Genomic DNA, 57,671 nt, shown 5'->3' on the forward strand with positions numbered 1-57,671 from the left:
TCTTGTTTTATCTTGTTAAAGAGCAACTCAACCTCATAAGAGAAGGTGAGTACCACACTGAGCGCCGAACGCTTCCAGTTGGCTAGGGCTGCGTATTCTACGCATTTCCCGTTTCGCGTCAAGGAGTTTTTTCAACTTCTTGCTGCGATTGAATTAAGTGCCATTCTCAACAGAGAGTAAGCCATTCAATTCAACGTAACTCGTCAGCTTGCTTTCGCTGTCTGCCGTGTCAGTGGATGCGCATTATAGGGAGCAGGAGATTTTGTGCAAGGGCTTTTTGTAGGAAAATAACGATTAAGGGTTTAGACGTTTACTTATCAAACGATACGTATAAAAAAGGGGCTAAAAAGCCCCTTTATCTCGATTAAGTCTGGCAATATTTATGAGTCTCACTCAATTAGATCATCATAAATACTGTTATCTATGGACTAAAGAAGCGAGATTCTTGCTCAACTTCGACTTCTTCACCGTCGATATGAGTTTTCACTTTTATCTCGATGTTAGTAACTGAACGAGAAAGCTCAACCGGATCAACCCCAACGCTAATGGGTAACGTTAATACTTCGCCACCCGCAATAGTGACCGAAGTCGGACCGTACCATTTATAGTTGTCCAATCCTTCGACACTCATAGTGTATTCATGGGATTGTTCTGTCTTATTAAGAATCTTCAAGGTGAATGTGTTTTCAATCAAACCTTGGTTGTTCTCTCTATAGAGCTGGTTACGATCACGAATGATGTCCATACGTACTGGTGCTATGGTCGCACTGGAGTATATGAAGACTAATATCATCGCCATCAATACCACGCCATAACCGACAAGCTTAGGTCGCAGCACTTTTTGCTTTATACCTTCTAACTTGTTCTCAGTGGTATAACTGATAAGTCCTTTCTCGTAACCCATACGATCCATAGTTTGGTCACAGGCATCGATACAAGCGCCGCAGTTAATACACTCATATTGCAGACCGTTACGAATGTCGATCCCGGTAGGACATACCTGCACACACAAGTCACAGTCGATACAATCGCCAAGCCCTAACTCTTTAGGGTCATCTTTGCGTGAGCGCGGACCACGGGTCTCACCACGTTTAGTATCGTAACCCACGATAAAAGTATTCTTATCGAACATGGCCGCTTGGAAACGCGCATAAGGGCACATGTGGATACACATGATTTCACGCATCCAACCCGCATTGCCGTATGTGGCAAGTGTAAAGAACACGACCCAGAAGTAGATACCGCCAGAAGCATTAAGCGTAAAGACGTCGACATAGACTTCACGGCTCGGCACGAAATAGGACACAAAGGTCATCGCCGTCATCAGTGAGAGCAATAGCCAAGCCGTATGTTTTGCCGTTTTACGCCAGAGTTTGTCAAAGCTCCATGGCATTTGATCTAACTTAATGCGTTTATTGCGCGCACCTTCAAGTTTTTCCTCGAACCAGATGAACATAAAGGTCCATACTGTTTGGGGGCAAGTGTATCCACACCAAACACGGCCAAGATAGGTGGTCACAAAAAACAGCGCAAAGGCAGCGATCATAAACAACGCTGCGAGCAAGGTGAGATCCTGCGGCCAAATCGTTAAACCGAAGACGTGAAACTTTTGTTCGCCTAAGTTAAACCATACAGCTTGACGGTCGCCCCAAGGGATCCAAGGTAAAAGCAGGAAAAATAACATGGCAATCCAGCCCATGCGGCGACGTAAGCTACTCCACAAACCGTCGATTGCTCGGACATAAATCCGATTACGAGGGTTAAAGCGATCCGCTTTACTCGCATCTGGCTGGTGAATCTTAATTCGATTGGTTTTCGAATAGTCCTTGTTGTTAGATTCTGAGTTCATCGTTACAGCCTTTTACTGCTTTAATATTGGACGAAAACTAGCTTATTATACCCATATTCTTAATGGTTATTCACTTATGTTGGACTAAAAGATGAAAGGTTGGCTCATATTGGCGCTACTCGCGGGTGCTTTGTATTACTTATACACAGAAACAGATAAATTAGATGCTCCTATTGCAAAGACTGAGGCTATGGTCAAAAAAATAGAGAATAAAGTTGACTCTATGACGGGAACAAAAATCATAAAAATCGACCATAAACTGGCTAAGGTAAGAACCGACATCGTCGAGCGCTTGTCGACATTAGAACTCGAAGCCTTTAATCAGATTCCAATGACACCCGAGTCTATTGCTGACTTTAAAGGTAATTATTGCGGCACTATGGCGCCAGAACATCCAGTGTTCAGCAAGGATAATCAGCTTTATCTCTGTGATCACCTTTAACCATCACCGACTCATAGGCAAACGGGATTTTGCTATATAGCGCTAAGCTTTAGGCTTAGGTGATTGACCTTATATATGATTCCGCCTAGCCTTTGAGGCATTACAGCACAAAGGCCTATGAATCATGACCCAACAAGTATCAGACATTTTTGATCCCACCTTATGGGATGAAGTCAGTGGATTTCAATTTGACGACATCACCTACCACAGAGCCAAAGCCCACGGCACAGTTCGCATTGCTATTAACCGCCCTGAGTGCCGCAACGCCTTCCGACCTAAAACCGTTGATGAGTTATTTATCGCACTCGATCATGCGCGCCAATGGTCTGATGTAGGTTGTGTACTGCTTACGGGTAACGGTCCTTCGGCAAAAGATGGTGGCTGGGCGTTCTGTTCGGGTGGCGATCAGCGTATTCGCGGCAAAGATGGCTATAAATATGAAGGCGCCGAAGAAGGCAAAGCCGATCAAGCCAGAATGGGCCGCTTACATATATTAGAAGTGCAACGCTTGATCCGCTTTATGCCTAAAGTGGTCATCGCCGTTGTGCCGGGTTGGGCGGTAGGTGGCGGCCATAGCTTACACGTAGTATGCGACTTAACCTTAGCCTCGAAAGAACACGCGATATTTAAGCAGACTGATCCCGACGTAGCGAGCTTCGACTCAGGTTATGGCAGTGCGTATCTTGCCAAGATGATAGGTCAAAAACGTGCCCGTGAAATCTTCTTCTGTGGTTTTAACTACAGCGCCGATGAAGCCTTCGACATGGGGATGGTCAATAAATCCGTTCCCCATGCAGAGCTAGAAACCGAGGCATTAATGTGGGCCAAAGAGATTAACTCTAAGTCGCCTACAGCGATGCGTATGCTGAAATACGGTTTTAACATGACAGACGATGGTATGGTCGGCCAGCAATTATTCGCCGGTGAAGCGACGCGTTTAGCCTATGCGAGTGCCGAAGCGCAGGAAGGGCGCGATGCCTTCCTAGAGAAACGCGATCAAGATTTCTCCGCCTTCCCTTGGCATTACTAGTTTATTAGCAGCGCTTTAATTTACTGCTAGCAGCCCAAAGCCCTCATGAGTGAGGGCTTTATGTTTTTTACAACGGATAAATAGATAAAACCGTTTAAACTAATCTGAAAACACGGCTTTTAATTTTAATGAGAATTGTTATCATCTAAGTATTCCCGCTGGGAGCCTATTTAGAGGACAAGATCATGACTAAGACACTTACTTTTGCCGTACTCCATTTTAGCGTCGCTTTTACCGTAACCTATTTATTAACCGGCAGCGTGATCGTCGGCGGCGCAGTGGCCTTAGTTGAACCCGCGATTAACACTGTAGTGTTTTACTTCCATGACAAAGTATGGAAACGCATTGAGGCAAAAAAGCAGCACGAGCTAGATGCCATTCCAGCATAGAAAGCTAAGCCACCAGCATTTACTATTGCTGTAAGTTAAGCGTCGTTTTGTTGTGAATCTAAATGAAAAAACCGCCAATAAAGGCGGTTTTTATTTAAATGCTTATATTTATTCTACTGTTACAGATTTTGCTAGGTTGCGTGGTTGATCCACGTCGGTACCTTTGATCAACGCAACATGGTACGACAATAGCTGTAGCGGAATAGTGTAAATCAGCGGCGCCATAAAGATATCGCAGTGTGGCACTGGAATCACTTTCATCGTGTCATCCGACTCGAACTCGGCATCCACATCGGCAAACACATACATTAAGCCGCCACGGGCACGCACTTCTTCAACATTCGATTTCAGTTTTTCGAGCAATTCATTGTTTGGCGCAACGACAATCACAGGCATATCGGCATCGATAAGCGCTAATGGGCCGTGTTTTAATTCGCCAGAGGCATACGCTTCAGCATGAATGTAAGAAATCTCTTTCAGCTTTAACGCGCCTTCCATCGCAATCGGGTATTGATCGCCACGGCCAAGGAATAAAGCATGGTGTTTATCGGCAAAATCTTCAGCCAGTTCAGCAATCGCAGCATCTAGCCCTAAAGCTTGTTCCACTTTAGCTGGCATAGATTGTAGGCTTTGAGTGATGTCGGCCTGCATTTGCTCAGACATGCCATTGTGGCGACCGATCACCGCAGTCAACATTAATAAACCAGCAAGCTGTACAGTGAACGCTTTAGTGGATGCCACGCCAATCTCTGCGCCGGCTTTCATCATGTAAGCCATGTCAGATTCGCGAACCAGTGATGAACCTGGCGCATTACAAATCGTCAATGTGGCTTTATAACCCATTTCTTTCGCTAAGCGCATGGCCGCTAAGGTATCGGCAGTTTCACCCGATTGTGAAATCGTCACCAACAGGCTATTTGGGAATAAGTGCGACTTGCGATAACGGAATTCAGAGGCAATTTCGACGTTACAAGACACGCCAGCCCAATCTTCTAACCAGTAACGTGCCGCCATGCCCGCATGGTAACTAGTACCACAGGCGATGATTTGCACATGTTTGATATCTTTTAAAAACTCAGCAGCGTTGTCACCAAAGGCAGTATCTAATACTTGCTTGTTTGCGATACGGCCTTCGATAGTGCGCGTCAGTGCCAATGGCTGCTCGTAAATTTCTTTAAGCATATAGTGACGATATTCGCCTTTGTCACCGGCATCGTGGGTAATTTCAGATTCTTTGACTTCACGCTCAACGGCATTACCGTTTAAGTCGAAAATACTCACGCTGCGACGGGTTACTTCGGCCACATCACCTTCTTCTAAGAAAGCGAATGAGCGAGTCACTGGTAAGAGTGCCAGTTGATCCGAGGCGACAAAGTTTTCACCTAGACCAAAACCAATCACTAAAGGACTACCAGATCGAGCAACAACCAAGCGCTCGCTGTCGCGGCGGTCGATAACAACAGTGCCGTAGGCGCCTTCGAGTTGTTTAACTGTGGCTTGCACGGCAGAAAGCAAAGTGCTGTTAGTTTTCAGCTCATGGTGTACTAAGTGACAAATTACTTCGGTATCGGTATCTGAGCTAAATTTATAGCCTAAACCTTTTAGCATCTCGCGCAGTTTATTGTGGTTTTCAATAATGCCGTTGTGCACCACCGCGATATCACCTTCCGATAAATGCGGGTGAGCATTACGCTCACTCGGCTCACCGTGGGTCGCCCAGCGAGTGTGCGCGATACCGGTTCCGCCCGCTAATGGGTCAGTTTCAAGCGCTGCCGACAACTCTTGTACTTTGCCCACGCGGCGCGTGCGACTCAGTTCACCATTGTGAATAACGGCAACGCCTGCGGAGTCATATCCGCGATATTCTAAGCGGCGTAAGCCTTCTACTAGAATTTCAGCCACATCCCTTTGCGCCACAGCGCCTACGATTCCACACATAGTCTTTACCTATAAATTAAAAATGAAGTTGTTAAGCTTTTTTCGCTCACTATTGAGCGTAGGGCGCTAGCATGACTCGCACGCCCTGATCTGAAATTTGTTTTAGCGCACTCTCATCGATACGGGAGTCGGTGACCAGCACACTGACCTTGGCCCACGGCAACTCTAAGTTAGGGATCCGCTTGCCGATTTTGTCTGAATCCACCATAACGATCACTTCGCGGGACACTTCGGCCATGACTTTGCTTAGGCCAGTTAACTCGTTAAAGGTAGTGGTGCCGCGTTCAAGATCGATACCATCGGCACCGATAAACAGTTGATCGAAGTTATATGATCGCAACACTTGCTCGGCGACTTGACCTTGAAAGGATTCAGAATGCGGGTCCCAAGTACCACCGGTCATCAATAAGGTTGGCTCGTTTTCGAGTTCATGGATGGCATTGGCAAGGTGCAATGCATTGGTCATGACCACCAGCCCACGCTTATCGTTCAGCTGTTCAATCAAGCCAGAAGTCGTAGTGCCGCTATCGATAATGATGCGATTGTGATCTTTGATCAGCTGCGCGGCGGTTTTCGCAATAGACAGCTTATTAGGCGCGATTTTGGCAGAAAACTGTTGGGTCACTTCGTCAGGAATCGCCACGGCGCCACCGTAACGGCGCAATAGCAGGCCTGTTTTCTCAAGCGCAGCCAAATCTTTACGAATTGTCACTTCTGAGGTTTCAAAACGTAACGACAGTTCATCAACACTCACTTCACCCAGTTCGTTCAATATGGTGATTATGCTGTGGCGACGCTGCTGTGTATTTCGTTTGTTCATAAAACCTTTCAGATAAGTTTCGATTCGAAAGCAGTATTATAGTGAAACGAAACTTTTTTGCTAGTATTCGAAACACTGTTTCGCATGTTCCGGCGTATTTTTTATCGTTCTGTAATAGTGAACTTAAACATCAGCCAATAAAAAAAGCCGCTTATCCTTTAAGGACAAGCGGCTTTAAATGAATTTAAAACGTAATAAATTTAGAACTTAGCTTCAACAGCAACACTAAAGTTACGGCCTTGGCCGATAGTGACCATATTGTACTGACCACCATCAATATAATCAGTATCAAATAGATTTCTAACGTTGGCACGAAGGCTCACATCTTTACCCATGATATCCATAGTGTAGGCTGCACCTATATCGAAGCGCACATAGCCGTCTTTAGTAATGCTGTTATCTTTATCGGCGAAGCGATCACCCACATAAATGGCACCAAAGTTCATCGCAAAATTGTCTGTCACTTCGTAACGGGTCCAGATATTCGCCGACCATTCAGGCGCATCGACAGGTGTTTTACCATCTAAGATTTTCCCATCGATCTTGCCAGCACCCGTTTTATATTCAGCATCTAAATACATCATAGAAGAAGTCACAAACCAGCTTTCACCTAACTGACCTTGGGCACCAACTTCAAAGCCGCGGTGATGCTGCTCGCCACCTTGAGTAGTAATAGTTTTCTTGCCATCACTCGTTTCGGGAATATCTTGCTCTATGGTGACATTAGAAACCGTAATATCAAAAAGTGCTGCTGTTAACAGTAGGCTGTCATCAAACAACTCCCACTTAGTCCCTAATTCATATTGAGTACCGTATTCAGGCTTAAGGTTAACTCCTTCATTTACATCTTCTGAACTTGTCACTGAACCCTGTGGTGTAAAGCTTTTTGAATAATTAATGTAAATACTGCCACTAGCCATTGGCGAATAAATCACCCCAAACTTAGGCGACACGGCATAGCTGTTTTCACCTTCACCGTCTTTCTTCTGTTCGTCGTAACGCACACCTGCAAGTAACTTCCATTGTTCATTAAGCGTCATTAAATCCTGCAGGTAGAAACCGTAATACTTATAGGTACTCGCGTTACCTTTGGGTTTTGTGTGGTAATCGAGAGCAGGCTGAGTAATAGGCTGCCCAGGAATAACCGTTTGAGCTGCCCCACGGTGAATTTGTTGCTGATAGAAATAATCGAGATAGTTAGCCCCAATCAGCAGTTGATGCTGCATTCCCGCCAACGCAAATTCACCGGTGAAATCGGCATAAGCGGTTTTATGCTGCCAATCGTCGTAACGATCGAAGGGTTTAATCTTATAACTATCCTTGAATGGATCTTCGGAGCCTTCAATCAAACTTGGCGCAGAATCAAAACGTTGGCGATTAAACTGCTGATCGTTATAACCCGCTTTGACTTTCCAGTTGTCACTCATATGCCAAGTCAGATCGGCACCTAAGTTTGACACTGTATTGTCAGTAAAGGCCCAAGGCGCATCCCAAACGGTTTTACGTTCGCCAATGACATCACCTTGTTTATCTAACCAACCACCCGCATCAATACCCGCTTTATCTTGGGTATGGTCGTATTTAACCGATAGTAACAAATCGTCGCTTAGGTCAAATTCCATATTGAGATAACCTAACCAGCGATCGCGCTCTTGGTTCTCATCATTAGCGGAATACTCACGCCAGTATTTTGTGTCTTGCTTCACTAACACACCGCGGTAACGAATACTTTGTGCTTCGTTTAAACTGCCACCCGCATCGAGCTGTGCACGGGTAGAACCGTAGCCATCGGTGTCAAAACCTAAGTTAAGCATTGAATCATAGGTTGGTTTCTTAGTGACCATATTCACTAAACCACCAGGGCCAGATTGACCATACAACATGCTCGAAGGGCCTTTTAACACTTCGACTTGCTGCAGGGTTTCGATGGGTTGTACGTAATGGGACCATTGCTGATGGCCATTGATGAGATAACCATTACCAGAATCTAACTCGAAGCCACGGATGCTAAAGACTTGGCGGTTCCAGCGTGTCGTTCCTGCCGTCACGCTCGAATCGTTAACTAACACTTCAGCGAGGTTAGTCGCCAGTTGTTCGTCCGTGACAAAATCGGGGATCACATTAACTGATTGTGGGGTATCCATTAAGTCAATATCACCGCGCATGGCGCCTGATGCTGTACCCACTTTATAATCGTTAAAAGTGCGGCCAGTGACATTAATGCGCTCGATATTCGCGTCGCTAGCCACCTCTGCCAACACAGGTATAGCCATTAATGCCGAGCCTACGGCCAAACCTAAAACTGAATATTTAAATACCATTGCCAACACCTCAATTAGACCTTTCGTCTTAGAATTGCAGGCAATATAAATGAGAAGTGTTTTTATTTAATCTTCTTTACACGAATTTACAATTAGCTGTGATATAGATCTAAATCTGTTTAAAACCAATAGATTGCATTTACCACAACAGGATTAACTCAACCTTAATTTCGTGACTTTTATTGTTTTCCATCTGAATTAAACAAATCGAATTTCCAACCATCTGACTAAATATAAAAGCGGCACATGGCCGCTTTATAGATAATGAGTTGAGTTAAATAAACTACTTTTTAATTTTGACTGGACGTTGCCAACCCGTCAGGTGTTTTTGTTTAACACGGGTAATGACTAACTCATTTTCACCCACATCGCGGGTAATGGTTGAGCCTGCGCCTAAGGTTGCGCCTTTACCTATAGTGACAGGTGCCACCAGCTGAGTGTCAGAGCCAACAAAAACATTATCTTCGATAACGGTAAGATGCTTATTAGCGCCATCATAATTACAAGTAATAGTGCCAGCGCCGATATTAACGCCATCACCTATAACGGCATCGCCTAAATAGGCTAAGTGTCCAGCCTTAGAGCCCACGCCTATGACTGCTTTCTTCACTTCAACAAAGTTACCGATGTGCGCATCTTGCTTAAGCTCTGCGCCGGGACGTAAGCGGGCAAATGGACCAGCACTGGCAGCAAAGCCAAGCTTAGCGCCTTCGATAATAGAGTAAGGTTTGATCTCAGCGTTATCGGCAATCTCACAATCGATAAGAATAGCGCCTGCGCCAATAGTGACATTATTACCTAAGGTCACTTTGCCTTCGAATATCACGTTGATATCGATCATCACATCCATACCGACGGTGACGTCACCACGGATATCGATACGGCTTGGGTCGCGCAGGTTCGCTCCCGCCAACATCAGTTTTTCGGCTTCACGGGCTTGGTAAGCGCGTTCAAGTTGCGCCAGTTGCACGCGGTTATTGGCGCCTTCCACTTCAATCGCAGATTGTGGTTGAGCAGTATCAATAGCAACGCCATCAGCGTGCGCCATGGCAATAATATCCGTTAGATAATATTCGCCTTGGGCATTGTTATTCGATAAACGGCTCAACCAAGCTTTAAGTTGTTTACCTGGAACGGCCATGATGCCGGTATTGATTTCGTTGATCAGTAGCTGCTCTGCTGTAGCATCTTTCTGCTCAATAATACCGATGACTTTTCCTTGTTCTTGACCTTCACAGGGAGTACGGACAATACGGCCATAACCCATAGGATTGGCTAAATTCACCGTTAAAATAGCCACACCATTTTCAGGGCGAGCAGCGAGTAAGGCTTCAAGGGTTGATTGTTGAATCAGTGGCACATCGCCGTAAAGAATGAGCACAGTATCATTGTCAGCAATATGCGGGCTCGCTTGCGCAACCGCATGACCCGTGCCTAATTGCTCAGCTTGCAATACCCAGTTAAGTTGTTGCTCACCTAAGCTGGCTTTTAGCTTATCAGCACCATAACCGTAGACTAACTGAATCGCGTCACTACCCACTTTATGGGCGGTATCTATGACATGTTGCACCATGCTCTTGTGGGCGATGGGATGTAATACCTTAGGAAGGTCAGAGCGCATCCGTGTTCCCTTGCCAGCTGCTAAGATCACTACATTTAATGCCATTGTCATATCCTTGAACAAATACCCAAGAGGGTGAAAAAATTACGGTCGATTTTGTAGCGCAATTTTAACGGAAAGCACATAGAAAAGCGAAGCGGATAGCGATAGGAATAGCTCAAAAACACGCTTACCCAAATTTCAGCCACAAAAAAGGCGACCTTATGGTCGCCTTTTTTCACAAACAATAACCTTATCTGGCAATGTTTTTCTTGATGGTTTCAACAACACGTAATTGAGCCATAGCCTTAGCTAGTTCAACCATAGCCGCGTCATAATTGAAGTCAGCACCTGCATTTGCCATATGGGCTTCTGCACGACGCTTAGCTTCTAATGCCGCTTGCTCATCAATATCTTTGGCACGCATAACCACATCAGCCAATACGGAGACAGAAGAAGGTTGCACTTCCAGAATACCACCTGAAAGGTAAAACACTTCTTCACTGCCGTCTTGCTTGACGATGCGCGCCATGCCAGGTTTGATATAACTCAGCAAAGGAGCATGGCCATGCATTATGCCTAACTCACCTTCAGAACCAGTCACTTGTAGACTCGCTACACGACCAGAGAAGATGTTGCTCTCTGCACTTACTATATCAAGATGTACTGTCATGGCTGCCATCCCGTTCTCCTTAAAAAACTAAGTATGACTACTTAGTTATTTCTTTTTGTTCGCTTTCTCGATGACTTCATCGATTGAGCCAACCATGTAGAACGCTTGTTCTGGCAGGTGATCAAACTCACCGCTCAAAATACCCTTAAAGCCACGGATAGTGTCTTTCAGAGAAACGTACTTACCAGGAGATCCAGTAAAGACTTCTGCTACGAAGAAAGGCTGAGATAAGAAACGCTCAATCTTACGAGCACGGAATACAGTTGTTTTGTCTTCATCAGACAATTCATCCATACCCAGAATCGCAATAATATCTTTCAGCTCTTTGTAACGTTGCAGTACAGTTTGCACGCCGTTAGCAACATCATAATGCTCTTGGCCAACAACCAATGGATCTAATTGACGTGAAGTCGAATCCAATGGGTCAACCGCTGGGTAAATACCCAGAGAAGCAATTTGACGTGACAGTACAACAGTCGCATCTAAGTGAGCGAAGGTTGTTGCTGGTGACGGATCGGTCAAGTCATCCGCAGGTACGTATACCGCTTGTACAGAGGTAATAGAACCAGTCTTAGTTGAAGTGATACGCTCTTGCAGAACGCCCATCTCTTCAGCCAATGTTGGTTGATAACCTACCGCAGAAGGCATACGACCTAACAATGCAGATACTTCAGTACCAGCTAAGGTATAACGGTAGATGTTGTCAACGAACAACAGTACGTCACGACCCTCGTCACGGAACTTCTCTGCCATAGTCAGACCAGACAGTGCAACGCGCAAACGGTTACCTGGAGGCTCGTTCATCTGACCATAAACCATGGCCACTTTGTCGAGAACGCCAGAATCTTTCATCTCGTAGTAGAAGTCGTTACCTTCACGAGTACGTTCACCTACACCGGCGAATACAGAAAGACCCGAGTGGGCTTTAGCGATGTTGTTAATCAGTTCCATCATGTTAACTGTTTTACCAACACCCGCACCACCGAACAAACCAACTTTACCGCCCTTAGCGAATGGACAAACAAGGTCAATAACCTTGATGCCAGTCTCTAACAGTTCAGTAGAGCTTGATTGATCTTCGTATGAAGGAGCTGTACGGTGAATCACATAACGCTCTTCTTCACCGATTGGACCCGCTTCATCAATAGGCTCGCCTAATACGTTCATGATACGGCCAAGAGTGGCGGTACCAACAGGAACAGTAATAGGTGAACCTGAGTTTACTACTTCAAGACCACGACGCAGACCGTCAGAAGAACCCATAGCGATGGTACGAACTACACCACCACCTAGTTGTTGCTGAACTTCCAGCACCAAACCATTACACGGGCCTTCACCTACGATTTTCAGAGCGTCATATACTTGAGGTACGGCATCTTGTGGAAACTCTACGTCCACAACCGCGCCAATCACTTGGACAACAGTACCTGTGCTCATGATTAATCCTCTAAAACTTGTATTCGTTACCTAACCTAAACCGCAGAGGCACCAGAAACAATTTCCGACAGTTCTTGCGTAATCGCAGCCTGACGGGCCTTGTTATAGACCAGTTGCAAGTCGTTGATAAGCTCACCAGCGTTGTCTGTTGCCGACTTCATCGCCACCATACGGGCAGCTTGTTCAGAGGCAATGTTTTCAACAACACCTTGGTAAACCTGAGATTCTACATAACGAACCAATAAGGTATCCAAAAGTGCTTTTGGATCTGGCTCGTAGATATAATCCCAACGATGAGCAATTTCATCATCTTCTGATTTAGGCAAAGGTAGCAGCTGCTCGATCACAGGAGTCTGCGTCATAGTATTCACAAATTTGTTAAATACCACGTACAGACGATCCAGCTTGCCTTCGTTGTAAGCTTCTAGCATGACACCGACTGTCCCGATCAAGTCAGCGAGCTTTGGAGCATCGCCTAAACCTGAAGCGTGAGCAGACACTTGTCCACCGAAGTTTTTGAAAAACTGCACACTACGTGCGCCGATTGGGCAAAATTCAAATTCTGCACCTTGGGCTTTCCAGCTTTTCACGTCTGCGATAACCTTTTTGAAAAGGTTAACGTTCAGACCACCACAAAGGCCACGGTCGGTTGCCACAACAATGTAACCAACCCGCTTAGCCTCTCTCACCTCCAAATAGGGGTGTTTATACTCGAGAGAACCTTGCGCTACGTGACCGATCACCTTACGCATGCTTTCCGCATATGGACGGCTCGCAGCCATGCGTTCCTGCGCTCTGCGCATTTTGCTGGCTGCCACCATTTCCATGGCGGACGTGATCTTCTGAGTGTTTTTCACACTCGCGATCTTGGTTTTAATCTCTTTAGCGCCGGCCATCTCTACTCTCCAATCTGGACCTGAGGTGTCTTAAGACACCTCTATCATTGTTACCAGGTTTGGGTTGCTACGAACTTGTCGAGGCCAGCTTTTAATTCAGCTTCGATATCAGCGCTATAATCGCCAGTATCATTGATAAGCTTCATTAAAGGAGCATGCTCGCTGTTCATGAACGAGAGCAGAGCGGCTTCGAAATTACCGACCTTATTCAGCTCAACACTCTTCAGGTAACCTTTTTCAGCTGAGAAAATAGACACAGCTTGAGCGGCTACGCTCATTGGAGCATATTGCTTTTGCTTCATCAGTTCGGTAACACGCACACCATGCTCAAGTTGAGCACGTGTTGCATCGTCAAGATCAGATGCAAATTGCGAGAACGCAGCAAGCTCACGATACTGTGCTAGTGCGGTACGAATACCACCAGACAGTTTCTTGATGATCTTAGTCTGAGCCGCACCACCAACACGAGAAACAGAAATACCTGGGTTAACCGCTGGACGTAGGCCAGAGTTAAACAGATCGGTCTCAAGGAAGATCTGACCATCGGTAATAGAAATTACGTTGGTCGGTACGAATGCAGAAACGTCACCCGCTTGCGTTTCAATAATAGGCAGCGCGGTTAAAGAACCGGTTTTGCCAGTTACTGCACCTTTAGTGAACTTCTCTACATAAATCGCGTTAACGCGTGATGCACGCTCTAGTAAACGTGAGTGTAGATAGAATACGTCACCTGGGTAAGCTTCACGGCCTGGTGGACGCTTGAGCAGTAACGAAATTTGACGATAAGCAACTGCTTGCTTAGACAAATCATCGTATACGATCAAAGAATCTTCACCGCGGTCACGGAAGTATTCACCCATAGAACAACCAGAATATGGCGCTAAGTATTGCAGAGCAGCAGCTTCAGAAGCCGTTGCAACAACAACGATAGTGTTAGCTAACGCACCGTGTTCTTCTAGCTTGCGCACTACGTTAGCGATAGTAGAAGCCTTTTGGCCAATCGCAACGTACACACATTTAATGCCAGAATTTTTCTGGTTGATAATTGCGTCGATCGCCATCGCTGTTTTACCAGTTTGACGGTCGCCAATGATCAATTCACGTTGACCACGACCGATAGGGATCATGGCATCAACGGCTTTGTAGCCAGTTTGAACTGGTTGATCAACAGACTGACGTTCAATAACACCTGGTGCGATAACTTCAATTGGCGAGTAACCATCGTTATCGATAGGTCCTTTTCCGTCAATTGGCTCACCTAGAGTGTTAACAACGCGGCCAAGAAGACCGCGGCCAACTGGAACTTCCAGAATACGGCCAGTCGTTTTCACTTTTACGCCTTCTGCTAAATCAGCATAAGGACCCATTACTACGGCACCGACAGAATCACGTTCAAGGTTCAACGCGATTGCAAAACGGTTACCAGGCAGTTCGATCATCTCACCTTGCATCACGTCGGCTAGGCCGTGGATGCGGATGATGCCGTCACTTACCGCAACGATAGTACCTTCGTTACGAGATTCGCTAACGACTTCGAACTGCTCGATCCGCTGCTTAATCAGATCGCTGATTTCAGTGGAATTCAGTTGCATGCTCAAACTCCCAATTACGACTGCAGCTTATCAGACAGACGCGATAACTTACCGCGGACCGAGCCATCGATGACTAGGTCTCCTGTCTTAATGATTACACCGGCGATGAGCGCGGCGTCAGTGCTGCAATTCAGCTTAACTTTGCGTGCGAGACGTTTCTCTAAAGAAATACTAATCTGCTGTTGTTGTTCAGAGCTCAGCTCAGTTGCAGAAACCACATCGGCTTCCACTTCTTTTGCCCACTCATTACGGTATTCAGTAAATAACTGAGATACAGCAGGTAGTACCTTTAAGCGACCGTTTTCAGCCATTACCTTTATCAGGTTCTGACCTTGCACATTGACTTGCTCGCCACACACACTAATAAAGAGTGCTGCGAGCTTAGTGCTGGCTAAAGAGCCAGCTAACAGTGGTTGCATGGTTTCGTTTTCACTCACCAATGCGGCAAACGTAAGCATTTCTGCCCATGAATCCACTGCATCTTGTTCAATAGCAAAGTCAAAAGCTGCCTTTGCGTAAGGGCGAGCGATGGTGGTTAATTCAGCCATAACTCAACTCCCTTATCAAATTTCAGCGACTAGTTTATTAACTATGTCACTGTGGGCGGCTGGATCAATAGAACGCTCAAGGATCTTCTCAGCACCCATGATGGCAAGAGTAGCAACCTGCTTACGCAGATCCTCTTTGACGCGATTACGTTCAGCTTCAATTTCTGCTTTACCCTGAGCGATGATTTTAGCACGCTCAGCGTCTGCTTCGGTTTTGGCTTCTTCAACTATTTGAGCTTTACGCTTGTTAGCTTGCTCAATAATTTCATTAGCCGTTACCTTGGCTTCTTTTAGTTGGTCAGTCGCTTTCGCTTGTGCCAACTCCAGGTCTTTTACCGCACGATCAGCATCAGCTAGACCGTCAGCAATCCTTTTTTGGCGCTCTTCGATGGCATTCATCAAAGGGGGCCATACAAACTTCATGCAAAACCACACGAAGATGATAAAGGCGACCGTCTGACCGATTAGGGTAGCGTTGAAATTCACAACAGCCTCCTATTTAGAGTTAAGACAGAAGCGTTTTTTACAGCATTGCACCCAGTGGGTTGGTAAATAGCATGAATAATGCGATACCAACACCGATCATAGTTACGGCGTCAAGAAGACCCGCTACGATGAACATTTTAACTTGTAGCATAGGAGCCATTTCTGGTTGACGCGCAGCGCCTTCCAAGAACTTGCCGCCTAATAAGCCGAAACCGATTGCAGTACCAAGAGCACCCATACCAATCAGCAGAGCAACAGCGATAGCTGTCATGCCTAAAATCGTTTCCATCTGTATCTCCAGTATCTAAATCTATATTAGTTGATGATTTAGTTTAAAATTTCTTCAGCAATCCTTAATGATCTTCATGCGCCATGCTTAAATAAACAATGGTCAACATCATGAAGATAAACGCTTGCAGTGTGATAACCAAAATGTGGAATATTAACCAACCCAGTTGCAGAGTCACACCTAGGGTAGATAATAACAAGTTGGTACCATACATCAGCGCAATAAGGATGAAGATCAACTCACCTGCGTACAAGTTACCAAAGAGTCGCAATGCCAATGAAATTGGTTTTGCTATCAAAGTAACAGTCTCTAATAGGAGGTTGACGGGTATCATTGCCTTATGGTTAAAGGGCTGTAGTGTCAGTTCTTTAACAAACCCAGACACACCTTTGACCTTAATGCTGTAGAAAATAATCAGCACGAACACACCAATAGCTAAGCTAAAGGTAATGTTAACGTCAGTCGTCGGAACCGCTTTAAGATATGGAATCCCCATTAAACTTGCTGCGTGAGGCAGCCAATCTACCGGGATCATATCCATGAAGTTCATCATGAATACCCATACAAAAATGGTCAGAGCTAAAGGTGCGATCAGAGCATTGCGACCATGAAAACTTTCTTTCACGCTGTTATTTACGAACTCAACGATCATCTCAACAAAACATTGCAGTTTGCCAGGAACACCGGAAGTCGCTTTTTTACCAACGCTGCGGAAAATCCACAGGAACAGAACACCAAGACCAACCGAAAAGAACAACGAATCAATGTGCCATGTCCAAAAGCCTTCACCAACACTTAAGTTGGTAAGGTGATGTTGGATATAGCCCTGCGGTGTTAACGCTTCACCAGTTGCAGCCATGATTCATCCCACTTAACTTTGCTTGAAGTATAAAGGAGCTGTCCAATGCACGATTAGCGTCAGCACATAACAAACAAAAAGCGGCATAAAAGCGACCTTAAGATTGATAAATACAAACGAAAACATTGCGATGGTTAACAGCAACTTTACCGCTTCCCCCCAGTAAAAAGTCTTTATGACTTTTGCAGCTGAACTTGCTCCCGTGTGGGAGAAAGCGAGGGTTGCGAATACAAAATTAGGGAGCACAGCGATTGAACCACCTGCTAACGCAGAATAGCCAAACTGAACTCCCCACACGGCGAAAAAGAGAATTGAAGCACCCCCAGCGACCGCCGCCTGCATCATCACCAATTTATAGGCTGACCACCGGCCACGACGCGCTAAAACCTTACTCAATTCATCCTCTCCGCATTCATACTTTTTGTTTCGATGACCGGATGACAAATACCCGTATTTATGTCGATGCACAAAAAGCTTGCGAAAGTATACCTTTTCACGCCTTCATTGCAACTTTGAGATAAGGAAAAACAACACTTTTAACGTGATCTAGCGCCAAACGAGTTAAAATGTAAGATTAGCATCTGTCACAAATTTACATTAAAAACTGTTAATCTACAGACATTAATGAATTTTACTAAGAATTCCGTCTAATTCAGCCAGATTCTGATAGTTAATTACAATTTTACCTGTGCCCTTACTACTATGAGCGATAGAAACCTTGGCACCTAATCTTTCAATTAACTGCTGCTCTAAACGACAAACATCTTGATCTTTAGTCGTAGTTTCGGCTTGTTTAGGCGGATTTAAGGTTTGATTAATTAATCGTTCAGTTTCGCGAACGGTTAATTCCTTAGCGGCCACTAATCTCGCAAGATTTGTTTGTTCTTCTCCCTCAATTGCTAACAAAGCGCGAGCATGACCCATATCGATGTCGCCATACTCGAGTAGACGTTTTACCGGCTCATTTAAGCCGTTTAAACGTAACAAGTTAGATACACTCGCTCTGGATTTTCCCACAACATCGGCAACTTGTTGGTGAGTCAGTTCAAATTCTTGCATTAAACGTTGCAATGCAATGGCTTCTTCCATGGCATTTAAATCTTCACGCTGGATGTTTTCAATCAAAGCGATAGCAACAGCGGCCTCATCGGGCACTTGTTTGACTATGCAGGGGATTTTATTTAAGCCAGCAAGTTGAGAAGCACGCCAGCGACGTTCGCCCGCAATGATCTCATACATGTCGTTTGCCACTTGTCTTACAACGATGGGCTGAATAATGCCTTGGTTGCGGATAGAATGCGCCAGTTCTTCCAACGCTTCGGGAGACATGTCTTTACGAGGTTGATACTTACCCGGTTGTAATAAGTCTAAATCGAGATGGATAAGCTCTTCTTTTTTATCGACAACATTAGCTTCATCAGTGTGTTTTTTACTGGCGGCATGGCTGTTACTCAGTAGGGCATCTAACCCTTTGCCTAATCCTCTTTTCTTTAACGTCATGGTGATCCTTTACGCTTGCTTAGCCTGAGTTTGTTGTTCTGAACGACGGATCATTTCACCCGCAAGCGCTAGATACGCCTTAGCGCCGGCACTCGATTTATCGTAATACATGGCAGGCGCACCAAAACTTGGCGCCTCAGCCAGCCTGACATTACGCGGGATCACAGTACGATATACCTTGTCACCAAAATGCTGTTTTAGCTGATCGGACACATCATTAGACAAACGATTACGCGGATCGTACATAGTGCGTAAAATGCCTTCAATGCCAAGCCCAGGGTTAACCATAGCGGCAAGCTTAGTTATGGTATCAATCAGCGCCGTTAAGCCTTCTAGGGCATAGTATTCGCACTGCATAGGCACGAGCACAGAGTCAGCCGCTGACATAGCGTTCACAGTCAACATGTTCAATGAAGGAGGGCAGTCGATAAAGATATAATCATATTGATCTTTTATCGGTGCGAGCGCGTTACGCAAACGGATCTCACGCGCAAAAAACTCCATCAGTTTGATCTCTGCCGCTGTGACATCGCCATTACTGGCGATCAGATCATACTTACCCGCAGTGTTTTTAATGACGATCTCGTCGAAGGTTTTTTCTTCGACCAATAATTCGTAGGCCGTATTTTCGACCTCGTATTTATCGACACCACTACCCATAGTGGCATTACCTTGGGGATCGAGATCGATCAATAATACTTTACGTTTTGTTGCTGCTAACGAAGCGGCGAGGTTAACGCAAGTAGTTGTTTTTCCTACGCCACCTTTCTGGTTAGCCACGGCAATCACTTTACCCACAATATCACCCTGTATGTAAATGCTGGTTTATTGCCCTTACTTAAAAATGATTTATTCATCACTTTCAAGCCTGTTATTCTTTGATTATTTTCAATAAATGTCTTTGTTCATCGAGTTTAGGCACCTTAAGCTCGATGACTTCTTTCACTGCAAATCCACTTGGAATATGTTGCATTTCTTCATCATTTAACTGGCCTTTAAGGGCATAAAACTGCCCATGCTCGGCGGGTAAATGATGGCACCAAGTCAGCATATCTTGGATTGAAGCAAATGCACGACTTAATACGCCGTCGAATTTTTGCTCAGGTTGATAAGCTTCTACGCGGCTTTCAACTGAGCTGATGTTATGAATGCCTAATTCAAAGGACACTTGTTTTTGAAAACGAATGCGTTTACCTAAGCTGTCCAATAACACAAATTGTTTATCGGGATTCATAATCGCTAACGGGATCCCAGGTAAACCGGGTCCAGTGCCCACATCGATAAAACGTTCACCTTGTAGATGTTTTGAAACCACTAAGCTGTCCATGATATGACGGATCAACATGGCTTCGGGATCTCTCACCGATGTCAGGTTATAGGCTTTATTCCATTTGTTGAGCATGCCAACAAAATCAATTAGTTGTTTTTTTTGCTCGGCGGTTGCGGGCAAATTAATTTCGGCTAAATAAGCCTCTAACTGGGCAGATAACACTGAGCAACCTCAAAAAAGATACGATTATGAACGCGAAGGCTATTATGAAGCCCGAAAACGATGAAGGGAAGCCTGAATGCTTCCCTTCTATGACCTAAGCAGCTATTAAGCTAGCTTTTACGCACTCTTACGTAATAAGCCACGCTTTTTGAGGTGAACCAACAAAATTGAAATAGCCGCAGGGGTAATACCAGAGATCCGTGACGCTTGGCCTATAGTTTCTGGTTTGTGGTTATTTAACTTAGCAATCACTTCGTTCGACAAGCCCGGTACTTCTTTGTAATCGAGCGTCAAAGGTAAACCTGTGTTCTCATTACGCACGGCTTTGTTGATCTCTTCCTGCTGGCGTTGAATATAACCAGAGTACTTCACTTGGATCTGAACTTGTTCAGCTGCTTGTGGATCTTCAAGCCCAGGACCAAAACCTTCAATCTGCATTAACTTGCTGTAATCCATTTCTGGACGACGCAGTAACTCTTCAAATGACGCTTCGCGAGAGATCGGCGTATTCAAATGTGGGTTTAACGCATGGATCAAAGGCGAATTTGGATGTACCCATTGGCCACGTAGCCTTTGCAGTTCAAGTTCAATGGATTCTAGCTTTTCACTAAATGCTGCCCAGCGAGCGTCGTCGACTAAACCAAGTTCGCGACCTTTGGCCGTTAAGCGAATGTCGGCGTTATCTTCACGGAGTAACAAACGGTATTCGGCACGGCTAGTAAACATGCGGTACGGTTCTTTGGTACCCAGAGTCGACAGATCGTCAACCAGTACTCCAAGATACGCTTCGTCACGGCGTGGACACCAAGCTTCTTTGCCTTGCACTTGCAGCGACGCATTCATGCCCGCTAATAAACCTTGAGCACCGGCTTCTTCATAACCGGTTGTGCCGTTTATTTGGCCAGCGAAGAATAACCCATTGATCGCTTTGGTTTCTAATGAGTTTTTCAGATCCCTTGGATCGAAATAATCATATTCGATCGCATAACCTGGACGCATGATTTCTGCGTTTTCCATGCCCTTGATCGAACGTACTAAATTCAGCTGTACATCGAAAGGTAAGCTGGTTGAGATCCCGTTAGGGTAGATCTCATTGGTATTTAACCCTTCAGGTTCGATAAAGATCTGATGCGAAGATTTATCTGCAAAGCGATGGATCTTGTCTTCAATCGATGGGCAATAACGCGGGCCAATACCCTCGATTACGCCTGAATACATTGGGCTTCTGTCTAAACCACCACGAATAATTTCATGGGTTTTTTCATTGGTATGAGTGATCCAGCAAGAAATCTGCTTTGGATGATGACTGACATCGCCCATAAACGACATCACAGGTAACGGAGAATCACCTTTTTGTTCAGCCATTTGAGAGAAATCGATCGTGTTTGCATCGATACGTGGCGGGGTACCAGTTTTTAAACGGCCCACACGGATCGGTAACTCACGTAAACGATTGGCTAAGGCAATGGCTGGTGGATCACCTGCACGGCCACCGCTGTAGTTTTCTAACCCTATGTGAATTTTGCCGCTTAAGAATGTGCCTGTTGTTAACACAACGGCTGGAGATTCAAAGGCTAATCCCATTTGAGTCACTACGCCAACGACTTGATGATTTTCAACAATTAAGTCATCAACGGCTTGTTGGAAAATACGTAAGTTAGGTTGGTTTTGTAATATGTTTTGGATTTTTTGACGATACAGCGCACGGTCAGCTTGTGCACGTGTCGCTCGTACTGCTGGGCCTTTGCTTGAATTCAAGGTTCTAAATTGGATTCCTGCATAATCGGTTGCGATCGCCATTGCACCGCCTAAGGCGTCAATTTCTTTCACTAGGTGGCCTTTGCCTATGCCGCCGATCGCTGGATTACATGACATTTGTCCTAACGTATCGATATTGTGCGTTAGTAATAATGTTTTTGATCCCATTCTTGCAGCTGCCAACGCGGCTTCAGTTCCGGCATGACCACCACCAACAACAATTACATCAAACCGTTCATGAAAATGCATGCCACTACCTTCAATTGCTAAGAGACTCAGTACGAGCCGAGTATTTTAGCATTTGCTTTGCCCTAGGTGAATGATCATTTTACGCTGTTCGATCGAGATGATCCGGACTAATAGATCTTAAGATCTTTATATAGATCTTCTTATTATGTTTACTATTAGGATCGCGTTTTTCTGTGCATAACCCAAATTAAGTATATAAATCATTAATTAGCGCGATCTTGATCCTGTGATCTGATCGCGATCTAACGCCATTAAACATGGGGATAGATCGCCTACTTATCCACAGGGTGGATCATTAAGCAGATCGGAGTGTGAATAGTACAGAGGTTGATCAGATCTAAATAATAGCTTATCCACATGTTTATACTTTAAATAAGTAAATTGTGGATAAGTAGGATCTAAACTGTACATAGATCGCGACCTTATCCAATAGGCGATCTTAAATCTCCTGTTGCCATTGTGCTAACCATGCAAGGGCTGGGTCTTCTGGCACGGGATCAAGCTGTACATCGATCTGGATCTTATCCACAAAGGCTTTAGCATCGCAGTCTTGAATGGCTGAAATTAATTTTTCAGGGCCTTGGCAAAAGGTGTCGTAACTTGAGTCGCCAATTGCACATAAGGCAAAGTTCACTTGGCTGAGATCCGGTTTTTGCTCGGTAATTTCATTGAAAAAGGGCTGGATATTATCTGGAAGATCACCTGCGCCGTGGGTAGATGACACGATAATCCACAGTGCATGGGTGTCGATTTCACACAGAGTTGGGGTTAAATGCACTTGAACTTGATGCCCTTGATCCGTTAATTGCGCCATCATTTCGTCGGCGACATACTCTGCACTGCCCAATGTTGTGCCGACTATTACTTCAATCTTTGCCATTTATGACGATACCTTTTATGGATAATCTCGCTGAAATACACTCGTTTACTGCCTTTTTGGGGCTGTATTCGGGTGCTAATACGGCTTCATCATAAGGTAAAACCAGGCTTGTCTCTATGAGATGCTGTGTAAATCTGGGATTTATACGGGTATAGCGAGAGGGATTTAGGGAGGAATATAAGCGGGATAACGAGCTTTTAGTTAAAAGAAAGGCTTGTTGAGCACAACAAGCCTTAGCTAGAAAAGCAGTTCACATGGCGAGAATATTACTTCCCGATACAGAAAGAGCTGAAAATCTTGCCGAGTAAATCGTCAGAAGTGAAGCGGCCAGTGATCTCTGATAGTGCTAATTGGCACATACGTAGCTCTTCCGCTAGCAGCTCTCCGGCAAGGTAAACCTCTAACTGTTCTTTACCCAATTGCAGGTGTCCTGCGGCTAATTCAAGGGCTTCTAAGTGACGACGACGGGCGATAAAGCCACCTTCGAGATTACTCTGATAACCCATAAGTGACTTCAAGTGTTGCTTTAATTCTTCAACACCTAAGCCTGTTTTAGCCGAGATCCGGTAGACGCTATAACCTTGTTCTTCAGTCATCATTAGGTCTTCGCCAGTAAGATCGGCTTTATTACGGATCACTGTCACGCCTAAATTGGAGGGCAGGCGATCGACAAAGTCTGGCCAAATCGTATGGGGATCGACGGCGGCTGTTGTCGTGCCATCCACCATAAATAGCACGCGATCGGCGCTATTTATTTCATTCCATGCGCGTTCAATACCAATTTGTTCTACCGTATCTGTGGTATCACGCAGACCTGCGGTATCAATAATGTGCAGCGGCATACCATCTAAATGGATATGTTCACGTAATACGTCGCGTGTTGTACCGGCAATTTCAGTCACAATGGCCGACTCTTTACCCGCTAACGCATTCAGTAAGCTTGATTTTCCGGCATTGGGACGACCGGCAATCACCACTTTCATCCCTTCACGAATAATAGAACCTTGCTTGGCACTGGCTTTCACTAGGTCAAGTTTGTCGATGATTTTATAGAGTGCATTGGCAATTTTGCCGTCACTTAAAAAGTCGACTTCTTCATCGGGGAAATCAATTGCGGCTTCAACGTATAAACGCAGGTTAGTGACTTGGTCCACCAGCTCGTGGACTTCCTTAGAAAATTCACCTTGTAGTGATTGCAGCGCGCTTTTAGCGGCTTGTTCACTGGTGGCGTCGATAAGGTCGGCAATGGCTTCGGCTTGGGTTAAGTCGAGTTTATCGTTCATAAAGGCTTGTTCGCTGAACTCACCTGGTTTTGCGATACGAATACCACCGACTTCCATTACACGTTTGATCAGCATGTCGAGGACAATTTGGCCGCCGTGGCCTTGAAGTTCTAAGACATCTTCGCCAGTAAAGGAATTCGGTCCTTTAAAAAACAGCGCTATGCCTTGGTCTATTACTTGGCCCGATGCACTCTTAAAATCGCAATAATCGGCATATCGGGTTTTAGGAAGATGACCTAATACGGCCATAGCGACATCACTGGCCTTGTCGCCTGAAATTCGAATGATGCCAACGCCGCCACGTCCGGGCGCGGTGGCTTGAGCCACGATAGTGTCAGTTGTCACGGAAATACCCACCAAACTAATATCTACTAAATCATATAAAGGAAAAGGCGGCCAATTAAGCCGCCTTTTAGTGTCATTCGTTCACATTAATCTGTAACGATGCGCTAGAGTCTTGCAAATCTTAGGCTTATTTTAAGCCTTTTTTCGCCAGACCTGCATAAATAATCTTCTGTTGCGTGATAGCAACTATGTTACCCACTAACCAGTACAGTACTAGACCCGCCGGGAACCAGAGGAAGAATACGGTAAAGATCACTGGCATCCACTGCATCATTTTCACTTGCATTGGGTCCATAGTCGGTGCAATAGGTTGCATCTTCTGCATCACAAACATAGATACGCCCATCAGCAACGGCAATATGTAGTAAGGATCTTGTACCGATAAATCGTGGATCCACAACATAAATGGTGCGTGACGTAATTCGAAGCTTTCTAACAATACCCAGTACAAGGCAATGAAGATTGGCATCTGTAAAATAATAGGTAAACAGCCACCCATAGGGTTAACTTTTTCTTTCTTATACAGTTCCATCATGGCCTGACCCATCTTTTGACGGTCATCACCAAAGCGTTCTTTCAAGTCAGTCAGTTTAGGTTGCAGGTTACGCATCTTCGCCATTGAGGTGTACTGTGCTTTTGTCAGCGGGAACAGTAAACCACGAACGGTTAAGGTGATCAGAATAATAGCCATACCCCAGTTACCGACGAATGACTGATAGAACATCAATAGCCAGTGAATAGGTACAGCTAACCACCATAGGAAGCCGTAATCGACCACTAGGTTTAAGGTATCAGAGATGGCTGACAGTGCTTTTTGATCCTTAGGACCGACATAGAACTGTGAGCTAATTTCTTGAGTCGCACCTGGTGCAATATCATATACCGCGCCGCGGAAACCAATATTGGCTAAACTGCCCGCACTGACACTAGAGAAAATAGTGTTGCTGTCGGTAGCCGGTGGGATCCAAGCTGAAACGAAGTAATGTTGTAGCATGGCAGCCCAACCGCCCAACGTCGCTTGGTTCAGGTTGCTTTTCGCCATGTCATCAAATTTGTATTTCTCATAACGCACATCTTGCGTAGAGAATGCGCCGCCACGGTAGGTAGGCATAACCATGCTGCTTTCAGACGGTTTAATCGTTTGTTTAATTTGACCGTACATCTGAACTTGCAGCGGAGCCGCTGAAGTGTTGTTGATTTTATAGTCAACATCGACGTTGAACTTACCGCGATGGAATACAAACACTTTAGTGTATGTCACGCCATTGTCGGCTACATAAGTTAACGGCACTTCTAAAGTGTCTTGACCTTCGGCTAAGGTATATTCAGTCGCTGCAGTGCTAAATGCGGCACGGCCTTTGGCGCTACTGTCGATACCATCGCGACCTATAAGACCGCTCTGGGCTATATAAGTGAAATCTTTCGTTTGCTCAAGCAACACGAAGGGTTGATCTTTATCCTGTTCCATTTTGTGCGAAACTAACGCAGCAAAAACAATGTCGCCACCGATTGGATTAATTTGAACATCCAACTGGTCGGTTTTCACGGTAATCAGTTTGCTGGTTGCTGTCACTGCTGCAGGAACACCTGTATCAGCTTCTGGAACATCGGCACTGTGTGAGTTTGCCGCGTTCGCCACTAAGGACGATTCGGTTGCAACGGGTTTAGGAGCTTTGTCTGCTTGCCACTGTTGCCACAGCAAAAAGCTGACAAACAGTAGTCCTATGAGCAATATATTGCGTTGAGATTCCATAGCCTATTTATTACACCTGTCATTTTTAGGGGGGACGGGATCACTACCGCCGGGATGTAAAGGGTGACATTTTAATATGCGTTTCAATGCAAACCAACAACCTTTCGCGGTTCCATGCACTTTTATTGCTTCAATAGCGTAGTGAGAGCAGGTGGGATTGAAACGGCATCGAGGGCCCAGTATAGGGCTTATGAATACTTGATAGCCACGAATTAACGTGGTCGCTAGCCATTGTAGCGGCGACTGAGTTTGCGCCATAGCTTTTCTATCAATTTGTTGATTTCAGCGTTTTCCATTTCCATCACGCCATTTCTGACAAGCACAACAATATCAAGATGAGGAATGTCGTGTTGATTTAAGCGAAAACTATCTCTGATCACACGCTTAATACGGTTACGTTGATTGGCGCGTTTTACAAAGCGTTTGGCAACAGTAAGGCCCATACGCGGATGTTGTTCCGTGTTAGGAATAGCGAGCAAGGTAATTTCAGCAGAAGATGCTTTGATGGGATTGGAAAATACAGATTTAAATTGCGCGGGAGTTAACAAACGTAACTCCCGCGAAAAGGTATAGCTAGTCAACTAGTTACCCACTTATTAAGCAGATAAACGAGCGCGACCTTTCGCACGACGACGTGCAAGCACCTTACGGCCGCCTACAGTAGCCATACGAGCGCGGAAGCCGTGAGAACGCTTGCGCTTCAGGTTGCTAGGTTGAAAAGTACGTTTACTCATGATGGCAATCCGTCTTTGTTAATTAGTGAACATATCCTTATCTCTAGGATAGAGGTAAGGGCAAAAAAGAGGCCGAATTGTAATCACAATACTTAGTCACGTCAACAACGAAAGTAAGTAAGTGCTTTATTTCTGCCAGCGTATCCTTTGATCAATCCCCAGAATACACCATAAGATGTGGATAACTCTGTGTACGGACACTACATATAGTAGTGCAGGGGATCTTCGAGCCGATCGAAGGGGCGCCATTATAGATCAATGTGGATCGCTTAATAAAGCAGGATTTGCGGATAGTGCAGAATAAAAGGATCGTTTTGGATCTTTGATGATCGAGGATATCCACACAGAATGATCTCGCTGGGGATAAATATTTTTTAAGGATAGCGATCCTTGAGATCTCGCTATAGAATACACCTCTTTTTTGATGATCTTTTGGGGATAACTAAGTGGCTGTTTCACTTTGGCAACAATGTATCGGACGATTGCAAGATGAGCTTTCTGCTCAGCAGTTCAGTATGTGGATCAGACCGTTACAAGCCGAAATGGATGGAGATACTCTGGTGCTTTATGCGCCCAACCGCTTCGTGCTTGATTGGGTCAGAGATAAGTACATCAATATCATTAATCAGTTCTTTACTGAGCAGATGGGCAGCGATGCACCTAAATTGCGTTTCGATATTGGTAGTCGTCCTTCGGCGAAAAAGCCAAGTGTGCCAGCACCTATAGCGCCAACTCGTGTAGCAAATACCCAAACTAAAGCGACAGTAGGCACGACGTTTAACGTCCAAGCCGAGCCGATGGCGAACGCGAATCACCGCAGTAACATAAATCCTAGCTACCAGTTTGATAACTTCGTAGAAGGTAAGTCGAACCAATTAGGTAAGGCTGCTGCGTTGCAAGTGGCTGAAAATCCAGGTGGTGCTTATAACCCATTATTCTTATATGGCGGAACAGGTCTAGGTAAGACTCACTTGTTGCACGCTGTCGGTAACGGGATCATTAAAAATAATCCGAATGCCAAAGTGGTTTACATGCATTCCGAGCGTTTTGTCCAAGACATGGTTAAAGCGCTGCAAAACAATGCGATCGAAGAATTTAAACGTTACTACCGTAGCGTCGATGCTTTGTTTATCGATGATATTCAATTTTTTGCCAATAAAGACAGATCCCAAGAAGAATTCTTCCATACCTTCAACGCCTTGCTTGAGGGTAATCACCAAATTATTTTGACTTCAGATCGTTATCCAAAAGAGATCGACGGTGTTGAAGACAGATTGAAATCGCGTTTTGGTTGGGGTTTAACTGTGGCGATTGAGCCACCAGAGTTAGAAACCCGCGTGGCGATTTTGATGCGTAAAGCTCAAGAGAGCGGCATCAACTTGCCCGATGAAGTGGCCTTCTTTATTGCTAAACGTTTACGTTCAAACGTGCGTGAGCTAGAAGGGGCGTTAAACCGCGTTATTGCGAATGCTAACTTCACTGGCCGCCCAATTACCATTGATTTTGTTCGTGAAGCTTTACGTGACCTCTTGGCACTTCAAGAAAAATTAGTCACTATAGACAATATTCAGAAAACCGTAGCTGAATACTACAAGATCAAGATGGCTGATATGTTGTCTAAGCGCCGTTCGCGCAGTGTCGCGCGGCCTAGACAAGTGGCAATGGCGTTATCCAAAGAATTAACTAACCAAAGCTTGCCGGAAATTGGTGATGCTTTTGGTGGTCGAGATCACACCACAGTGTTGCATGCCTGTCGTAAGATTGCTCAGCTACGGGAAGAGAGCCACGACATTAAAGAAGATTATGCTAATTTGATTAGAACCTTATCTTCTTAAAACAAGGAATTTGGACACTATGAAATTCTCAATTGATAGGGATGCCCTATTAAAGCCGTTGCAATTGGTGTGTGGTGCGGTAGAAAGACGCCATAATTTGCCCATTTTGTCTAACCTCCTTGTAGAAGTAAGTGGTCACTCACTTAAGCTGACCGGAACAGATTTAGAAGTCGAACTCGTGGGCCAAGTTGTGGTTCACGGTGATATCGAAGAAGGTCGTACTACGGTTCCGGCTAAAAAGCTGCTCGATATTGTTAAGTCTTTGCCAGAACAAAGCGAACTGAAAGTCGAGCAACAAGATAATAAATGGTTGCTGCGTTCAGGCCGTAGTCGTTTTTCCTTAGCGACCTTGCCCGCAGAAGAATATCCCAACGTTGAAGCCTTCCAAGCTGAGATTGAATTTAGCTTGAAGCAGGGCGTGTTGAAGTCGATTATCGACTCAACGCAATTTTCTATGGCTAACCAAGATGTGCGTTATTACCTCAACGGTTTATTGTTTGAAACTGAAGGTAATGTGTTGCGCGCTATTGCGACCGACGGCCACCGTTTAGCCTTAAGTCACCGCACGATTGAAGCACAATTACCTGAAAAACAAGTCATTGTTCCACGCAAAGGCGTAATGGAAATGGCGCGTTTATTGGAGTCGGACGATCTCGATATCGCGATTGCCATTGGTGATAATGCCATTCGTGCCACTACGGCTAACACAGTATTTACCAGTAAATTAGTCGATGGCCGCTTCCCTGATTATCGACGTGTATTGCCAAAGGGCGGTGATAAAATTGTGATTGCGAGTCGTAATCACCTGAAGCAAGCGCTGACCCGCGCATCGATTTTATCTAACGAAAAATTCCGTGGTGTGCGTATTCAACTCGAAAATGGTCTGCTCAAGATCACCGCTAACAATCCTGAACAGGAAGAAGCGGAAGAGATCATCGATGTGGAATACAACAACCAAGCCTTAGAAATTGGTTTTAACGTCAGTTATTTACTCGACGTGCTCAACAACCTTAAGTCCGATGATGTGCGTATCACGCTCATTGATGGTAACTCCAGCGCCTTAATCGAAAACCATTTGGAAGAAGATTCCATGTATGTGGTTATGCCGATGCGCTTATAAACCATCGACTTTTACGTTACCCGTGTCTGTAGCTCTGTCTCCGATAGCTATGCCGCTTAATTGCGGCACAGTGTTTAATACGCAGCATTGGCCATTCCTTCACTCATTTACCGATAGCCTTAGCCTATGGCAGCGATTGAGTTGCCTGTTAAGTGTTATGAATCCTTGCCTTCGCCGTTTACGCGGCTTAATGAGTAATGCATGAGCCTAACCCGTCTCAATATCGAAGCGTTTCGCAACATTCAGTCCGCACAGTTAATCCCTGCACCTGGGATTAACTTGATTTATGGCCAAAATGGCAGCGGCAAAACCAGTATTCTTGAGGCGATATATTTTCTCGGTATGGGGCGTTCGTTTCGCAGCCATTTATCCCAGCGAGTGATTAATAACGACGACGATAAGTTAACCCTGTTTGCGACCTTAAATTTAGCGCGTGGTGACAGTAAAATCGGTTTACGCCGATTTCGTAGTGGTGAGACCGAAGTGAGAATCGACGGCGAAAAAGTCAAACGTCTGTCGACATTAGCCGAAACGTTACCTATTCAAGTGATCACGCCTGAAAGCTTTTCTTTACTGTTTGAAGGCCCAAAATCCCGTCGACAATTTATCGATTGGGGCGCATTTCATGCTGACCCACAGTTTTATGGCGCTTGGACGAATGTTCGTCGAGTTCTTAAGCAAAGAAATCAACTGCTTAGGAATGGCTCAGCTTACAGTAATATTCAATTTTGGGACCAAGAGTTTGTGCGTTATGCCGAGCAGGTTACTGAAATACGAAACCATTATGTAGACTCGTTAAATGAGCTACTTAAGGGTATAATCGGGGAGTTTTTACCGAGTGTAGATGTGAAGGTTTCATTTACGCGCGGCTGGGATAGTAAAACGGATTTTGCAGAACTACTCGAAAACCAATATTCCAGAGATTTGGCCACAGGTCATACCGTCAGCGGTCCCCATAAAGCTGACCTTAGACTTCGTGTAGGCACTTTGCCGGCGCAGGATGCCCTGTCCCGTGGTCAATTGAAATTATTAGTCTGTGCACTGCGTATTGCACAGGGAAAGTTGCTCAAACAACAAATAGATAAACACAGTATTTATCTTGTGGATGATCTTCCGTCCGAGTTGGATGCACAGCATAGGCAGCTATTGCTTAAGCAGTTAACGGATACCGGAGCACAAGTTTTTGTGACCGCCATCGATCCTGCAGCAATAGTCGATTCGTTACACACGCCTCCCAGTAGGATGTTTCATGTGGAACAGGGACGTGTAACGGTAATTGAATAACCATTGAGAGAATAATATGTCAGAGAATAGTTACGATTCTTCGAGTATTAAGGTCCTTAAGGGCCTTGATGCAGTACGTAAGAGACCTGGGATGTATATTGGTGACACCGACGACGGTACGGGTCTACATCATATGGTGTTCGAAGTAGTCGATAACTCTATCGATGAAGCCTTAGCCGGCCACTGCAGCGATATTACCATTACTATCCATGTCGATGGTTCGGTTTCTGTTAAGGATGACGGCCGTGGTATTCCGGTCTCTATCCATGAGGAAGAAGGCGTATCGGCAGCAGAAGTTATCATGACGGTATTGCATGCCGGCGGTAAGTTCGACGATAACTCCTATAAAGTGTCTGGCGGTCTCCACGGTGTGGGTGTATCGGTTGTAAACGCTTTATCTAAAAAGCTGCAAATGACTATTCGCCGTGCGGGCAAAGTGTACGAGCAGTTTTATACCCACGGCGTGCCTGATGCGCCAATCAAAGAGATTGGTGATGCGACTAAAACCGGTACTGAAATCCGTTTTTGGCCAAGTGAAGATACCTTCAGCGATGTTGAGTTTCACTTTGAAATTTTGGCAAAACGCGTACGTGAACTGTCATTCCTGAACTCAGGCGTCGGTATTCGTTTAGTTGATGAACGTGACAACAAGAATGAATTCTTCAAATACGAAGGCGGTATTAGCGCATTCGTAGATTATTTGAACCGTAATAAAACCCCCGTCAACAAAGACGTATTCCACTTTATGCAAGAGCGTGAAGATGGTATTACCGTTGAAGTGGCTATGCAGTGGAATGACGGTTATCAAGAAAATATTTTCTGTTTTACCAACAACATTCCACAGCGTGATGGTGGTACTCACTTAGTCGGTTTCCGTAGTGCGTTGACACGTAACCTCAACAGCTACATGGAAAACGAAGGCTATAACAAGAAAGGCAAAACTAGCGCGACTGGCGACGATGCCCGTGAAGGTTTGACTGCCGTTATCTCTGTTAAAGTGCCTGATCCTAAGTTCAGCTCGCAAACCAAAGACAAACTGGTTTCTAGTGAAGTGAAAACCGCGGTTGAACAAACCATGGGTGAGAAGCTGAACGATTATCTGCTGGAAAACCCAGCCGATGCTAAGTTGATTGTCGGTAAGATTGTCGATGCAGCCCGTGCCCGTGAAGCGGCGCGTAAAGCCCGTGAAATGACCCGTCGTAAAGGCGCACTCGATTTAGGTGGTTTGCCAGGTAAGCTGGCCGATTGCCAAGAAAAAGATCCCGGTCTTTCAGAAATTTACATAGTGGAAGGTGACTCTGCTGGCGGTAGCGCTAAGCAGGGACGTAACCGTAAGAACCAAGCGATTCTGCCACTGAAAGGTAAAATTCTAAACGTTGAGAAAGCCCGCTTCGATAAGATGTTGTCTTCTCAAGAAGTGGCCACACTGATCACCGCACTCGGCTGTGGTATTGGTCGCGACGAATATAACCCAGATAAAACCCGTTATCACAACATCATCATCATGACGGATGCTGACGTCGACGGCTCGCACATTCGTACCTTGTTGTTGACCTTCTTCTTCCGTCAAATGCCTGAATTGATTGAACGTGGTTATGTTTATATTGCTCAGCCACCACTATTTAAAGTGAAAAAGGGCAAGCAAGAACAGTATTTGAAAGACGAGCCAGCATTGACTCAATATCTCACGACTCAAGCATTGGATGGCACTATTGTGTACCCAACGCAAGGTGCGATTGGTATGTCAGGTGAGCCGTTAGAGCGTTTAGTGACTCAGTATCGTGAAGTGGAAGCTATTGTTGCCCGTTTAGAGCAACGCTATCCAACGCACATTACTAACCGTATGCTTTACCACCCAATGATCACCAACGATATGTTGGCCGATGAAGGCAAGATGAAAGAATGGATCGATGCCTTTATCCATGAGCTGGTGGAAATGGAAAGCAGCGGCGTACTGTATTCTGCTGAGCCGATTCTCGATCCTGAGCGTAAAGTGTATCTGCCTAAGATCACCATTCGTAAACACGGTATCGATACTAATTATCTGTTTACTTATGACTTCTTCCAATCAAGCGATTATCAACGTATCGGTAAGTTAGGTGCGGCGTTAGATGGCATGATTGAAGAAGGCGGCTATGTACAACGCGGCGAACGTGTTAAAGAAGTCGGTAGCTTCCTTGAAGCGCTAGATTGGACGATTTCTGAAGCCAAACGCGGCTTATACATTCAACGTTATAAAGGATTGGGTGAGATGAACCCTGAGCAATTGTGGGAAACTACAATGGATCCTGAATCACGTCGTATGTTGCAAGTCACGATTGATGATGCCGTGGGTGCCGATCAGTTGTTCACTTGTTTGATGGGTGACCAAGTTGAACCTCGTCGTGAGTTCATCGAAGCGAACGCATTGAACGTGGCTAACTTAGACGTATAGTGCTAGATGTATAATATTAGACGTGTAATGCGCGTTAAGTGACTCGCATTAGTATGTGAATGATTAAGGGAAAGCCAAGGCTTTCCCTTTTTATCTCTATGATTTATCTCTTCTATCGAACAATACCCGCTTCATCCGCTGCAACAATTTCAGTCTCTGCTTTAGCCGCATTAATCCACGCCTGCATTTCCGGACAGCTGATCACATGCTGCATATAGGCACGGCTTGCCTGCGAGACTTCAATATCGTAGGTAAGAAAACGCATAACCACAGGGGCAAACATCATGTCGGCAATCGACCATTGGCCAAATAACCAAATACCTTCGGAATTTGATGGGGCGAACTCGGCCATTTGTGCTGACCAAATCGCATCGATGCGCTCAATGTCTTTGCGGACCGCATCAGTGAGCTCAACATAACGGCTCGCGCGTATGTTCATTGGTAGAGCGTTACGCACGGCATTAAAGCCAGAATGCATTTCACTGGCAATCGATCTGGCCTTGGCTTTTTGTTTAGGATCTTGCGGCCATGCGATACCAGCAAGATAGGTGTCATTGAGATATTCACAAATCGAGAGTGAATCCCATACCGTGATATTGCCATCGACTAATGTCGGTACTTTTAACGTCGGCGAAATGGTTTTTAGTTGCTGATAAAAGCTGTCGGTATCGAGTTGCAGCAATACTTCGTTGAACTGCACGCCAGATTTCGCGGCCATTAACCAAGCCCGCAGTGACCAGCTAGAGTAGTTTTTATTGCCAATATAAAGATCCATTGTTTGTCCTTGAGTGAAATGCCGAGTGTTTCTCCAAAGCTACTATATGGGCTCATTTCACCTATGACTAATGAATATTTTACCCTTTCTACATCCGCTAATACGCGTCATTTCTCTTGAGCTTATGAGTCACTTTTATTGAATTTAAACGACTCACCGCATTGGGATAATTTAAGCATATCTTAATTACTTCGTTCGATGGAACTCGTCGGGATGAAGACTAACTGATGAGACCAGTGGATGTGGCTGCGAGTGATCTATCCGGCGAGCGTGCTGATATTAATGTTGCCAGCTGTGGTAAACGCCGATGAGGCTAATAAGTTATTGAATATGTGTAAGGCCTGCCATGGCGAGTCTGGCATGAGTCGTTTTGAGCATATTCCTAACATTGGATGGCAAAACTCGGATTACCTGTTGAAGCAGCTTCGAGCCTTTAAGGCGGGAAATCGCCAAGATCCCACTATTATGACTAAAGTCGCCCAATTGTTGAGTGAGGCTGATATGCAGCAGATGGCGGATTACTTTTACCTCGGAAAGGACAAATAACATGGATCTTAATCGTCGGATTTTTATTAAAGGAGCGGTAGCGACGTCTGTGTTATCAGCTTTACCCGTTAAGTGGGTATTTGCCGATCAGCTTCCCGCAGCCTTTACTCCTCTGGATATATCAGCATTAACATGGACTAAGGCTGAGGACTTGCCGAGTTACTTCAAAGTGTTAAACACTCATCCACTGAATGCGTTTCCACCGGAGCATAAACTTGCTCCTGCTGTGACGCCAGCAGATGCCTCATTTATCCGCTGGAATGGCATAGTGCCTGATTTTAAGGCACTTGATGCTAAGGCTTGGACTTTTAAAGTGGATGGCGAGTCCGTGGCTACTCCGAAAACCTACACAATCGATGAGCTCAAGCGCCGCTTTAAGCATTACACATTACAGTTACTGATTGAATGTGGTGGCAATAGCCGTTCAGGCTTCTTTCCTAGCACGAAAGGCAATCAATGGAATAATGCTGGGGTATTTTGCTCCGAGTGGACGGGTGTCTTAGTGAGTGACGTGCTTAAGGATTGCGGCATTAAAGCCGATGCTATTTACACGGGTCATCACGGTGTTGATCGGCATTTGAGCGGTAAAGGTGAGGCGATTTCACGCGGTGTGCCAATAAAGGCGGCGCTCGAAGAGCTTGGACTCATTGCATGGTCGATGAACGGTGAGGACATTCCTTATCTACATGGATATCCCTTGCGTATTGTTTTTGGTGGCCGGCCGGGATCCGTTTCGCAAAAAGCCGCGACGGGGATCAGTGTGCGCAATAAAGTGCATGATGGACATAAAATGGAAGCGCCAGCATATCAACTCCCTAAGTATCCCATAGCGCCAGGTGAGTCCGTTGACAATAAGGACTACCGAATCATTGAAGAAATGATAGTGAAGTCCTTGATTACCGAGCCTCAATCGGGAACCGAATTAGCTGTGGGCCAGAAGGTAGCCATCGCAGGCCATGCTTGGGCGGGATTGCGGGAAGTCGTTAAAGTGGAAGTGAGTTATGACTATGGAGCCCGCTGGTTTACCGCTGAGTTAGAAAAACCTAAAAACGTAGCGGCATGGCAGCAGTGGAAGATTGAATTGCAATTACCGTCGCAGGGATATTATGAAATCTGGGCAAAAGCGACTGATAACCAAGGAGATAGTCAGCCAGTAGTACAGCCACAATGGAATCCTAAGGGATATATGTTTAATGGTTGCCATCGTATTGTCGTCAGGGTGGTGTAATGAGAGTGCTGAACAAGCTATTTATTTTTCTTGGGCTAGTGGCATCCAGTATTTCGCTAGCCGCTGAGTATCCAGTGGACCCTAAATCGGGTTTGATCATGGCTCCTGGCTGGGAGTTAGTGAATTATCAGTGTAATGCTTGCCATACCAGCATGATAGTCGTGCAAAATCATGGCGATAAAGCCTTTTGGAAAGAGACTCTGCAGTGGATGGTAGACACTCAAGGCCTGTGGGACTTGTCGGATACTTGGGAGCCGACCTTGAGTTATCTAAGCACTTATTATGGTCAAGCTGAAATGGATATGGCGCTTTTTAGGCGTCATCCCTTAGAACCTAGCCTGCCGCCTTCGCTCGTTAATTCTGTCTCTAAGGAAACTGAATGAAAGCTCTTATCATAAGCTTGATTGCCTTATGTGGCTTATCTACAGAGGTCTTTGGAGAGGTTTATCAAGCAGATAGTGAACGTGGTCAGGCGTTGGCTACGGCTCAGTGTGAGTCGTGTCATGGTAATGCAGTGATCACTATGGCCAAGCAATTCCCAAACTTGAAGGGACAGAAATTTGCTTACCTCAATAAACAGCTCGTCGATTTTAAAGCTGGTTTACGACTCGATCCTTTGATGCAAGCACAGGTCAGCGCGTTAAGCTCTGAGCAATTACAAGATGTGGCACGATTTTATAGCCAGCAAGTTACACCGAACCTAAGTGCGAATTAGCATTATTGTGGGGGGACTATTTGAATGAAGTCGAATGCGGCTTGCTAGGAATGCGGGATGAGTTTTTTGGCCGCTATGATTAAGCGACTCGTTAACCTAGACTGCGTTGTAAGCGATAGAAGTAGTCATGCCATTCTGCTTGCGCCGTTGCGGCTTGTTCATCGTCGACTAATTCGAATGTTACTGTTTGCCCTGGGCGAGTTTGTGCGAGTTTCCACAGATCGGCTTCAATAATCACGGCTATTTGAGGATGACTGCTGGTGGTCTGCGCATCTGCAAGTAACACGAGTGGTTGCCCAGAAGCGGAGACTTGAACCACTCCGGGCGTGACTGTGTGTGATTGTACTGGGAATGGCTTCGCCAATGTTAACGTATCACCTTTGAGTATTGCACTCGCACGATCACTTTCAGCTGAAAGTTGCCACTGTGTTTGCCAGAATGTTTGCTGAGATTTCAACGAGAAGGCTTGAGTGTGCTTGGTCGCGAGTGCGCGAATATGCCCATCCCAACTTTTTTGAATTGCGCCAACTTGCCTTCTTAGTGGATGAGCTAAACCTAAGGTCAGGCGATCGCCCGCTTCTAATGCGCGGCCATGAAATCCACCGATACCTGAGGTTAAATCGGTAGCAGCAGAATTCATCACTAGCGGTACTTTAACGCCGCCATCAACGGCAATATAAGCACGCATGCCTTTATTTCCCCCTCTAAGACTGAGTTTTTGCCCTGCCTTAATGGAGTAACGCCAGCCGCAAACTATGGGCTTATTGTCTATACGAGCATCGAAATCGGCACCGGTTAAGGCAATCCAAGCGTCGCGTTTAAACAAAAAAATCGATTGGCCAAAGGTTAATTCCAATACGGGTGTATTGTCTGGGTTTGATAATAGGCGGTTTGCTAAACACAGGGCTGGTCTATCTAAGGCGCCAGCTTGGGTTACACCTAAATGTCGGTATCCCATGCGTCCGAGATCTTGAACTGTGGTTAGTGCACCCGCTTTTATTACCTCGATCATCAAATATTCCGTCGTTAGCTGGCGAGTATGTCGTGAATGACTTAAAGGGAGACGAAATACGTATCACTTTATGAAGGGTGGACATATTGTCAGCTAAATGATGCCGGAATGTAAGTTTTTTGAGGTTTCAAGTTGTAACCAAGATTGTCTTTATAAAGGCAGCAATAGCGGGATTTTAGACGTCAGAAATGAATTGAATATGTTACACTTAAGCAAGCCATTAGCATGTCTGCAACGTGTTTATGCATAGCTTAAGAGGATAAAAATGGATTTATGATGGGCAATATTTAGCTGACGTTTTAACAATTATTTATAATCACAGGTTGATGCTTCTTGATTAAATCACTTTTTAATAAGCTCTTTAATATTCGCGATACAGCGACGGTTGAGAGGCCCAAAAGTTTTTCAACCACTGACTTAGGTAAGTCGCTTGAACCTGCGCGAAAGCCAGCTAAACCTCTCGAAGACATTAGTGTGGTATCAGTGGATTTAGCCGCACTCTTTTATAGTTTGTTGTTTCCGACACGGGTTAAGGACACTGGCGGTGTAGCTAATAATCTTGAACGCCGAGTCATGACGGAGATAGAGCAGGCCTTGGCATCGCCACAAGTGATCGCCGAAAAAGTGCTAAAGCTGCCGTCAAAGGTATTGGAGCTAGATCGTAAGCTGGCCGATCCTCAGTTTGATATTAAGGATCTATTAGCGCTTATTGAGCGAGATCCTTTACTGAGTATTGAGGTACTTAAGCTATGTAATTCCCCTGCGTTTAAACGTAGCGATAGGGATATCACCAGTTTGCAGCAGGCTTTGGTACAGCTTGGTCGTGAACAGTTGAGAAAGTTTGTTACCACTTGTCTAGTGCGTGAAATGTTGGATATTAAGCCAATTTATTTTCGTCGTTTTGGGGCTGAAATTTGGCGCCATTCGATGCAGGTTGCCTTTCTCGCCAGTGAGTTAAGCGATGAAGATCAAGATACGGCTTTTTTATTGGGTTTACTGCATGATGTCGGCAAGCTAGCCATTTTCAAAATGCTACTCGATGCGTTTGTGCAGGCGGAGCCTGGAGAACAGCCTAATTCTGGGTTATTTAGACAAGTGATGACGACGAAATCGTTAACCTTAAGTTCATTGCTCGCTAAGTATTGGCAGCTACCCAATACCTTTGAAACAGAATTAGACAAGCTCGCCAGTGTGAACTCGCGCCCTCAAGCTGGGCTCGCCGCGGTGGTATGGCGGGCGAATGTGATCAGCGAGATTTCTATGCTGCATCAAGCAGGGCAATTGTCTCCTGAAATATTGGCGAATTTACTGCAGCAAGTTAACTTAGATCAAACTCAATTTGATGGCTTACATCAAAAACTGACGCAGTTCTGATTGGGCAGCTTATGAAATCAGGACAATAAAAAACGCGCTATTTAGCGCGTTTTTTATAAAGCGATAATTTTAAAAGCTTTAGTATCATTATTGCAGTAGTGATATATCCGCGACGTGCAGGAACTGCTCGCGTAGATTATTCAACAATGCTAAACGATTGTTTTTCAACGCTTCATCATCTGCCATGACCATCACATCTTCGAAGAACTGATCCACACTTTCACGTAGGCCAGCCAACAAAGTTAAGGCTTGTTGGTAATCAGCATTGGCAAACAAAGGCGCCAACTGTGGTTGCAGCTCGTTCAACTTGGCCGCTAATGCTTGTTCTGCGGCTTCGGTTAACAGACTCGCATCGATCGTTGTCGGTAAAGCACCTTCAACCTTAGCCAGAATGTTCGATACACGTTTGTTCGCTGCCGCAAGTGCGCTAGAAGCTTCTAGGCTTCTAAAGTGTGATACCGCATTGATACGGCTATCAAAATCAGCTGGGCGAGTTGGGCGACGTGCTAATACGGCGAGGATTACGTCAACATCGATACCTTTATCTTGGTACCAAGCACGGAAACGTGCCATTAAGAACTCAAGCACTTCATCGCTTGCATTCGCGTTGCTTAAGTTAGTGCCATGGAGTTCTTGTGCCTTAGCAATTAGGGTCACTAAGTCCAGTGGCAACTTGTTCTCAACGATAATGCGTAGCACTCCGATAGCGGCGCGGCGCAGTGCGAATGGGTCGGCAGCGCCCTTAGGTGCCTGACCGATACCGAAGATACCCACTAAGGTGTCGAGTTTATCCGCTAAAGCTACTGCGCAAGATACCGCAGCAGTCGGAACCGTATCGCCAGAGAATTTTGGCTTGTATTGCTCTTCCATGGCCAAGGCTACGGCTTCAGTTTCACCGTCTAGACGGGCGTAATGCATGCCCATAGTGCCTTGAGTATCGGTAAACTCCATCACCATATTGGTCATTAAGTCTGTTTTAGACAATAAACCAGCACGGGCGGCATCAACGGCGTTAGCGCCAGTTTGCTCGGCAATAAAAGCGGCTAGGGCAGAGATACGGGTGACTTTGTCTTTTAAGGTACCAAGTTGTTGTTGGAACAAGACGGTCTCAAGACTTGGTAAACGGGATTCCAGCGTGTGTTTTTTGTCGGTATTGAAGAAGAACTCGGCATCGGCCAAGCGTGGACGAACCACTTTCTCGTTACCCGCAATGATTTGCGCCGGATCTTTTGATTCGATGTTCGCGACAAAGATGAAGTTTGGCAGTAACTTACCGGCATCATCGAATACTGGGAAGTATTTCTGATCGCCCTTCATCGTATAAACCAAGGCTTCTGAAGGTACGTTTAAGAACTTCTCTTCAAAGCTTGCGGTTAATACGACTGGCCATTCAACCAAAGAGGTGACTTCTTCGAGCAGGTCATCTTCGATATCGGCTGTGCCACCAATCTTAGCGGCCGCTTTTTCGGCATCGGCTTTGATCAATGCTTTACGGCTTTCGTAATCAGCGATGACTTTGCCTTTTTCTTTCAGGTCGGCAAGGTAGTGATCAGCGTGCGCTAATTCAAACTGCTTGAGTCCCATAAAACGGTGACCGCGAACAGTGCGTGCCGATTTGATACCCAGCAATTCACCTTCAATCAACTCACTGCCTAACAACATAGTCGCGGTGTGCACAGGGCGAATAAATTGGGTTTTATTATTACCCCAACGCATTGGCTTAGGAATGGGCAATTTATCGAGTGCACGTTGAGCCATAGCAGCGATCAAACTTTTCGTTTCGACGCCTTCAACTTTAGCGTTATGGACTAACCATTCGCCTTTATCAGTGACTAAACGTTCGGCTTGTTCAACTGTAATACCATTACCACGTGCCCAACCTTCGGCGGCTTTAGTTGGCTTACCTTCAGCATCAAAGGCTGAGCTCACGGCAGGACCGCGTTTCTCAACCACTTTGTCGGCTTGTGCAAGCGCAAGTTCAGTGACGTTAATCGCCAGACGACGTGGCGCTGCGTACCAAACTGCTGAGCTAAATGCTAAATCGGCTTTGGTGAGTTCTTCGGTAAAGTTAGCTAAAAAGGATTCAGCCAGTTTACGCAGTGACTTAGGTGGTAACTCTTCTGTGCCTAACTCTATGAGTAAGTTTTCAAAATTCATGTTTTTACCTCTACTTACACATTGGGAAGCCAAGCGCTTCGCGTGCCTGATAATAGGATTCAGCAACGGCTTTAGCCATTGTACGAACGCGCAGGATATAACGCTGACGTTCAGTCACTGAAATGGCGTGGCGTGCATCGAGCAGGTTGAAAGCATGCGAGGCTTTCATCACTTGCTCATAGGCTGGCAGAGGTAATGGTTTTTCAAGCGACAATAAGTGCTGACACATCTTTTCGCATTGATCGAACAGGGCAAACATAAAGTCTACGTCTGCGTGCTCAAAGTTATAGGTCGATTGCTCAACTTCGTTTTGGTGGAACACATCGCCGTAGGTGATGCGACCCATTGGGCCATCGGTCCATACGAGGTCGTATACGCTATCCACACCTTGGATATACATGGCGAGACGCTCTAAACCGTAGGTGATCTCACCCGTGACAGGGCTACACTCTAAGCCGCCGACCTGTTGGAAGTAAGTAAACTGAGTCACTTCCATGCCGTTTAACCAGACTTCCCAACCCAGACCCCAAGCGCCGAGCGTTGGTGATTCCCAGTTGTCTTCCACAAAACGGATATCATGGATTTGTGTATCAATACCAAGGGCTTGCAGAGAACCTAAATAGAGTTCTTGGATATTATCCGGTGACGGTTTTAACACGACTTGGAATTGGTAGTAGTGCTGCAGACGGTTTGGGTTTTCACCGTAACGGCCGTCGGTAGGGCGGCGCGATGGCTGCACATAGGCACTGCTCATTGGCTCAGGCCCTAGAGAGCGTAGGAAAGTTTGTGGGTGGAATGTACCCGCACCGACTTCCATATCTAAAGGTTGAACGATTGCACAGCCTTGCTGCGCCCAATATTCCTGTAGGGTTAGAATGAAACCCTGAAATGTTTTTACGTCGTGTTTCGTCGTCATGTCTACTTGTCTACTGCCGTCAGCTTTAATAGAAAATGGTTTCGATTATACCTTGTAGATCTCTGCTTATGTAGGTTATTTTTTACCTTCTTCGTTAAAACGTTAAGGTAGATAGGCCATGGAAGAAATCCGCTGTAATTGGGTCAGTGATGATCCCTTGTATCGTGAGTACCACGATAAGGTGTGGGGGCGCCCAGTTTATGATTCGAAGGAGTTATTTGCCAAGCTCTGTTTAGATGGCCAACAAGCTGGGTTGTCTTGGATTACTATCTTAAAGAAACAACAAAATTACGAACAAGCCTTTGTGGATTTTGAGCCCGCAGTGATTGCAACTTTCGACGATGCTAAGGTAGAGGAGTTGATGAACAATCCAGGTATTGTTCGTAATCGCCTTAAGATCCATTCGATTATTCGTAATGCAAAGGGCTACTTAGCTTACACTGCGGATGGCAAAGATTTTGCTGAATTTCTTTGGAGCTTTGTTGGTGGTAAGCCTATGGTGAATAAGTTTACTTCTATGTCGCAGGTGCCTGCACAGACCCCTGAGTCTGAGGCCATGTCCAAGGCGTTAAAAAAGCTCGGCTTTAACTTTGTTGGCCCAACGATTTGTTATGCTTTTATGCAGGCAGTGGGAATGGTGAACGATCATCTAGTTGATTGCATCGCCTATGATGCTTGCTGTGGTGGCAAATAAGTCACTTATCTTATTGAGCTAACATCCAAAATAAAAAGGCATGTTCCACGTGGAACATGCCTTTTGTTATTTCTACTTGCTGAGATTAGATTTTCTCGAAGAAGAAAGGTTTACGCTGTTGTTTGTTGCCATTGAGCTGGTTCATCGACTCAGCGTCAAACAACTTACCATTGACCATGGTGTAAGTGACTTTATCTGTAACTCGAATATCCGTTAATGGGTCGCCATCGATTACGATTAAGTCCGCAAGCTTACCTGTCTTAATCGAGCCAAGTTGATGCTCCAGACCGAAGGTAGTGGCTGGGTTGATGGTCGCTGTTTTGAGTACATCCATATTGCTCATACCGCCTTGGGCGAACATCCACATTTCCCAATGTGCTGCTAACCCTTCACGCTGACCGTGGGCGCCAATATTGGAATGCACACCTAGCTTATTGAACTCATTAGCCACTTTCGCAACATTAAAATGGTTATAGTGACTGTCTGGGGCATGGGGCCGACGCATTGAGCGAGCCTGCAAGATGTCGCTTGGAACATACATCGACAGGCGTGGATGTGCCCACACATCGGTCTTATCATACCAATAGTTTTCACCCGAGATACCGCCGTAGGCAACGACTAAGGTTGGAGTGTAACCGACCTTAGTTTGGCTCCAGAACTGTTTAATATCATTATAAATATTTGCTACGGGTAACGAGTGCTCAACGGTGGTATGGCCATCGGCAACCATGGTCAGGTTATGTTGTAGCAAGCTGCCACCCTCTGGCACGACCATCATTTCGAGTTCGCGAGCTGCGGCGATAACCTGCTGTCTTTGATTACGACGCGGTTGGTTGTAGCTCTTAACGCTAAAGGCGCCAACTTTTTTGAGTCGCTCTAAATGAAATTTTGCATCATCGAGTGAGTCGATATGCGATGTGTAGCCGGGAGCATTGGCGCCATAAAGAATTGTTCCTGTGGAGAAAATCCGCGGGCCAACGATGTTCCCCGCCTTTTGCTGTTCAGAGGCAGCAAATATCTCCGTGGTATCGTTCGACGGATCATGGATGGTTGTCACTCCTAGGGATAAGCTAGAGTAGAGTGCCCAGTTTTGTTGTGGCACGATTTCATCATCGGCCTGGGCGCCGTGGGCATGGGCATCAAACAAGCCAGGCATAATGGATTTGCCACTAATATCGATAACTTGCGCATCCTTTGGAATCACTGTATTCGCATCGCCAACGGCAACAATATGATTGTCTTTGACGATCACTACACCCTTATCTATGACTTGGTCATTTTCCATGGTGATCACTTTGCCGCCGACAAAGGCGACTGTTCCACGTGGAACATCGGCCTTTTCGGTAAAGCCCAAATTGATAATACTTGGCTGAGTCATTTCATCTTTATTGAGATATCGAGTATCAACCTTGGCTTGATAAAGTTCAGGGCCAAGCGTCCAATACAGTTGGTTGCTTTTACTGTTCCAACTAATACTTTCACCGGCGCGGATACTCAATTGGCTAACGGGTAGATTGTTGGCATTGGGTCCAATCTCTACAGTTTCGCCGTGTTTAGCAAAAGGAGTCACCCAAACCTTAAAGCGTTCGGCAAAGGCGAGTTGCTCACCATCGGGTGAAACCCTAAATTCAGTCGCATGCTTACTGCTGTAATGAACTCGCTTATCGAAGCCATCTAAGTTGATAGATGATAACTGTGGTGTTTCATCTTCGCTGCTATTCATAAAAAAGACGCGATCGGTATTGGCACCAAATTGAGCTTGGTAGCCATCGGCACTGATCTTGATATTTTGTTTGCCTTTGATATCGACTTTATAGAGTCCTGGTTCTTGCGACCAAGTTCTAGGTGTGAGATTGCCACCTTGGGTTTTACGATACACCACGAGTTCACCATCGGGTGAAAAGGTGGGCTCAACGTATTTTCCTGGCTCAGATGTTAGCTGCTTAGGTTTGCCACCTTTGGCACTAATGACTTGCACTGTTCCTTGGTCTTGGTCATTCCAAGTGGTGAAAACAATATTTTTGCCATCGCGAGACCATTGGGGATACAGTTCTTCAATCCCATTATTGAGTTCAGTTAAGCGCGACATTTTTCCATCGGGTAATGATTTTAACCAAATCTTCCCTAGTGCTTCGAAGGCGACTTTACTGCCATCGGGAGAGACCTGCGCCATACGAAGCATTTTTACATCGAAAACATCTTTATCTATATCTTGCTTAAAGCGCACTGAGGGTTGTACTGCTAACTCAGTTTTTACGCTAAAGGGGATATCTGTGAGTGTTTTGCTGGCAACATTCAGGCGGTTAATCTTTCCCTTCGCCCAGAAGAAAATATCCTTGTTATCTTGAGTCCAGGCCATAGTCGGGTAGACGCCATGAATCGCCCAAGTCTCTTGCATATCACGGTCTAGTTCGCCAAACAGTTTAGTGGTTTCACCAGACTTGAGGTCGAGCAGGTAGAGTGATGAATTAAAATCATCGCGCTTTATATAGGCGAGCTTAGTGCCATCAGGACTTGGTGTTGGTCGAATTGCGCCACCGGTACCTTCAATCAAAATTTCAATGTCACCGGTTTGGGTATCATAACGTTTGATTTTGTAGATACCGTTAACTGAGTCCTTTGAATAGTGGAATGTTTTGCCTGGCGTATCATCTTGGCTAAAGTAGATATAACGGCCATCGGGCGAGTACGCGGGTTCGCCTAAATCTTTCTGATCATTTGGGCGTTCAGTTAGTTTGATGCCTTCGCCGCCAGCTACGTGGTATAGCCACACTTCACCCGCACCTAAACTGCGGCTGGCGGTAAAATGCTTACGTGCAACAAGATACTGAGAGTCAGGGCTCCAAGCGGGACTGTTTAGCAGCCTGAATGTTTCTTGGGTGACAGTTCGTGGATTGCTGCCATCGGCATCCATGATCCAAATGTTGTCGCCGCCATCGCCATCCGAGGTAAATGCGATGTGTTTGCCATCTGGGCTATAGACGGGCTGCATCTGCCAAGCAATGCCTTGGGCTAATGGCTTAGCTTCACCGCCGGTTACTGGGATTTGGTAAATGTCGCCGAGTAAGTCGAAGACGATATGCTTGCCATCTGGACTGACACTAAGGTTCATCCAAGTGCCTTCATTAACATCAATTTTGACTTGCTCTAAGGGAGCATTTGCTGGAGCGTTAACATTCCATTCGGCCTCCTTCGTTTCTGCTGCGTTAACGGCGAGGGTATTCATACCTAGAGCGAGGGCGATATAAAGCGGGGTAAGTTTAGATTTCAACATGTCACTTCCTGTTATCGTTCTTATGGACTGCTTGAGTTGTATTAATTTTAAGATGAACTTTTGTTAATACTCAGTCTAGTTATCGCATAAATAGATAAGAAGGAAAACGTAAATACTGTTTCAATTGATGACCGGGCGAGGGATAAGTATGGCTATATGGATAAGAGAGTTGGTATAGCAGAAATAGAACCAAGTCATTTGGTTCTATTTACTGAGGAGTATGGAGAATTAACTAAGAGTGGTCGACTAGCTGGGAATAAAATTAGCTTGGATTAACCAGAGTGATCTCATCGCCTAAGTGGATCATGGCATCATTTAATACTCGGCAGGTTACACCGCCTCGCCAATCTGGCGTGAGCGCGGCCTCTAAACCGACATGTGCTATTTCCATTTTTTTACAGGGGTCGGTCTCACCCGTGATTTCAAGTCGTAACTCACCGATATGCAAATGTTTACCAACATCGGCACTGCTAAATACGAGATCATCAACGAGCAGATTTGCTCTGCGAGTCGTCCAAGGTAAATCAACCTCGATACTATGGCAGGCCTGTTGCCACTGAATTTTAGAAAGCACAGTGACTTGGCGTTTGCCTGGGCGACCAAACACATCTTTCTCTACACCACTGAGTTGGGTGACATTGGCACAGAGAACTTCATTCATTGGGCCGCGTTTTACAGTTTTATAGGCAATCGCCAGCAGTTTTGGCATAGTTTCTCACATCCGTTGTTTTATGATTAAGTCGTTAACGATACGACTTAAAGTCCTTTTTTGATCAAATATTGATATGGCGTTTGCGTGGTTTCACTGGCAATTAAGGTGTGATCCATAAACTCACAAAAGCTCGGAATATCGCGCGTCGTCGCAGGGTCATCGGCAATGATCAGCAGTGTCTCGCCAGCAGCCATTTGTCTTACGGTTTTACGCACCATCATTACAGGCTCTGGGCAGCGTAAACCAAGAGCATCGAGTCTATGCTGTGCGGTTGAGAAAGCGTCGTTCATATTACCTCTACTGAACGGTTAAGCAGAATTAGCTAATGTTACTCCAGCCCCCATGATAAACCAAGTTGGCGGTTTCAATTTGTGATCTAGTTTTATTGATGTGTTCTATCAATACGAATGTTAGATATTTAATGTTCCACGTGGAACATGATAACGAATGGGTTTAAAAATTACTCGACGGCTTTATCAACGCTTTGAGATTGAGAGATTGAATGGACATCAGCGGTACTATTCTCAGGTGCTAAATCATTTGCTGCCGCCATAGTTTGTTGCTGCTGTTTGGACGCACGTTTGTAGCTATACATTCGCTGATCGGCTTTATGAATTAAGCTATTGGCTTCTTCGTACTCATAGGGTCCAGTATCAATAATGCCAAAGCTTAAGGAAATATTGTTTAAACTGAGTTTTATTTTTTGATTGAATCGAGTGATGAAATTATCCCGAGCTTGTTCTTCACGGCAGTTAGGCATGATGATACAGAACTCATCTCCACCATATCGAAAGCAATGATCCTCGGCACGGGTGATTTCTTTAATCGCTTTTGCTACAGCACGCAGTACTTCATCCCCTGATCTATGGCCTTGGGTGTCGTTGAATGACTTAAAATCATCTACGTCTAAGTAGATCACGCTGACGGGTTCGGCACGCCTTTGGGCAGCCCTGAGTATGCGCGTTGCCGTTTCTTGTAAATGCCTAACGTTGAGCAGGCCTGTTAAGGGATCGGTTTGCGACAGTTCTTCTAACTGCTGTGTCCGCTCTTTGACTTTGCTTTCCATGCTTTGGGCATATTTTTCGGCTTTATCCTTAGCGTTCTCAATCTCGGATACTAAGCTGCGAATATAAGTATCGAATACTAACGTGACATCAAACAGCACCAGTTTATCAATCGCGACACGGATACATTCGCCTTGATGTGTATCTTGCACTGAACAGTTGATCACGGCGTAGATAAGCTCTTTTAGTGTGTGTACCGCAGACAGGTAAAGCTTAGGCTCAACACCAATGCGTTTATGGACCAACCCAATCCGCAGGCGATTGTTTACGTACTCAAGATCATAAACACCATTAAATAAATCGAGCACATATCTTCTCTGTGCGGTACGTAAGCGTGCAAGGGTGTCTGAGTCTCCGATCAGCAGCGCAATTTCTGACACGCTGGTTTGTAAGCCATAAAAGTCATCGACGATTTTATCTATGTTTTCTTCAATGATGGGCTTAAAGGATTGCAGGGCCTTTACGTCCGCCCCAGTAAAAGAGAAGAGCGCCTTACGAGACTCGATCTCCAGCTCAGTGATCCGCATTTGTTCGAAAAGGGTCTGTTCCGTTTGTAGCATCAGGCATTCCTCTTGTAAAACAACGAATTGCATCCTTGCACTACACTGCCTAGATTTGGCTGATGATTGCTTGCCTGTTGTCGTCCACAATAGCCAGTGATGCCCTTGTAGTTAAGTTGATAACGGACTGATTTTCAAATGAACAGCAGAAGAAATGAGAAATATTAATATTTACGCTGGCAGAATATTTGGCATAAAAAAGCCGGAACAAGTTCCGGCTTTGAAATTATTCGAGTAACGAATTAAACGCGTTCGAATACAGTTGCAATACCTTGGCCTAAACCAATACACATGGTCGCTAACCCTAAGGTCGCGTCTTTGTCTTCCATCAAGTTGATCAGCGTCGTAGAGATACGAGCGCCTGAACAACCCAGTGGGTGACCTAGTGCTATCGCGCCGCCGTTGAGGTTGATTTTGTCATCAACTACATCTGCTAAACCTAAATCTTTCACACAAGGTAAAGACTGAGCAGCAAACGCTTCGTTAAGTTCAATCACATCTAAATCGGCAACGGTAATACCGGCACGAGCTAGTGCTTTTTGCGTGGCTGGCACTGGGCCGTAACCCATAATAGCCGCGTCACAACCTGCAACCGCCATAGAGCGAATACGTGCACGAATTGGTAAGCCAAGTGCACGCGCTTTAGATTCTTCCATGATCAACATGGCTGAGGCGCCATCAGACAGTGCAGAAGAAGTACCAGCAGTTACAGTACCGTTTACTGGATCAAACACGGGACGCAGTGCAGCCAAAGATTCCATTGTGGTTTCTGGGCGGATCACTTCGTCTTGCAGGACTTTAATTAAGGCGCCGTTAGCATCGTGACCTTCAATGCCATAGATTTCCTTAGCAAAGCGGCCTTCAACCGTTGCAGCATAAGCGCGTTGGTGTGAACGTACCGCAAAAGCATCTTGCTGTTCACGGGTAATACCGTGCAGTTTACCCAGCATTTCAGCCGTTAAACCCATCATGCCAGAGGCTTTTGCCACGTTGTTAGCAAGACCTGGGTGGAAGTCGACACCATGGCTCATTGGCACGTGGCCCATGTGTTCTACGCCACCAATAATAAAGGTGTCGCCCATGCCAGTCATAATCGCACGTGCAGCTTGATGGATAGCATCCATTGATGAACCACATAGGCGGTTAACCGTCACAGCGCCAGCGGTCTTTGGAATGCCCGCTAATAGCGAAGCGTTACGGGCGATGTTGAAGCCTTGCTCTAGGGTTTGTTGCACACAACCCCAAATCACGTCTTCAATCAGGTTTGGGTCGAGTTGCGGGTTACGTAGCAACAGACCTTTCATTAATTCGGCAGACAGAGTTTCTGCACGCACATTACGAAATACTCCAGCCTTTGAGCGGCCCATCGGAGTACGGATGCAGTCTACGATAACAGCTTGTTTCATGATTAAATTCCTTTCCCGCTAATTAGGCTTGGTAGTAGCTACCGTTATTGGCTGCTAATGTGCGCATCGCATCAGTGACTTGATACAGACCGCCCAAGTGAGCGTACTTGTCTGCTAAGGCGACAAAGTTCGCGACACCCATGGTATCCAAGTAACGGAACACGCCGCCTCTGAATGGCGGGAATCCTAAGCCATAAACTAGGCCCATATCCGCTTCGGCAGGCGATGCGACAATACCTTCTTCTAAACAGCGCACGGTTTCGATGATCATAGGGATCATAGTACGGGCAATAATGGCATCGGCTTCAAAGGCTTTTAACTCGCCAAAGGCATCTTTCAATAGGCCGTAGCTCGTTGGATCGACATCTTTCTTCGGCTTGCCACGGCTATCGACTGAATAGACATAGAAACCTTTGCCATTTTTCTGGCCAAGACGTTTGTTCTCAAACATCACATCAATCGCGTCAGTGCCTGATTTACCCATGCGATCAGGGAAACCTTCAGCCATAACAGCTTGGGCGTGATGACCTGTGTCTAAACCGACTACGTCGAGCAGGTAAGCTGGACCCATTGGCCAACCGAATTGTTTTTCCATCACTTTGTCGATTGCAGCAAAGTCGCCACCTTCGGCAAGTAAGCCGTTAAAGCCTGCAAAGTAAGGGAAGAGTACGCGGTTAACGAAGAAGCCGGGGCAATCATTAACAACGATTGGGGTCTTGCCCATTTTGCTGGCATAAGCCACAACAGAGGCGATGGTTTCTTCAGAGCTGTGTTCGCCACGGATAACTTCGACCAACGGCATTTTGTGCACTGGGTTGAAGAAATGCATACCGCAGAAACGCTCAGGTTTCTTCATGCTCTTAGCGAGCAAGTTGATTGAAATTGTTGAAGTGTTTGACGCGATAATTGCATCTTCACTCACATAGCCTTCAACTTCGGCTAAAACCTGTGCTTTGATTTTTGGATGTTCAACAACGGCTTCAACGACAACATCACTGTGTTTAATCGCGGCATAATCTAACGAAGGCGTGATGTTGTTCAGCACTTTGGCCATTTTTTCTGGCGTTGAACGGCCACGGGCTACTTGGGCAGACAGCAGTTTAGCGGCTTCATTGAGGCCTAAATCTAATGCTGGCTGGGCAATGTCTTTCATGACAATCGGTGTGCCTTTACTGGCGCTTTGGTAAGCGATGCCGCCGCCCATAATGCCTGCGCCTAATACGGCCGCGTTGTTGACTTCTTTTGCTAACTTGCCGGCTTTCTTCGCTTTACCTTTAACAAATTGATCATTAAGGAAAATACCGATAAGTGCCTTAGCTACGTCAGTTTTAGCCAGCTTGATAAAGGCTTGATGTTCGATTTGTAATGCTTCAGCACGACCTTTAGTCGATGCTTGCTCAATCACGCTTACAGCAGCCATTGGTGCAGGGTAGTGTTTACCCGCAACCGCAAACACCATGCCTTTGGCTGTGGTGAATGACATCATAGCTTCAAGTTTTGGCAGTGTTAGTGCAGACAGTTTACGGTTACGACGTGCTTGCCAATCCAGCTTTTCAGCAACAGCATCTTTGAGCATTTGAATCGCAGCAGCTTCTAACGCTTGTGGTGTAACCACGGCATCAACAGCGCCGACTTTCAGTGCATCTTCAGCGCGTTGGTCTTTACCTGTGGTGATCCACTCAAGTGCGTTATCTGCACCAATCACACGTGGCAGACGAACCGTGCCGCCAAAACCTGGGATGATGCCGAGTTTAGTTTCAGGTAAACCGATTTTGGCTGTGGTGTCTGCGATACGGAAATCGGTTGCCAGAATGGTTTCACAGCCGCCACCTAAGGCAAAGCCTTTGATTGCTGATGCGGTTGGGAAAGGCAAGTCTTCGAGTTTGTTGAAGACTGCGTTAGCTTGTTCAACCCAAGAGAGCAATACGGCGTCATCTTGTGCGAACAGGCCTAAAAATTCGGTAATGTCGGCGCCCACAATAAAGGTATCTTTACTTGAGGTCAGCACTAACGCTTTGATATTGGAATCTTGCTTGATGCTGTCTAATGCCGCATCGAGCGAGGCGAGGGTTTCTCTGTCGAATTTGTTCACCGAACCGGGTGCGTTAAAGCACAGCTTGGCAATATTATCCTCGAGTAACTCAACCTGAATTGTAGGACTTTGGTAGATCATTGCTTGCTTCCTTTTGGCTTAAAAGTGATACCCACCATTATGTGTTGGTGCTAGTACGACTCTCTATCTCACAGCAGCTTCGGCCATCATTTGACCAGTTGTGTGCCAGTGTGCTTCGAAATTCGATAAATTACAACACCCAATTTAAACGACTGTTTAATTTCTTGTCGGCTAGAGTGATTTTTCACCTTTGTGATACACTGCACAGAGTGTAGAACACCTAGAATGCGTTAAATCACTTTGCGGATAAATAGGTCTTTGTGGCTGTTTACCTTAGACGTTTAAACGCTGCAGCCATGCTAGGGTTGAACATAACTCTTAAAGATAATCATGATGTTATCGCTTTAATGTTCTTTGTTCCGCGGCCATGTATTTTAGATTGAGTGACAGTTTAGTGTTTTGATTGAATCTGTTGTTCATGATCAGATTAAGAATATGTGAGCAAATTCGGCTCATATTATTAACTTTTATTCATTGCAGGAGATGACAAATGGATCAGTTGGCTCATCACTATCGTGCCCATATTGCCGAGTTAAACCGTCGAGTCGCAGAGATTTTGTCTCGAGAAGCCTTGTCTGGTTTAGTGATCCATTCGGGTCAGCCGCATCGGATGTTTTTGGATGATATCAATTATCCCTTTAAGGCAAACCCGCACTTCAAGGCATGGTTGCCAGTGCTAGATAATCCGAATTGCTGGTTAGTGGTTAACGGCCGTGATAAGCCGCAGCTGATTTTTTATCGTCCTGTGGATTTTTGGCACAAAGTGTCTGATGTGCCTGATATGTTTTGGACTGAGTATTTCGATATTAAGCTGCTGACCAAGGCTGATAAGGTCGCTGAGTTTTTACCGACAGATATCGCCAATTGGGCCTATTTAGGTGAGCATTTAGATGTGGCCGAAGTGCTGGGTTTTACCAGTCGTAATCCCGATGCTGTGATGAGTTATTTGCATTACCACAGAACCACTAAAACCGAATATGAGCTGGAATGCATGCGCCGCGCGAATCAAATTGCGGTGCAGGGACATTTGGCGGCTAAAAATGCCTTTTATAATGGTGCGAGCGAGTTCGAAATCCAGCAGCACTATTTATCTGCAGTTGGCCAGAGCGAGAATGAGGTGCCCTATGGCAATATCATCGCCCTTAACCAAAATGCGGCGATTTTGCATTACACCGCACTTGAACACCAAAGCCCTGCGAAACGTTTGTCATTTCTTATCGATGCGGGCGCGAGTTACTTTGGCTATGCCTCTGATATCACCAGAACCTACGCATTCGAGAAAAATCGTTTCGATGAATTGATCACTGCGATGAACAAGGCGCAGCTAGAGCTTATCGACATGATGCGTCCGGGTGTGCGTTATCCCGATTTACACTTGGCCACCCATGCTAAAGTCGCGCAAATGCTATTGGATTTTGATTTAGCCACAGGTGATGCCCAAGGTTTGGTCGATCAAGGCATAACCAGTGCTTTCTTCCCACATGGCTTAGGCCACATGTTAGGTCTACAAGTGCATGATGTTGGCGGCTTCTCCCACGATGAACGCGGTACTCATATCGCGGCGCCAGAGGCACATCCATTCCTACGTTGCACCCGCATTTTAGCGCCAAACCAAGTGCTTACCATGGAACCTGGGTTATACATCATCGATACTCTGCTCAATGAACTTAAACAAGATAGCCGTGGCGAACAGATCAACTGGCAAACGGTTGATGAGTTAAGACCTTTTGGCGGTATTCGTATCGAAGATAACGTCATAGTGCATCAAGATAGAAACGAGAACATGACCCGTGAACTCGGTTTGACCGATTGATCATAGGGTAAAGATTAGGGCGGATGTGTGCTCGAAAGTTATAGCGTTCCCTGTGAAGATATCGTGATTGAAGAAGAGATAAAGCATAGCCGCTTTATCTCTTTTCTCTTTCATTGCGATAGCTTTGATAAATTTAAGTTAGTACTCACTGACATAAAGCGTGACTATCCCGGCGCAAGCCATTATTGCTCTGCTTTTGTGGCTGGCGCACCGGATGATAGCGTCTTGATTGGTTCGAGTGATGACGGCGAACCTGCCGGCAGTGCTGGTCGCCCTATGTTAGCTGTGTTGCAAGGGGCGAATATCGGCGAAGTGGGTGCTGTTGTGGTGCGTTATTATGGCGGCACTAAGCTAGGCGTTGGTGGGCTGGTTCGGGCTTATACGTCAGGCTTACGGCAAGGTCTGGTTCAATTGCCGACACGACTAAAACAGTTACGTTATCCCGCCAAGTTGCATTGTGATTATGCGCAGCTGCGCGATGTTGAGCATCTATTACAGCAAGTCGATGCCGTGATAATCGATAAGCAATTTGCTGAAGCGGTCGATATTGTGTTCGAGATAGGCAGGCAGCAACAGGCATTACTGTGTGAGTCGCTGGCGACGCTCAGTCAGGGAAGTTTGAGGCCTGAGTTTGAGCTGTGATGCCTGCGTAAATTATGCCAAAATAGCCCAAATGCTGAAAATACCTTTGCAGCCAATGGAATGATTGAACTCGCTTAATGCAATATAAAACCATAATACGAATCATAGGGCTGCTGATTGGTTTATTTTCAATCACTATGCTGCCACCAGCACTGATCGCTGTTTGGTATAACGATGGCGGCGGCACGGCGTTTATGCAGGCATTTTTTGTCAGCCTATTTATTGGTTTCTGGCTCTGGTATCCCAATCGCCACTGTAAAGAAGAATTGCGTACCCGAGAGGGTTTCTTGATTGTGGTCCTGTTCTGGACCGTACTGGGTTCTATCGGTGCTTTACCGTTTATCTTCTCGAGTCAACCCGACCTCAGTTGGACCGATAGTTTCTTCGAATCTTTCTCTGCGTTAACCACCACCGGAGCCACAGTGATTGTCGGGCTCGACTTCTTACCTAAAGCCATTCTGTTTTATCGCCATATGCTGCAATGGCTCGGCGGTATGGGGATTATTGTGCTCGCCGTGGCGATTTTACCTGTGCTTGGCGTAGGGGGAATGCAGCTCTATCGCGCTGAAATTCCGGGCCCAGTGAAAGACAGTAAGATGACACCGCGGATCGCCGAAACAGCTAAGGCACTGTGGTATATCTATTTATTGCTAACTATTTCCTGTGCGACCGCTTATTGGCTGGCGGGCATGAGTGTGTTCGATGCGGTTTGCCATTCATTTTCAACTATCGCTATTGGCGGTTTTTCGACCCATGATGCTAGCATGGGATATTTCGATAGCTCAGTGATTAACCTTATTTGTGTGTTCTTTTTAATCGTTTCTGCGGTTAACTTTAGCGTGCATTTTGCGGCATTTTCGCGGCGAGGAATTAACGTTAGAGTGTATTTTAAAGATGCCGAATTTAAGATGCTGGTGGCGATTCAACTCATTCTTACCGCGATTTGTTTCCTCACGCTTTATCATTCGGGCATTTATGATTCGCCGGAAGAAACCTTAGATCATGCCTTATTTCAGGCGGTTTCCGTGGCCACTACCGCAGGGTTTGGTACTGAAAGCTTCCACATGTGGCCGCTGTTTTTACCTATTTTATTGATATTTTCGAGCTTTATCGGTGGCTGTGGTGGCTCAACTGCGGGTGGGATTAAGGTGATTCGGGTCATTTTGCTGCTGTTACAGGGCTCGCGCGAATTAAAGCGACTGGTTCATCCTAAGGCGATGTTCTCTATCCGTATCGGTTCTAAAGCCTTGCCCGATCGCGTTGTCGATGCCGTGTGGGGATTCTTCTCTGCCTATGCGCTGGTGTTTGTGATCTGTATGCTTGCACTCATGGCGATGGGATTAGATGATATTACCGCCTTTAGTGCTACCGCGGCTTGCTTAAACAACTTAGGCCCAGGCTTAGGTGCGGTAGCCAGTAACTACGCCAGTATTGGCGATGGCGCCAAATGGGTATTGGTCGTGGCTATGCTGTTTGGTCGCCTCGAAGTATTTACCTTACTGATTTTGTTTACGCCAACTTTTTGGAAGAATTAATCATGCAGACGTTAATAATATATTCGACGATTGATGGCCAAACATTGGCAATTTGCCAAAAAATGAAGACGATTGCAGAGCAGGCGGGAGAACAGGTTGCTCTGGTTACATTAGAGCAGGCTGAAGCGTTGAGCTTAGCTGATTTTGATAAAGTGCTGATCGGCGCCAGTATTCGTTATGGTAAGCATAGACCTGAACTTTACCAGTTTGTGAACCGCCACCATGCGGTGCTCGATACTAAGATTAATGGCTTTTTTACCGTTAATGTCGTGGCGCGCAAACCCTTAAAGAATACGCCTGAAACCAATCCTTATATGCAAAAGTTTCTGCAGCTTTCACTATGGCAGCCACAGTTGCTTGAAGTGTTTGCGGGCAAGATTGATTATCCTAAATACGGTTTCTTCGATCGCACTATGATACGTTTCATTATGTGGATGACTAAAGGGCCAACCGATATCACAGGCACCTTTGAGTTTACCGATTGGGAAAAAGTCGACGCCTTCGGTAACCGCTTTAGCCAACACTAAAAATCATTAAGCCCTAATCACTTGCAAGCGATTAGGGCTTAAATTTAAGCTAGCTTTACCGTGTTACACTGCGCAGTAGCGGCTATGCAGAATCGAAATCACTTGGGTGACTTGTTCGTTCTTGAGCTTGTAGTAAACAATTTGCGAGCTCTTACGGGTATCCACCAGATCTTCAGCGCGTAATACGGCTAAATGCTGGGATAGTGCCGACTGGCTTAATGGCACAGTGGCATTGAGTTCAGTTACGCTCAACTCTTTGTCTAGTAATAGGCACAAAATCATTAGGCGATAAGGGTTCGCTATGGCCTTAAGCCATTTAGCCGCACTTTCCGCATTAGTTACCATTGCAGCTACATCTATGTCATTTTGCATAAGGTCACTCACTTCATCGCTTTTGATTAGATAATTCTAATTGAACACCTGTGTTTACGCAATCATACTGCTCAGCCATGCAGATCTCAATTTTTGCATCTCAGAATATGAGATACGGCTGATTTGTGATCCTATCAGAGGTTTATTTAACGTAATCTTGCCACAATGGTGACATTAACTCAGTGGATCGGTAATTCCCTATGACACGCGTTCTCGTACTTTATTTTACCCGTGGTGGCCACACAGCCAAGATTGCCAATGCAATTGCCGACCAATTAACCTTTCGTGGCGCTAAGGTCGATCTCGTTGATATCAATAGTGCTGCCGCAACTTGTATCAA

Annotated in this window: 53 protein-coding genes (1 of these 53 running past the window's edge); 18 read left to right on the forward strand and 35 right to left on the reverse strand. The window is 45.6% G+C overall.

Annotation, left to right across the window (positions count from 1 at the left end; translation table 11 throughout):
• Nucleotides 1-421: 421 nt before the first annotated feature.
• Nucleotides 422-1,849, reverse strand: coding sequence for a cytochrome c oxidase accessory protein CcoG (ccoG, locus tag MO387_RS14965; RefSeq protein ID WP_107950071.1), 1,428 nt, complete (start codon nt 1,847-1,849; stop codon nt 422-424).
• Nucleotides 1,850-1,940: 91 nt separating this feature from the next.
• Between ccoG and MO387_RS14970 the strand changes: the two genes are divergently transcribed.
• The 3 genes from MO387_RS14970 to MO387_RS14980 all read left to right on the forward strand — a co-directional run bounded on the left by MO387_RS14970 (nt 1,941) and on the right by MO387_RS14980 (nt 3,710).
• Nucleotides 1,941-2,291, forward strand: coding sequence for a hypothetical protein (locus MO387_RS14970; protein WP_107950073.1), 351 nt, complete (start codon nt 1,941-1,943; stop codon nt 2,289-2,291).
• A 124-nt stretch (nt 2,292-2,415) separates the two neighbouring features.
• The gene (locus MO387_RS14975) at nt 2,416-3,321 is read left to right on the forward strand and encodes a 1,4-dihydroxy-2-naphthoyl-CoA synthase (protein WP_006084758.1); all 906 of its coding nucleotides are present in this window, start codon (nt 2,416-2,418) and stop codon (nt 3,319-3,321) included.
• A 185-nt stretch (nt 3,322-3,506) separates the two neighbouring features.
• Nucleotides 3,507-3,710 (forward strand): DUF2061 domain-containing protein, encoded by a 204-nt coding sequence (locus MO387_RS14980; protein ID WP_006079349.1) that lies wholly within the window; start codon nt 3,507-3,509, stop codon nt 3,708-3,710.
• A gap of 108 nt (nt 3,711-3,818) precedes the next feature.
• On the opposite strand, the gene glmS is transcribed toward MO387_RS14980, so the two are convergent.
• The 23 genes from glmS to rpmH form a co-directional block, all read right to left on the reverse strand.
• A complete protein-coding gene (glmS, locus tag MO387_RS14985) occupies nt 3,819-5,648 on the reverse strand; it encodes a glutamine--fructose-6-phosphate transaminase (isomerizing) (RefSeq protein ID WP_242326360.1) in 1,830 nt (609 codons plus the stop codon).
• A gap of 49 nt (nt 5,649-5,697) precedes the next feature.
• A complete protein-coding gene (locus tag MO387_RS14990) occupies nt 5,698-6,468 on the reverse strand; it encodes a DeoR family transcriptional regulator (protein ID WP_220591560.1) in 771 nt (256 codons plus the stop codon).
• A 200-nt stretch (nt 6,469-6,668) separates the two neighbouring features.
• The gene (locus MO387_RS14995) at nt 6,669-8,789 is read right to left on the reverse strand and encodes a TonB-dependent receptor (protein WP_242326362.1); all 2,121 of its coding nucleotides are present in this window, start codon (nt 8,787-8,789) and stop codon (nt 6,669-6,671) included.
• 283 nt (nt 8,790-9,072) lie between these two features.
• Nucleotides 9,073-10,455, reverse strand: a complete 1,383-nt coding sequence (gene glmU, locus MO387_RS15000; RefSeq protein WP_107950082.1) for a bifunctional UDP-N-acetylglucosamine diphosphorylase/glucosamine-1-phosphate N-acetyltransferase GlmU — start codon at nt 10,453-10,455, stop codon at nt 9,073-9,075.
• A gap of 187 nt (nt 10,456-10,642) precedes the next feature.
• On the reverse strand, nt 10,643-11,071 hold the full coding sequence (locus MO387_RS15005; protein ID WP_107950083.1) for a F0F1 ATP synthase subunit epsilon: 429 nt from the start codon (nt 11,069-11,071) through the stop codon (nt 10,643-10,645).
• A 36-nt stretch (nt 11,072-11,107) separates the two neighbouring features.
• The gene (atpD, locus tag MO387_RS15010; protein WP_063883852.1) at nt 11,108-12,499 is read right to left on the reverse strand and encodes a F0F1 ATP synthase subunit beta; all 1,392 of its coding nucleotides are present in this window, start codon (nt 12,497-12,499) and stop codon (nt 11,108-11,110) included.
• Nucleotides 12,500-12,534: 35 nt separating this feature from the next.
• Nucleotides 12,535-13,395: a F0F1 ATP synthase subunit gamma gene (gene atpG / locus MO387_RS15015; RefSeq protein ID WP_107950085.1), complete on the reverse strand. Its 861-nt coding sequence runs from the start codon at nt 13,393-13,395 to the stop codon at nt 12,535-12,537.
• Nucleotides 13,396-13,445: 50 nt separating this feature from the next.
• Nucleotides 13,446-14,987, reverse strand: coding sequence for a F0F1 ATP synthase subunit alpha (atpA, locus tag MO387_RS15020; RefSeq protein WP_006083843.1), 1,542 nt, complete (start codon nt 14,985-14,987; stop codon nt 13,446-13,448).
• A 14-nt stretch (nt 14,988-15,001) separates the two neighbouring features.
• Nucleotides 15,002-15,535, reverse strand: coding sequence for a F0F1 ATP synthase subunit delta (atpH, locus tag MO387_RS15025; RefSeq protein ID WP_006083842.1), 534 nt, complete (start codon nt 15,533-15,535; stop codon nt 15,002-15,004).
• A gap of 15 nt (nt 15,536-15,550) precedes the next feature.
• Complete coding sequence (gene atpF / locus MO387_RS15030) at nt 15,551-16,021, reverse strand: F0F1 ATP synthase subunit B (protein ID WP_006083841.1); 471 nt, start codon at nt 16,019-16,021, stop codon at nt 15,551-15,553.
• Nucleotides 16,022-16,058: 37 nt separating this feature from the next.
• A complete protein-coding gene (atpE, locus tag MO387_RS15035) occupies nt 16,059-16,310 on the reverse strand; it encodes a F0F1 ATP synthase subunit C (RefSeq protein WP_006083840.1) in 252 nt (83 codons plus the stop codon).
• Between the two features lie 64 nt (nt 16,311-16,374).
• Entirely contained in the window at nt 16,375-17,169 is a 795-nt protein-coding gene (gene atpB / locus MO387_RS15040) for a F0F1 ATP synthase subunit A (protein WP_107950087.1), read from the reverse strand.
• 12 nt (nt 17,170-17,181) lie between these two features.
• Nucleotides 17,182-17,565, reverse strand: a complete 384-nt coding sequence (locus MO387_RS15045) for an ATP synthase subunit I (protein ID WP_105250794.1) — start codon at nt 17,563-17,565, stop codon at nt 17,182-17,184.
• 225 nt (nt 17,566-17,790) lie between these two features.
• The gene (locus MO387_RS15050) at nt 17,791-18,669 is read right to left on the reverse strand and encodes a ParB/RepB/Spo0J family partition protein (RefSeq protein WP_006084765.1); all 879 of its coding nucleotides are present in this window, start codon (nt 18,667-18,669) and stop codon (nt 17,791-17,793) included.
• A gap of 9 nt (nt 18,670-18,678) precedes the next feature.
• Entirely contained in the window at nt 18,679-19,467 is a 789-nt protein-coding gene (locus MO387_RS15055) for a ParA family protein (protein ID WP_006083836.1), read from the reverse strand.
• A 73-nt stretch (nt 19,468-19,540) separates the two neighbouring features.
• The gene (gene rsmG / locus MO387_RS15060) at nt 19,541-20,161 is read right to left on the reverse strand and encodes a 16S rRNA (guanine(527)-N(7))-methyltransferase RsmG (protein WP_006083835.1); all 621 of its coding nucleotides are present in this window, start codon (nt 20,159-20,161) and stop codon (nt 19,541-19,543) included.
• 117 nt (nt 20,162-20,278) lie between these two features.
• Entirely contained in the window at nt 20,279-22,168 is a 1,890-nt protein-coding gene (mnmG, locus tag MO387_RS15065; RefSeq protein ID WP_012588971.1) for a tRNA uridine-5-carboxymethylaminomethyl(34) synthesis enzyme MnmG, read from the reverse strand.
• Between the two features lie 439 nt (nt 22,169-22,607).
• Nucleotides 22,608-23,048 carry an FMN-binding protein MioC gene (mioC, locus tag MO387_RS15070; protein ID WP_006083832.1) on the reverse strand — a complete coding sequence of 147 codons (441 nt, stop codon included), beginning with the start codon at nt 23,046-23,048 and terminating at the stop codon, nt 22,608-22,610.
• Nucleotides 23,049-23,314: 266 nt separating this feature from the next.
• Nucleotides 23,315-24,676: a tRNA uridine-5-carboxymethylaminomethyl(34) synthesis GTPase MnmE gene (gene mnmE / locus MO387_RS15075; protein WP_107950090.1), complete on the reverse strand. Its 1,362-nt coding sequence runs from the start codon at nt 24,674-24,676 to the stop codon at nt 23,315-23,317.
• A gap of 127 nt (nt 24,677-24,803) precedes the next feature.
• A complete protein-coding gene (yidC, locus tag MO387_RS15080) occupies nt 24,804-26,429 on the reverse strand; it encodes a membrane protein insertase YidC (protein WP_107950092.1) in 1,626 nt (541 codons plus the stop codon).
• Nucleotides 26,430-26,432: 3 nt separating this feature from the next.
• A complete protein-coding gene (yidD, locus tag MO387_RS15085) occupies nt 26,433-26,687 on the reverse strand; it encodes a membrane protein insertion efficiency factor YidD (RefSeq protein ID WP_006083829.1) in 255 nt (84 codons plus the stop codon).
• A complete protein-coding gene (gene rnpA / locus MO387_RS15090) occupies nt 26,654-27,010 on the reverse strand; it encodes a ribonuclease P protein component (protein ID WP_006083828.1) in 357 nt (118 codons plus the stop codon). Before rnpA ends, yidD begins: the two co-directional genes overlap by 34 nt.
• A gap of 15 nt (nt 27,011-27,025) precedes the next feature.
• Nucleotides 27,026-27,163 carry a 50S ribosomal protein L34 gene (gene rpmH / locus MO387_RS15095; RefSeq protein ID WP_006083827.1) on the reverse strand — a complete coding sequence of 46 codons (138 nt, stop codon included), beginning with the start codon at nt 27,161-27,163 and terminating at the stop codon, nt 27,026-27,028.
• A 446-nt stretch (nt 27,164-27,609) separates the two neighbouring features.
• On the opposite strand from rpmH, the gene dnaA reads away from it, so the two are divergent.
• From dnaA to gyrB, 4 genes are all read left to right on the forward strand, one after another.
• Entirely contained in the window at nt 27,610-28,998 is a 1,389-nt protein-coding gene (gene dnaA, locus MO387_RS15100) for a chromosomal replication initiator protein DnaA (protein ID WP_006083826.1), read from the forward strand.
• 19 nt (nt 28,999-29,017) lie between these two features.
• The gene (gene dnaN / locus MO387_RS15105; RefSeq protein WP_006083825.1) at nt 29,018-30,118 is read left to right on the forward strand and encodes a DNA polymerase III subunit beta; all 1,101 of its coding nucleotides are present in this window, start codon (nt 29,018-29,020) and stop codon (nt 30,116-30,118) included.
• 201 nt (nt 30,119-30,319) lie between these two features.
• Nucleotides 30,320-31,402: a DNA replication/repair protein RecF gene (recF, locus tag MO387_RS15110; protein WP_011845334.1), complete on the forward strand. Its 1,083-nt coding sequence runs from the start codon at nt 30,320-30,322 to the stop codon at nt 31,400-31,402.
• A gap of 16 nt (nt 31,403-31,418) precedes the next feature.
• Nucleotides 31,419-33,836, forward strand: coding sequence for a DNA topoisomerase (ATP-hydrolyzing) subunit B (gene gyrB / locus MO387_RS15115; protein WP_006083823.1), 2,418 nt, complete (start codon nt 31,419-31,421; stop codon nt 33,834-33,836).
• 112 nt (nt 33,837-33,948) lie between these two features.
• On the opposite strand, the gene MO387_RS15120 is transcribed toward gyrB, so the two are convergent.
• Nucleotides 33,949-34,611, reverse strand: coding sequence for a glutathione S-transferase family protein (locus MO387_RS15120; RefSeq protein ID WP_107946133.1), 663 nt, complete (start codon nt 34,609-34,611; stop codon nt 33,949-33,951).
• Nucleotides 34,612-34,851: 240 nt separating this feature from the next.
• Here MO387_RS15120 and MO387_RS15125 point away from each other — a divergent pair, with 240 nt between their 5' ends.
• From MO387_RS15125 to MO387_RS15140, 4 genes are read left to right on the forward strand one after another with little or no spacing between them, the layout of a single operon-like run.
• Nucleotides 34,852-35,157: a cytochrome C gene (locus MO387_RS15125; protein ID WP_107946134.1), complete on the forward strand. Its 306-nt coding sequence runs from the start codon at nt 34,852-34,854 to the stop codon at nt 35,155-35,157.
• Between the two features lies 1 nt (nt 35,158).
• Complete coding sequence (locus tag MO387_RS15130) at nt 35,159-36,385, forward strand: sulfite oxidase (RefSeq protein WP_107946135.1); 1,227 nt, start codon at nt 35,159-35,161, stop codon at nt 36,383-36,385.
• Complete coding sequence (locus MO387_RS15135) at nt 36,385-36,768, forward strand: cytochrome C (protein ID WP_107946136.1); 384 nt, start codon at nt 36,385-36,387, stop codon at nt 36,766-36,768. Before MO387_RS15130 ends, MO387_RS15135 begins: the two co-directional genes overlap by 1 nt.
• Nucleotides 36,765-37,100, forward strand: a complete 336-nt coding sequence (locus MO387_RS15140; RefSeq protein WP_107946137.1) for a c-type cytochrome — start codon at nt 36,765-36,767, stop codon at nt 37,098-37,100. The genes MO387_RS15135 and MO387_RS15140 overlap by 4 nt, the downstream gene beginning before the upstream one ends.
• Nucleotides 37,101-37,191: 91 nt before the next feature.
• Here MO387_RS15140 and MO387_RS15145 read toward each other — a convergent pair whose 3' ends face one another.
• A complete protein-coding gene (locus tag MO387_RS15145; RefSeq protein ID WP_107946138.1) occupies nt 37,192-38,112 on the reverse strand; it encodes a biotin-dependent carboxyltransferase family protein in 921 nt (306 codons plus the stop codon).
• A 333-nt stretch (nt 38,113-38,445) separates the two neighbouring features.
• On the opposite strand from MO387_RS15145, the gene MO387_RS15150 reads away from it, so the two are divergent.
• Nucleotides 38,446-39,486, forward strand: a complete 1,041-nt coding sequence (locus tag MO387_RS15150; RefSeq protein ID WP_107946139.1) for an HDOD domain-containing protein — start codon at nt 38,446-38,448, stop codon at nt 39,484-39,486.
• A gap of 87 nt (nt 39,487-39,573) precedes the next feature.
• Here MO387_RS15150 and glyS read toward each other — a convergent pair whose 3' ends face one another.
• Both glyS and glyQ read right to left on the reverse strand, forming a co-directional pair.
• Nucleotides 39,574-41,643, reverse strand: a complete 2,070-nt coding sequence (glyS, locus tag MO387_RS15155; protein WP_107946140.1) for a glycine--tRNA ligase subunit beta — start codon at nt 41,641-41,643, stop codon at nt 39,574-39,576.
• A gap of 10 nt (nt 41,644-41,653) precedes the next feature.
• Complete coding sequence (glyQ, locus tag MO387_RS15160) at nt 41,654-42,559, reverse strand: glycine--tRNA ligase subunit alpha (protein ID WP_011070431.1); 906 nt, start codon at nt 42,557-42,559, stop codon at nt 41,654-41,656.
• A gap of 118 nt (nt 42,560-42,677) precedes the next feature.
• Between glyQ and MO387_RS15165 the strand changes: the two genes are divergently transcribed.
• Nucleotides 42,678-43,253, forward strand: coding sequence for a DNA-3-methyladenine glycosylase I (locus MO387_RS15165; protein ID WP_107946141.1), 576 nt, complete (start codon nt 42,678-42,680; stop codon nt 43,251-43,253).
• Nucleotides 43,254-43,338: 85 nt separating this feature from the next.
• On the opposite strand, the gene MO387_RS15170 is transcribed toward MO387_RS15165, so the two are convergent.
• The 6 genes from MO387_RS15170 to fadB form a co-directional block, all read right to left on the reverse strand.
• Nucleotides 43,339-46,527 carry an amidohydrolase family protein gene (locus tag MO387_RS15170; RefSeq protein ID WP_107946142.1) on the reverse strand — a complete coding sequence of 1,063 codons (3,189 nt, stop codon included), beginning with the start codon at nt 46,525-46,527 and terminating at the stop codon, nt 43,339-43,341.
• 262 nt (nt 46,528-46,789) lie between these two features.
• A complete protein-coding gene (locus tag MO387_RS15175; RefSeq protein ID WP_107946143.1) occupies nt 46,790-47,236 on the reverse strand; it encodes an MOSC domain-containing protein in 447 nt (148 codons plus the stop codon).
• 47 nt (nt 47,237-47,283) lie between these two features.
• Nucleotides 47,284-47,529, reverse strand: a complete 246-nt coding sequence (tusA, locus tag MO387_RS15180; protein WP_006083810.1) for a sulfurtransferase TusA — start codon at nt 47,527-47,529, stop codon at nt 47,284-47,286.
• A gap of 170 nt (nt 47,530-47,699) precedes the next feature.
• The gene (locus tag MO387_RS15185; protein WP_006083809.1) at nt 47,700-48,863 is read right to left on the reverse strand and encodes a diguanylate cyclase; all 1,164 of its coding nucleotides are present in this window, start codon (nt 48,861-48,863) and stop codon (nt 47,700-47,702) included.
• A 242-nt stretch (nt 48,864-49,105) separates the two neighbouring features.
• Complete coding sequence (fadA, locus tag MO387_RS15190) at nt 49,106-50,269, reverse strand: acetyl-CoA C-acyltransferase FadA (RefSeq protein ID WP_006083808.1); 1,164 nt, start codon at nt 50,267-50,269, stop codon at nt 49,106-49,108.
• A 22-nt stretch (nt 50,270-50,291) separates the two neighbouring features.
• Entirely contained in the window at nt 50,292-52,442 is a 2,151-nt protein-coding gene (gene fadB / locus MO387_RS15195; RefSeq protein WP_107946144.1) for a fatty acid oxidation complex subunit alpha FadB, read from the reverse strand.
• Nucleotides 52,443-52,932: 490 nt separating this feature from the next.
• Between fadB and pepQ the strand changes: the two genes are divergently transcribed.
• From pepQ to hemG (MO387_RS15215), 4 genes are all read left to right on the forward strand, one after another.
• Nucleotides 52,933-54,255 (forward strand): Xaa-Pro dipeptidase, encoded by a 1,323-nt coding sequence (gene pepQ, locus MO387_RS15200; RefSeq protein ID WP_107946145.1) that lies wholly within the window; start codon nt 52,933-52,935, stop codon nt 54,253-54,255.
• A 27-nt stretch (nt 54,256-54,282) separates the two neighbouring features.
• Nucleotides 54,283-54,897 carry a YigZ family protein gene (locus tag MO387_RS15205; RefSeq protein WP_071939879.1) on the forward strand — a complete coding sequence of 205 codons (615 nt, stop codon included), beginning with the start codon at nt 54,283-54,285 and terminating at the stop codon, nt 54,895-54,897.
• 77 nt (nt 54,898-54,974) lie between these two features.
• Nucleotides 54,975-56,432, forward strand: a complete 1,458-nt coding sequence (locus MO387_RS15210; RefSeq protein WP_107946146.1) for a TrkH family potassium uptake protein — start codon at nt 54,975-54,977, stop codon at nt 56,430-56,432.
• A gap of 2 nt (nt 56,433-56,434) precedes the next feature.
• Entirely contained in the window at nt 56,435-56,959 is a 525-nt protein-coding gene (gene hemG / locus MO387_RS15215; protein WP_107946147.1) for a menaquinone-dependent protoporphyrinogen IX dehydrogenase, read from the forward strand.
• A gap of 63 nt (nt 56,960-57,022) precedes the next feature.
• Here the strand turns inward: hemG (MO387_RS15215) and MO387_RS15220 are convergent, their stop codons facing one another.
• A complete protein-coding gene (locus MO387_RS15220; RefSeq protein ID WP_006083802.1) occupies nt 57,023-57,331 on the reverse strand; it encodes a metalloregulator ArsR/SmtB family transcription factor in 309 nt (102 codons plus the stop codon).
• Nucleotides 57,332-57,531: 200 nt separating this feature from the next.
• On the opposite strand from MO387_RS15220, the gene hemG (MO387_RS15225) reads away from it, so the two are divergent.
• Nucleotides 57,532-57,671 carry the start of a menaquinone-dependent protoporphyrinogen IX dehydrogenase gene (hemG, locus tag MO387_RS15225; RefSeq protein ID WP_107946148.1) on the forward strand. The gene runs 412 nt beyond the window's last position, so only the first 140 of its 552 coding nucleotides appear in the window; its start codon is at nt 57,532-57,534; its stop codon lies beyond the right edge, outside the window.

The organism is Shewanella sp. N2AIL, from assembly GCF_022690845.1.
GTDB lineage: Bacteria > Pseudomonadota > Gammaproteobacteria > Enterobacterales > Shewanellaceae > Shewanella > Shewanella baltica.

Bases quoted from the DNA above. Each gene is read 5' to 3' on its own strand.
- MO387_RS15005 (WP_107950083.1), bottom strand. From the start codon at position 11,071: ATGGCAGCCATGACAGTACATCTTGATATAGTAAGTGCAGAGAGCAAC.
- atpD (WP_063883852.1), bottom strand. From the start codon at position 12,499: ATGAGCACAGGTACTGTTGTCCAAGTGATTGGCGCGGTTGTGGACGTA.
- recF (WP_011845334.1), top strand. From the start codon at position 30,320: ATGAGCCTAACCCGTCTCAATATCGAAGCGTTTCGCAACATTCAGTCC.
- mioC (WP_006083832.1), bottom strand. From the start codon at position 23,048: ATGGCAAAGATTGAAGTAATAGTCGGCACAACATTGGGCAGTGCAGAG.
- MO387_RS15170 (WP_107946142.1), bottom strand. From the start codon at position 46,527: ATGTTGAAATCTAAACTTACCCCGCTTTATATCGCCCTCGCTCTAGGT.
- hemG (WP_107946147.1), top strand. From the start codon at position 56,435: ATGCAGACGTTAATAATATATTCGACGATTGATGGCCAAACATTGGCA.
- glmU (WP_107950082.1), bottom strand. From the start codon at position 10,455: ATGGCATTAAATGTAGTGATCTTAGCAGCTGGCAAGGGAACACGGATG.
- MO387_RS14995 (WP_242326362.1), bottom strand. From the start codon at position 8,789: ATGGTATTTAAATATTCAGTTTTAGGTTTGGCCGTAGGCTCGGCATTA.
- MO387_RS15145 (WP_107946138.1), bottom strand. From the start codon at position 38,112: ATGATCGAGGTAATAAAAGCGGGTGCACTAACCACAGTTCAAGATCTC.
- glyQ (WP_011070431.1), bottom strand. From the start codon at position 42,559: ATGACGACGAAACACGACGTAAAAACATTTCAGGGTTTCATTCTAACC.
- tusA (WP_006083810.1), bottom strand. From the start codon at position 47,529: ATGAACGACGCTTTCTCAACCGCACAGCATAGACTCGATGCTCTTGGT.
- gyrB (WP_006083823.1), top strand. From the start codon at position 31,419: ATGTCAGAGAATAGTTACGATTCTTCGAGTATTAAGGTCCTTAAGGGC.
- dnaN (WP_006083825.1), top strand. From the start codon at position 29,018: ATGAAATTCTCAATTGATAGGGATGCCCTATTAAAGCCGTTGCAATTG.
- MO387_RS15130 (WP_107946135.1), top strand. From the start codon at position 35,159: ATGGATCTTAATCGTCGGATTTTTATTAAAGGAGCGGTAGCGACGTCT.
- MO387_RS15140 (WP_107946137.1), top strand. From the start codon at position 36,765: ATGAAAGCTCTTATCATAAGCTTGATTGCCTTATGTGGCTTATCTACA.
- atpB (WP_107950087.1), bottom strand. From the start codon at position 17,169: ATGGCTGCAACTGGTGAAGCGTTAACACCGCAGGGCTATATCCAACAT.
- yidC (WP_107950092.1), bottom strand. From the start codon at position 26,429: ATGGAATCTCAACGCAATATATTGCTCATAGGACTACTGTTTGTCAGC.
- rpmH (WP_006083827.1), bottom strand. From the start codon at position 27,163: ATGAGTAAACGTACTTTTCAACCTAGCAACCTGAAGCGCAAGCGTTCT.
- fadA (WP_006083808.1), bottom strand. From the start codon at position 50,269: ATGAAACAAGCTGTTATCGTAGACTGCATCCGTACTCCGATGGGCCGC.
- MO387_RS15125 (WP_107946134.1), top strand. From the start codon at position 34,852: ATGTGGCTGCGAGTGATCTATCCGGCGAGCGTGCTGATATTAATGTTG.
- MO387_RS14990 (WP_220591560.1), bottom strand. From the start codon at position 6,468: ATGAACAAACGAAATACACAGCAGCGTCGCCACAGCATAATCACCATA.
- MO387_RS14980 (WP_006079349.1), top strand. From the start codon at position 3,507: ATGACTAAGACACTTACTTTTGCCGTACTCCATTTTAGCGTCGCTTTT.
- MO387_RS15185 (WP_006083809.1), bottom strand. From the start codon at position 48,863: ATGCTACAAACGGAACAGACCCTTTTCGAACAAATGCGGATCACTGAG.
- atpH (WP_006083842.1), bottom strand. From the start codon at position 15,535: ATGGCTGAATTAACCACCATCGCTCGCCCTTACGCAAAGGCAGCTTTT.
- MO387_RS15165 (WP_107946141.1), top strand. From the start codon at position 42,678: ATGGAAGAAATCCGCTGTAATTGGGTCAGTGATGATCCCTTGTATCGT.
- atpG (WP_107950085.1), bottom strand. From the start codon at position 13,395: ATGGCCGGCGCTAAAGAGATTAAAACCAAGATCGCGAGTGTGAAAAAC.
- mnmG (WP_012588971.1), bottom strand. From the start codon at position 22,168: ATGCATTTTCATGAACGGTTTGATGTAATTGTTGTTGGTGGTGGTCAT.
- ccoG (WP_107950071.1), bottom strand. From the start codon at position 1,849: ATGAACTCAGAATCTAACAACAAGGACTATTCGAAAACCAATCGAATT.
- MO387_RS14975 (WP_006084758.1), top strand. From the start codon at position 2,416: ATGACCCAACAAGTATCAGACATTTTTGATCCCACCTTATGGGATGAA.
- MO387_RS15220 (WP_006083802.1), bottom strand. From the start codon at position 57,331: ATGCAAAATGACATAGATGTAGCTGCAATGGTAACTAATGCGGAAAGT.
- MO387_RS15120 (WP_107946133.1), bottom strand. From the start codon at position 34,611: ATGGATCTTTATATTGGCAATAAAAACTACTCTAGCTGGTCACTGCGG.
- atpA (WP_006083843.1), bottom strand. From the start codon at position 14,987: ATGCAACTGAATTCCACTGAAATCAGCGATCTGATTAAGCAGCGGATC.
- MO387_RS15210 (WP_107946146.1), top strand. From the start codon at position 54,975: ATGCAATATAAAACCATAATACGAATCATAGGGCTGCTGATTGGTTTA.
- MO387_RS14970 (WP_107950073.1), top strand. From the start codon at position 1,941: ATGAAAGGTTGGCTCATATTGGCGCTACTCGCGGGTGCTTTGTATTAC.
- glyS (WP_107946140.1), bottom strand. From the start codon at position 41,643: ATGAATTTTGAAAACTTACTCATAGAGTTAGGCACAGAAGAGTTACCA.
- yidD (WP_006083829.1), bottom strand. From the start codon at position 26,687: ATGGCGCAAACTCAGTCGCCGCTACAATGGCTAGCGACCACGTTAATT.
- atpE (WP_006083840.1), bottom strand. From the start codon at position 16,310: ATGGAAACGATTTTAGGCATGACAGCTATCGCTGTTGCTCTGCTGATT.
- MO387_RS15175 (WP_107946143.1), bottom strand. From the start codon at position 47,236: ATGCCAAAACTGCTGGCGATTGCCTATAAAACTGTAAAACGCGGCCCA.
- fadB (WP_107946144.1), bottom strand. From the start codon at position 52,442: ATGATCTACCAAAGTCCTACAATTCAGGTTGAGTTACTCGAGGATAAT.
- MO387_RS15050 (WP_006084765.1), bottom strand. From the start codon at position 18,669: ATGACGTTAAAGAAAAGAGGATTAGGCAAAGGGTTAGATGCCCTACTG.
- MO387_RS15135 (WP_107946136.1), top strand. From the start codon at position 36,385: ATGAGAGTGCTGAACAAGCTATTTATTTTTCTTGGGCTAGTGGCATCC.
- pepQ (WP_107946145.1), top strand. From the start codon at position 52,933: ATGGATCAGTTGGCTCATCACTATCGTGCCCATATTGCCGAGTTAAAC.
- glmS (WP_242326360.1), bottom strand. From the start codon at position 5,648: ATGTGTGGAATCGTAGGCGCTGTGGCGCAAAGGGATGTGGCTGAAATT.